A 57,671-nucleotide genomic window follows, 5' to 3' on the forward strand; every position below is an offset into this window, starting at 1 on the left:
AACATAATCCGTTAATCTTGTTTTGTCTCTTTTCAATTCCTTTTCACACTGTTTGATCGCGGTCTTTAATTCTTCTTTAGACGGATTTTGTGATAAATTACTAACAGTACTATTAAGAGTATTTATCGCATGCTCCAGAAAATTTTCAGCATTGCCGTTTACAGTCGGCCCCAGCCTGAGATGATAATGGGTAACGGTGTGCCATGCCTCGCATATCATTTCATCAATCACTTCATCGAATGTGAAATCTCGTTCTTCTGTTTTCAACAGATTAAGTATCGCCTCAAACCAGTAGAACTTATAGCTCTGCGCCTTATTATTAAACATACGGGCAAACTTATCCGTATCCAAATTATTTTCATATACGATTTCAAGGTGTAATTCCTGATCCATCTTCTCACTCTTCCCAATTAGTTCATTTGCTTTGCCACATTGATCAATGCACGAAAGCCATTCAGTACCTCATCCTGATCCACGCCATGCCCCCAGCTGATCCTGACTGAACTTTCAATCTGTTCTACCGGAATCCCCATTGCTGAAAGAACATAACTCGGTGAATAGCTTTTGGATGTACATGCGGATCCATTTGATATACCGCAAAATTGCTTTGAAGATATCATTAATGCTTCTGAAGAAACACCCTCAATACAAACGTTTAAAGTTCCCGGAACACAATATGTCTGATCACCGTTAATATGATATGACAAGCCAGACTCCCTGAGTATATTAATCAGTTCCTCTTTGATCTGATTAGCCTGCTCAAGATTGGATTGATACTCTGTTACTGCTAATTCACAGGCTTTCCCACATCCTGCAACCAAAGCTACCGGAATTGTGCCTGGTCGAATTCCACGCTCCTGCTGTCCTCCGTACATGATAGCCTTTACCGGCGGAAGCTTATAAGATTTCTTTCTTAATACAAGAACACCTACGCCCTGTGGTCCTTGAAGTTTATGTGCGCTAAATGCAAGCATATTATACTTCAGATTCTTTATTTCCTCGACCAATTTCCCGCAGCTTTGGGTTGCATCAACATGAAAAAGGATTCCTCTTTTACTAAGTTCCTCTCCAATCTCCTGCACCGGCTGTATCATACCGGTCTCATTATTTACATGCATCACACTGACAACCAGTGTCCGCTCTGTTACTTTGTTCAAAACATCCTCCGGCTTTACTCTTCCGAATTGATCCGGGTCGATAAAATCAACCATAAAGCCTTCTTTTTCAAGTTGCTTTAGTGTTTCCAATACTGCTTTATGTTCAATGGCAGTCGTTACAATATGGTTTTTACCGCTATTTTCGGCATATTCTCTAAGCCCTTGGATTGCGATATTATTGCTCTCGGTGGCACCACTGGTAAAAAATACTTCATCCGCATTTACTCCAAGCAGATCTGCAACCTGTTTTCTCGCCAACTCCACAATGCTACGTGTATCCTCGCCAAATTGATGTGTCCGACTGTCCGCATTACCAATATGATTCCTGTATACATCAATCATGCATTCAAGCACCCTCTCGTCAACAGGCGTTGATGCATTATAATCCAGATAAACTCTCATATTTATGCCTCTTTAATTGCTAATCCTACGAGATCATCAATACTCTTTATAAAACCTGTCCCACCGAGATGCGCAATCCCTCTCTCCATGTTCAATCGGAAATACTTTGCCACGGTGTCATCATCAGTAGGGAGCTCCATCTTTATACACCACGCCTTTACCAATGCTTCATAAAGCTCATAGTATTCACCACCAAAGGTAAACCAGGACATTTCCAGATTGCTGTCTGCTACGATCGGAATATCCGTAGGAACGGTATTCTCACTGAGTGAATAGCAAAGCGCCCACCTGCAAAGTATGTTCCAGTTTTTGATCCCGGTCTTTCCCTTCAACCTGGATAATTGTTCTTTCGCCTTTTGAGAAAGACGCACCTGCTTCATAATCATGACTTTGCTCCAATCAAATACCCTTTTTGTATGGAGGTACTTTTAGACACCTCATCGTAATTCAAAGTAAACTCATCACCTATATTATTCTTCATCAACCGATAATATCCTTCATCAATCTCTGCATCCGTAGATAATATAATCGTCTGCTCGCCTGCATTTGGAAAATAGGTTGTGATCAGTGCTGTTCTGTGCAGGGAATCCATACGGGACAGCGGGGTGTCTATGATCACAGGCAGCTTCTTCTTTGAGCATATTGCAAGCGCCCAAAGTATGGATATAACCATAAGTTGCTTTTCACCCGCCGACAGTGAATCTCTCGGAATCTCACTTTCATCCTCCGATAAACACTTCCAGTCAAGTGTCTCTGGATCCATCTCAATCTTACGGATCAGATTCTTCTTGTTCGCAAGTTTCAAATAGCACTCCGTTATGGTTGAAGCAAGTAAATCTGTTTTTCTTTTTTGAAGTTCCATGCGATACCTTTTTATGATATCGAGTGCCATGTTTGAATATTTCGATATCCTGTCAACGCTGTCCCTTACTTCAGCTGTCGCAAGATAAGCTTCCACCCGCTTGTTAAAATCAGCCGTCACAGCGATCACTCTCGCGTTTATATTACTTCTTTTCTGCTCTAATTCGGCTATCTTAACCTGGTCATCAATAATCTTCTGCTCTGCCTTCTTTATTTTTTTGTAAATATCCTGCAGCTCCTGGTCGTTAATATCAAGCGAAAGGTAGCTGTCCAGTTCGTCAATCTGTTTCTCTATCTTTACTTTCTTCTTTAAAATTTCCTTTCCTTCCTGTCTTGTATGCTGAAGCTTCCCTTCTACAAGGTTATTTACCTGAAACAGCGCTTGCTCTGATAGTCCGTAGACCATTTGAACATGGTTGTCTTCTGTACGTTGTTTTACATAAGCAAGAAAATCCTCTCCGGTCTTCCTATCCCCCGAATAGCCGGACATAAACTCCGAAAAGAATTTGTTTAATTGATGAACGGACTCCTGCATCACTGCACTTGCATGTTCATCTATTGCCTGAAGCTTGATTTCTGACAGAAGATCCTCCACAAGCAACAACGGAAGTTCCTCTGCTGTCAATCCATATATTTTCTCATTTTCCTTTGATAGTTCCGCCGACAAAGTTCCACGTTTTTTTAACAATTCCTGCCTTTTATTAATGGCATCCCCACCCTTTGCAGTATATAGCCTATGCAAGGACTCCAGGGCATCATTGTCCTTTAGCAGTTTCGCATTCGCCTTCCCCAATTCCCGGTCTGCTTCTTCCAGCTCTTCCCGGGCAAGGTTCTTTTCTTCTCTCAGCTTCTGTATTTCTCTTGCAGAAACATCCTGCTTTCCGGTCTTATTTACCCTTTTCAAATTGCGCATAAGATCATTACTTAACACATCAAGCACTGATATTCCAAGCATAGAACGGATTGAATCCTTTAATTGATCATTTGTCCGGTCAACAGCAAGTTCCGCAATCTGTTCTCCATCAAAGAAAAAGAAACTCGACAAAGCACTCGGCAGAATATTTTCCACGAACATCGGCCAGTTGTTTGTAAGAAAATCATTATATTCTCCGTCTTTATACACCGAAATCTGCTCTTTCGCCCGCTTGCTTTCGCTACTCCATGCCCTTTGGATCTTATAGTTTTCACGAATACCATTATTCGTTTCAAATTCAAGCGTCACGCTACATGTATCATCATTAGATCCCCTGTTTATAAAGGATCTCAAGTATCCGGAATACGATTTGTGATCACTTTCGGAGTACGCAAAAGAATTTTGACCATATAACGCCAATAAAACGGCTTCTAGAAAAGTCGTTTTTCCCCGGCCATTCATGCCGCCAATCAGAACAATGGGTTTATTTCCTTCAAAAGCAAACTCATTGTCTCCGGCATAGACACCAAAATTATAAAGTTGAAGCTTCTTTATGATCATATGTTACTCCTCGCCATCCTCAAATTCAGCTTCAGCAGTCTGGTAATCCAGGAATTTTTCATTGTACTTTCCGCCATGCTCCTTTTTTCTGGTCATCATGTCCGAATAGAACTGAGTGGCATCCTCTTCATTTTTATAGAACGTCTTGCTGATCGTATTCCTGATATTATCCAGAATGTCCTTTCTCTGACTCACGCCGATTGCCTTACTCTCATGATCGATCAAGGTATACATCATCTCAAATACCAGTTCTTCTTCCGGATACATTTCACGGCATATTTCTTCCAGTATCCTCCATTCTTCTCCTCTGAAATTGTCATTATGTATCCAGTCAGGATCGTCAAAGGGTTTGCCGGTCACTTCTTCATAAATTGCAGGCAGCGAATCATCAAATTCATGTTTTTCATTCACCCATATTCTGCGTATAGCCCGCAGCTCCTGTACCCGAATCAACTTCAAGTTCCGAAACTCTTCCGGGCCTTCTTCATTTATATCCTGCTGGATTTCCAACAACCTTTTCAGCCACTGCTCTCTAAATTCCTTTTTGTATGGGCCGTGAAATAGTTTTCCGTAATTTCCCTGAAGGTTTCCCTTCATTCTCCGGAAGCTCCTTCGTTCCCGGTCTCCCTCTTCATTGCCGAATTCATTTCTGAATTCCAACAGCGGTGTCATCCATTCTTTTTCCTGATCGTTGGCGATCATAGCTTCCATAGATTTATCCTTTTCCACCATTGTACATACCCAGCAACCAAACCGGCTCTTCCCGCAGGATGGCGTTGATTTGTCAATCTGCATCGGACACTCGTTATCGGCTGTGGCACCCCTGTACATAGTGAGCAGATCCATGTTCGAATAACCCCAAGGGTTCTTATACTGCATCAGGAACGCCCATACGTCATCATCCGACCAGTCTTCCATGGGCGAAAATACCCATTCGTTAGCAAGAGTAGGATTTGGACTTAGCAGTTCTCTGACTCTCTTTTTTTCAAGATTGGTCATCGTTCTGTTTCTCCTAGAGCTTTCCTGCTTTCTGGTACCGAGAACCAGTATGATTTCTCCGTGCTCTGCGATCTTACTTCGGATGAAATTATTGACCGGCTGGATCTTTAATCTGTCAGTACACCAGCGATATTTCATGCGCGGGAACGGATACCCTTTTCCAAGCAGGTTCACCCAAAAAGTGTTATTATAATCCGGTGTCAATCGGACCGGAACAAACGGCAGACCTTTTTCGCCTGCTTCCCCCTTCATCTGCTCCAATGATTTTTCCACCCACTTTGATACAACTGGTGACTCTACCAGCGTATCCGTATTCATCACATGGATCGGCTTATTCCTCTCGCTTCGTGGTAATTTCTCAATCGCCATCCACACAAGCTGAACAGCCGCAGTACTGTCCTTTCCCCCGGAATAACCGATCATCCATGGGATATCATCTGCCAGATACAAGTTTTGTATCGTAATGATCAAGCCGTCTATCAATTCCTTTGTCAGTGCCATTGTCTATAGTCTCACTCTCCGACGATTTCTTTCAATGTTTCTTCCGCATACTGTTCCTCTGGTGTCAGAGGTATATCCGTCGCCATTTTTATAATGTTGGCGATCAACATCGCCGCTCTTTTGTTTGCTATGATACGACCTCTTTTACCGACAGCACGCATATACCACTGCTTCGCCTTCCGGCACCAGTCAATCATTTCAATTTTTTTCAGGTGTTCTTCCATATCTGCCTGATCCAAGTATAAATAGTTTCCGACACGACCAAATGCCTGTATAACAATGTTTTGTGTCGCGATATAATTCTCTCTTAAGTCAACCTTCGTCCTTGTCCCGTCCCGTAACTCCCGCCACTGTACCATATGTTCTGAAACAAGCATCCAAAACCGCAGCAGGAAGTCTTCACATACAAACGCATTGTTCTTGCCGATAATATACTTATTCGCTGTATAAAAAGTGTTAAGCGTAAACAGACTGGACGAGTACTTGCCAAGTATATCCTTCTCCTTGTCCGTATACTTATTCAAAAAATCAATCTTCCAGATGACATTTTTTGTAACGACAGCCAGCTCATCCCTCGAATCATACAGTTCGGATATTGAATTCGATGTTTTCACGGCATTTTTGTTCAAATCCGTAAATATCTGCTGACTTCTCTTCAATCCCTGGTCAGAGTAAAGAACAATCGAGATTGTTTCTTCTTTAAGCGACGGATCTTCTGTGATTGCGTTTAATATGGCCGCTTTTCTGTGTTGGCCGTCATTGATCAAGAACCGGGTCTTCTTTGAAATTTTCAGTATTCCTGTATCCATGCTGTCCGCAATCGGTTCAAAAGCAAATCTTCCATCAATTGATGCCGCCAATGCGGAAAACACATAGGAATCTCTATTATCTAAAATATATCTGCTGATCGTCGGTATTCTTGTTTCATTCAGCTTTCGTTGAGCCCTATGCTCTGGAATCAATCCATCATCCTGTTCTGAAAACAACTCCGGAAGCACTTTTAACGGGATCATCGCAATATAATATTCTCTTTTTGCCTGAATCCCTTTTACCACCGGGAAAATGTAGTCATAGTCCATTTTGATCTCCCCAAAAGAAATGCTATACTAAAGTATATACTTAAGTATAGTGTTTTTCTTCACCCTTGTCAATTCCCACTCCACTATTCAACTCTTAAAATTGATCACAAATTTGTCATCAAGACTTTCTATTTTGATCCATTCTAGAATGGAAGGACTCACATCCGAAAGTCTTGCTTTTTTGTTTGTCACTTTGACTATAAATGCTTTAATCTCGTCACTTAAATTCAGGTTCTCTTCCAGCTCATCAATCTGATCTATAGATTCCTTAAGAAGGGACAACCTGGTATGTACACCATCATCAGAAAAAGTTAAACCCGCCCATTCGCTGCTTCCTGCTATATTCGCTTTGATAGAAGCAATCATATCCGGGCTTCCCGCCAGATTCCCCAGTGTATCCAATTTCGAAAGACTGCTCTTTGTTTTCTTCTGATGATAGGCTTTCCATTCCTTTGCAAGGTTCGGATTTACCTTTCGGGTAATCTGTTGACGCGCGCCTGTCAGGATGTCCGCGTCCACCACCCCCGCAGCCACAACCTCATTCAGCTTGTCCATACAATCTTCCAGACACTGAACGGCCTCACTTGTGACCGCATAGTCGATTGTTATTACAGCTTTATGAAGCTTGCTTACGATATTGGAAAAATCTGCCACGACAGTCCTGTAGTCGGCATCGTTCTTTGCCTTCTTCTCTGCATCCATCGCTGCACTTTCCACAATGTCCATATGCTTCATCTTTTTTATTGACTGAGAGAGACTATCCATTAACATGATCTTTCTTCACCTCCTCAATCATGGCATGGCACATGGCAAGCCTCTCTTCCTCTGCTGTAAACGGATTCTCTGCCGTTTTCCCCAAGTCCAATCCTTTGCTTGCCACTCGCTGCTCTACCTCGGAATCCGCTTTCTCCACATCTGCGCTGACCAGATCCAGCAATTCCACAAACGGTCTTAAGCCCTGCACCGGGTCGCGGCTAAGTCTGATCAATGCCTCCACAGAATCCTCCGTATCCATGATCTCCTGGGCATTCTTTATTGCACTCAGTATCCGTGACGCATTCCTCTTGCAAGCGTTGATTTTCCCGGTGTCATAATGAACAGCAATCCTGACATGGCTTGTCTGCGCCTGTGAATAAAACTGCCCGATCCTCTTTACTATATCTTCTATATCCCCTGATTCTTCCAGCTCATCTATATCAATAAGTTCAGCTATGATCTGCACCTGTGACGAAAGTGCCGCTTTTTCATCGTTCACAACCGTATCGATTCGTTCAAGAATCTTATGCAGGTGTTCACTATACATCCTCCTCTTCCTAACAGGATCATCAAGCTGAAGTTCTCCATCCGTAAAATGCAGGCCGGTTCTTATAACCTTCCGGACAGCCTTATGAAATGAAACATAGTCAAATTCATAATTGGTAGAAGTAATCGCTGTACCCTGCGGCAGGTTATAGTACTGCAGAACACAGTTATGCGCTTCCATACCATCCGAACCATTCACGATCTTCAATAAATCGTTCCATCTTTTTGTATGCGCATTACTATCTGTGCTGGCAGGGTTCCTGCCCAGCAGCATTTCTGTTGTAAAATTCTGTGGGGTTTGATAATTCTTACAGTATCCATTCAGAATCAGTCTATAGTACTCGGCTGCAGCTGCATAAGTAAAATACTCTGATTCTTTATCGTTATAATGCATGATTGCATTTATAATAGATGGCTTTATTCTGTCGCTCCATCTTTGAACCCGATACAGGTAGTCTGTAGAGCCCTTAAAATTCCACGATTTTTTACCCACTTCACTCCAACGAACAAATGCCTCTATGATCTTCCTGGATTCAATGGAGGCCGGCAACGTAATCACAGCATCACTCTTCATGGTCTGACGTTCAAAAGCTACAAGGTACTTGTTCCCGGTATCCCGGATTTTCAGCATAGCATCAATTGAAATTCCCTCCGAAAGCCAGTCAATGGTGTTAAAGAGATAATTGTTAATATTCCTTCTGGCATCATTCAAGGCACGAACGTTTTTTGTCACCGCTCCTATACTCAGCTTATAATCCTTTTGCTCGATCCACCTGTCTACTTCTGCCAGAGCAATCAGTACCTGTTCGTTTTCCTTCTCATTTAGCTCTTGCGCCGGTGGCACCGCTTCGTTTTGCCCGCTGCTTTGCCTTTCTGTATGAGCATCCTTTTCGGTCTGTCCACCATCATCAGCGACCTGGACTCCATCAATAACTGGCAAACCGAGTTGCTGATAGACACTTAACGGAATACCGGCTATATATTTTTCACCATTTCTTTCAAAAGACCATAGAGTTCCATCTCCCCATATATACATGAAGAAGGACAATCTGATCTTTGTTGCGTCATCAAGCGATCCATTGTTATATATCGCATTCTGCAATTCGGTGTTGGATGCCTGAAAAGACGGCCTGCGCAGAGGGAATTCCTCCAAATGATCCATGGCATCCTTTATATAGGGCTCTATGATTTCTCTCATCAATGCCCTCGGATTCCTTTTTGTCAAATCCTGCTTGTCGTATAAAAACAGGATTGCACTTTTAGTAAAGGGAAACATATTTATGGTTTTCCCACCATAATTATATTCTCCCCATCCTTTTCCGATCGTATCAGTATGAATCGGATATGCGCTCAAATCAGCCTTGCCGCCTTCAACCCACTTCCATACATCTTCAGCCGTTAAAGAAATCGTATTCAGATACTTAGCAAAAAATTCAATCAATCCGTTTTGATTTCCAGAGAATAAATCATCCGGAACATATACGAAGTTATGGATTCTTCCTTTTGTATTGCTTCTGAATTTCTCTCTATAATAACCATCCGTGGATCCTACCACTGCATTGAGTCTGCACATGTTTTTATCAGGATATTCTATTTTATCCGTCAGCAGAGCATCCAGAAGAGAATCATCCACACCCGACGCTGCGGTAATATCCTCAATCAGTATGGTCAGTGTCTTCTCCTGTTTGAACAGCTCCTGCCTGATCTCTTCGATCACATTCGCCAGATCTCCCGGCTCCAATCCCGCACAGCGCTGTATAACCTTATCCACGAAAAGGTTCATATACTCCTTTACAGAATCCACGAATTCCGGCTTTCCAAGCAGCTTATCAGCAATCTTCCTAGCCTTGTTATCTGCGCCTGAATATAACTGATTGCGAAATTCAGAATCTATTTCAAAGTCTTCCCGAACAAATTCAGGAGCTTTGTCATTTACATCATTCGTTTTATTCTCTGCAAATTTCCCATAGATACGATCAACCGGACCATCATCCTCCATAAGCCTTGTTTTAAACAAGGAGTTTTGAAGAAGTGCAATCAGATGTTTTCTGTCTACGTTACTAAGCTTTCTTTCGCCTTCATCATCTCCGGCTTTTCCGTCATCATTGGTAATCTGAATGATAAACTGATAGTAAATCGTCTCTTTCAGTTCCCTTTCCGGAACCGTTGTCGCCGCTGATGCAAGCTTTTTATATAGTTCTCTATTAGGAAGCTCCTTCACTTCAGGCAGCTCGATCAACTGCCTGATCGTGCCCTTTAGCGTATTGTCCGCCCTTCTGATCGGAAGAACAATTTCATTTTCAGACTTTCTTATTTCAAGCATGGAATTGATCCATCTGATCAGGTGTGACTTTCCTGCGCCGCTATCGCCTATCACCAAAACAAACTGGTCTTCTTCCTTTTTCCCCATGAACTGCTCATATACTTCTTCTTCAGTCTTTGGGTACTTTTTATCCTGTTCCGGTACTTCCGCGTGATCGGTAAGATGCTTGGTCACATAAAGCTTCTTCATCGGAACATGTGTTGCGAGAAAATCCCCCTTGGAGTTATGCATAACATCCGGGCGGATCACATCCATATATCTTTTTCGCGCTATATCTATATTCATGCTTTTACTCCCTTATACACGACCGATGATACCGGCTGATTAAACAACTCTTTCGATGGATATAAAATCCATTTCATTTCCTGATCACTTCCGGACTTTAGCACGATTTCGCCATTGTCATGCAGTTCTCTTAGAGCACTAGACATGGCGATATTCAAATTTTTTTCGGACGTAGAAGCCGGTAGCATGATCCGACCATATTGCATAAACCTTGCCATAAAATCTGACATTGTATATTCCTGCTTTTTCTCCAAATTCATCAGACGGAGTACATCCTTTAGATATACATAGGCGTTTGGCAAAAAAACCATATCATTCATTAAGCCAAATCCCAGAAACTGTGACCAAAATCGCCATCCTCTGATCATAGGTGCATTGACAGTCTGTCCAAGCTTCTCCGATACATATTTCAGCATGTTCGAGTCTGGAATAGCGCTGTACTCATATATTTTTTCATTCATGTTGACAATTATGTTTGTGCATCTCCAAAATTGTCCATCTGACAGATCCGGTAGAATTGAAATGACATATCTCCGAAAGTCCTCGATCGTTTTCAATCTTTCCATATCATCCGACAGGTTAACTACATTGTCTTTATTTTCAATCAGTTTGAGTTCCTCTGCTGCCTTCATGATTGCCGAAAAATATGATGTTCCCTCATATATTTCTTTTGGCTCCATCAGTCCCCTCAACTCGCTCCGGGAAATACCTTTTTTGGATTCCACAATCTTGTATAAAGCAAACACTCTCGCAGGTATTGCTTCTGTTACCATATTCCCAATGAACATTTGTTAATTCCTTCCTCTGATCACTTTTCCATCTATATCCAGTGAAATAGTTTTTTTAGATGATTTTGATATAGCAAAATCGCTGTTTACAACATGGATCACATGTTTTCCTTTTTTTACACATCTTCGGATCACATTATATTCCTCTATTGCTCTATTAGAATCATCGCTATAAACAGCCATGATCAACCCCGTAATGAAAAAACTGTTATCATATTTCAATAAGGTGCGTAATTCCCTGTAATTGACATAGATCAGATCTGGATTCAAATTTTCGTAATATCCGATATCCGTATCACTGACAACCACATCCGGTTTATACCGGTCTATCAGGCTTTTTCTTTCATCCTGCGTGATCAGAAGCGCCTCTTTTGTATCTGAAAAGAACACCTCCATATCAGATGATAGAGCTTTCCCTGGTCCTCTCACCTCAACAAGAAGCGGGAACCTGTCAATCTCATCACAGATCACTTCCTCATGCTGTCCGCAGCCCGGACAGTATTCAGAGACAAGCGGATAGGTGTCATAAAACATGGAAGACCAGCATAGTATAGATTCTTTTTCTATTGAGCTTCTCATCAAGGCAAAGGCTGACAAGGATTTTGCCGCTTCCTTTTCTCTAATCAAATCAAATAAAGCGTATGTAGTTTCTGAATCTACAGTGATTGCCTCATTTAAGATCTTTATAGTAAAAATGTACTTATTGTTGCTGTCCAGCTCAATGGATGTAATACTGATCATGTCATATCTGCTTAACAGCAACAGGACATTGATATTCCATTTTTCATCACTGTCATTTCCTTCTTCAAAAAAGTTGATCCGGCTATAATTAGGTTTTGTTGAAGCAAAAACTGCAATTTCTCCTCCTCTCCACATATTTTCGGGGTTTTTGTACATACTCCACCAGCGTCCCCAAAGCTTTTTCGTTGTCAAAACTTTGCTTACATGATGAAACGCTTTGGAAATGTCCTCATTCTCGATGCACATAACACTCAAAGAAGGCAGACCGTCCCTGCCTCCTCTGCCTAATTCCTGATAATAGGAATCGGGACCCTCCGGAACATACAGATGAACAACGCTTCTCACATCCGGCTTATCGACACCCACGCCAAATGCCGAAGTGGCTATCATGATTTCATATTGATTATCTGACCACTGATTGATCAATTCCAATCGCTCATCCGATTTGGTATCACCTGTAAATGTTTTTATGTTTGAATAGCCAAAGCGCTGAAGGTATTCCTTCCATTTCTCAGCTTCATAAGGAGCGTTTACATATAGGATCATCGGTTTTGGCATCACATTAACGATATTTAGGGCTTTCCTTCTCTTATCCTTATATCCGTCAGCCATAGCCATAACAAAATGCGGTTCTTTTCTTAAAGCATCACATCTGAGTTCAATCCATTTTCCATTTACAGAAAACATCCTTTTCAAAGTGGTTACCGTATCATCCTTAAACGTAGCCGAAAGCAGGAATGTTCGGATATCCGGATTCACCCGCAGCAATTCCTTTCTCCAGGGGCCAAGGCATTGATAGTCCACCCTGAAAAAATCTCCCCATGCAACCACGATATGTGCCTCATCAATGATGATATTCTTTAAATACCGACTTGTATTTGCTTCATTGACCAATTCCTGGAATTTTTCATTTTTGATCAATGCTTCCGGTGAAATAAAAAGCAACCTGGCAGTTTGATTTTTAATAGCTCCCGATATTTCTTTAAACTTCTTGCATCCACTGTAATAATAAAAAATCTCATAATCAGCTGATAACTTTATATTTTTCCTGGCCACTCTTTCCTGATCTATAGCAAGAGATACCGTGGGTACGATCACGATAGACAACCCTTTTTCCTTATAGCTGACCGCCTGCGTCACCAGACTCTTTCCACCCCCTGTCGGCATGGAGATCAAAGTCGTATAACCCAACGGAGTATTCAGCGCGCCGTACACACACAATTTTTGTTCAATGGATTTGAAATGCTGAAAACCTGTCAGTTCATCTACATACCTATTGGTAAACAGGCTGTACGGAGAATGCGTCTCCGGCACTGTCGATCCGGGGTTTACAAAAGCATTCTCCACGAAGCTCTTATGTCTGACATAATCAGGAATCTCATAAGTTGCGTAGTACTTCTGTATTGATGGATTAAAATGAATTCCCAAATGGTTATTCTCCAGAATTCCATGATCATCCACGCGTAACTCAGTTTGAAACGAAAGCATAAAGCTTCTTAGCGCGCTCACATAATCCGAGAGTCCCGCATCACCTGCCCGGTATTTTTTAAGGGTATTAACAAGCCTGGCAACCACATTTTCAAGTGCGCTATCAACTGCATTCGCATCGCTGTCATATTCAGGAATGTAATCATCAACCTCACCGTTAATAAGCCTTTCTATATAATCTATGATCCATGCTCTTTCCATCATTTTTTCACCAGCCACATATAGCATGCGGATTCCATTCTTATAATGGGTTTACACAAGCTATTATATATTATCTCGTATTGCTTCTTCATAAGTTCCATAGACTCATCGGATTGTATTCCGTAATAATCTGCTTTTGCTTCGTGCGTTGAAAGAATCTGGTTTATCATTTCCTTTGCCCCTGATATATTTGATTCTCCTTTAAATTTCTCGATTGCCTTCTTCCTGGCGATTTTACTTCCCTGCATTACAAGCTTTTCCCAGCGTTCTTCAGGAAAATACGATCGGAACCAGTCAATATTGGAACATTTGAACTTTTTAGGAATGTTCAAAAAAACATTGCCGAATCCACGTCTTCCTAAATGCTCAATCGTATCATTCTGATCAAAATACCCGGTCTGTGCTATTCTTCTATGTTCACTTAGAACCATCTTTACTGGAACATCTGCATATGCCGTAAACGCAACAGGTATCACCTGAATTGAAGTTGCAAGATACTGCCTGAACAGCCCCAATGCATATAAAGATATTCCCTCATCCAAAAGCAATCTTTCATTCGGCTCCACAGAAAATGTATAAATAAATCCTCTCCACTCAACAGAAGATAATGCCGCAATCGCTGTTGCCATCCCCTTATAGGAGTGCATTGCATTGTCCGTGATACAGTCAAATATCTCGTCTCCGGGTGCATAAAAATGGATATAATCATTTTTAATCGCAATATCCCGGTCGAAAGATCCTTTGATGATCCTGTTATTCCTGAGGATATTTTTTTGCTTATCTTCTTCCAAGCCGCGCTGCACCCTGATTGCAATTTCATTTTGCTTTTTATTTAGATAGTTATCCCAGCTTGGCGGTATCAGAAAAGAGTTTTGCGCGGATCTGATAGAGAAATTGTTTTCATCAAACGCAACCAGTCCGCTATCCTTGTTCTGATGTACTGTTCCAAAACCCGCCAAAGACGCCCAACTCATCATAGTTTGCGCAAACAAGGCATTCTCATTGAATTGGTAATCCGATAGCAGCTGTTCAAGCTGATTATATAACGGTCTGTATCTTAACGCCGCCGTATCAAAGATCTGTTCTCTCTGAACAGTCTCTCTCATCTGGCCGGCTTCCTTGATCAATTCCGGAACAAGTCTGTATAATCCAAACTCAAAATCTGTGCGGATTGAGTCGATAATCTTATGATTGATGTCATTCATTATGATTTCAAGTCCGCTCAAAGACTGACCAAATACATTCAGGCCCTCATTCCAGAAATTAAACAGCTGATCCTCATAGCTTTCGATCGTATGGATAACCACAGATGTTACAGGAATCTGAACATCCCTTCCCATGCGGTCAAGTCTTCCTATGCGTTGCTCAATTGTATTGATATTCCATGGTAAATCTACATGGATCACATAGTCTGCGATCTGAAGATTCCTTCCTTCACCGCCGGATTTATCACAAAGTAATATTTTGCATGTCGAATCTGATTGAAAGCGGTATATATTGATCTCAGCTTCATCTCTGTCCATATTTGTAAAAAAGGAAGCCACTTCATCTCCAAATGTGTCATAAAGCACTTTGCCGTAAACATCAAATGTCTCGGCATGATCAGTAAATACAACGACTTTCTTATCAAGAAGTTCTGTCTCAATATAGCTCACAATCTTTATAAGACGTGAAGGGTGCGATTCCACATCATCCAATGCCTCTGTCATGCTTTGCAGTATTTCATCCTCATCCTCCACCCAGCGGTCAGCACTTTTCCACACATTTTCCGGAATGGAAGTGTTATTCCCGTATATTTCCTCTAATCTTGCCCTATACGCCCATGGCGAACTGAAAAACGCTTCCAGAATCGGTTGAATCTCCCGTTCAATTTCAGCCGATGTGACCTCACCCTGATTTTGAACAATCCATTCCTTTAAGGTTCTGTATGCCTCATACTCATAATAATTGACGCTGTCACCAAGGGAATATGTAATCTCCACTAACCGCCTTTCAGCAAATTCTCCGTCTTCTTCCTTTGGATAAATCCCGAGAATCGCTCTTCTTCCTCTGATAATGCTTCTTTCAATCTGGTAATTATCGCATACATAAGAAATGACCACTTGCATATCATACAGACCAAAATCTTCCTTGTCCGTATCAATGGCAGCTATCATCTTATTCAGCGTAGCATCTCCGATCAAATCAGAAAGATCATTCAGAGTTTCCTCCAATTCCTCAAGCTGATCCTGTACGTCTTCATTCTCATGCGGGTCTTCTTCCTCTACTTCCGGGAGCAATTCATTTCTTAAACTGTCAATATCATCAAGCAAAGAATGTGTAAGTTGCGCAATATGGTTCTGCTTATTTACAAGTTCCGTAAACTCCTCTATATCGATATCATCATAGATGGAAGGCTGAATCAGTCTCAGGAGTTTGAGATATTCCTCCTTACGCTGCTGTATAGGAGTTGCACTCAATAATATGGTGTTCTCGGCATTTCTGCTTAGGATGTGGACTTTCTCATAATCTTCCGATTCTCTTATGCAATTGTGCACCTCGTCTACGATTACGAAATCCCATTTGAAATTGCAGTCGGCCGTCTCTAATTCTTCGATTGTCTCAATCGAAAGAAAATGGTCGTTCTCATTCACACCTTCCAGAATACCGAATTTGAATAAGAGCTCCGTCTTCCACTGAGCAGCCAGAGCACTTGGAACAACAATCAATATATTCTTTCCTGCTTTGTTACTCAGGAAAATCTTTAATATGGAGCATGCCTCAATCGTCTTGCCCAAACCAACTTCGTCTGCCAGCATATATCTGCATTTTTCAGTCTGTAGGCATCTCATAATCGTATTTACCTGAAATGCTTTCAGGTAAATTTTGCAGCCAGCCAGCTCTTTAAAACCAAAAATAGAGTTATCAAGAATATTCATTGTATCCTTAACGATCTGCCTTCCAAGATACCAGCATGGATTTTGGAATTCGTATTTGACAAGCTGACGAACCGGATCAGCGGCTCCCGAAAAAAAGGATGCTGTAAGTTTTTCCTCATTCACGCACAGATATTCCTTGCTGTCGCTGTCCTGAATATAATAATCAAAGCCCTCGTCTTCCCTGGTCTTATACTCTACCACAACAGCAGGCTTTTGCTCGTACATGACCTGCGCCCCCTTGAAAAGGTGACAGTGATCCAGTGCAAAAATCGGAGCCTCCTTTACTTCATCGGGGATATATTCAAAAAACTTTCTATATCCAAACGGATCCGAAAACGAAATATGAGCCGTCTCGTTGAACTCATTTACGCTGACGACTTTACCTGTCGCAAAAATCCTGGGATCCTGTGGGTATTCATGGTCAATCGGACACCTTACAAAGACTCCTTTTTTTATCATCATGATACCTCATTACTTACTTCCTGCTCGTTCTGAATATCTCCAAGCATATATCTTTGTCTGCACATTTATCGCATAAGCTATTATACGATCTCCGGTATTTATCCTGATTGAGATTCTCGTCACTCAACGTATGTTCCACCTCAGCCTGCGTTGAATTCTTAAACACTTCGCTAAATGCTTCATTTGCGGCCTTACTGCTGGGCACAGAAAGGAAGTTCTCGCGCTTTAGCATATAATCAATGTCTTTGTTCTTAATGCTCGTAAACTTCCCGTGCAATACTGCTTTTTTCTCTAAGTAATCTTCTGCCATATTGATGGCGTCTATTTTTTCTGAACGATTCATAAAAGGAAAATCAAAAGTCAATTCGTCCATCTGTTCAGCCAAGTAATTCCTCACCATGTTTTTCACATAAGTCTTTCCTGAAAATTCCTTTCTTGCCCGGTGCTCCAGCAATATGGTCAAATACAACTTTAAAAGGAAATCATCTTTGTAGACGGATTTTCCTTCAATAACTGTTTCCAGCAGGAACCGATAGCCGCATAATCTGTATTTCATCAGGTCATATTGCGAAAACTCTCTGTACAGCGCTTCTTCCACCGTGATATAACTATCATTTTTCTTTGCGGCATTTGGAGTATCCAAAATATACGGCTTAGGGGTTGCATTAAGAACTTTTAGCAGATAATACAGTTCATTTTCCTGATCCGGCGCATTCTTAATATAACTCAGCTTTATCTTACATTTACTAAACGCAAGCCCATACACTAACGCATAGCGTCTGAAATTCTTATACTCCAAACGTGAAGTAACATATACCTGGTATTTCCAATCTACTGGTGCCTGCGCAACTTCAAAAAAATCTATATCAAGCGGCCATGGGAATTCATCCCTATGTGTGATGCTCATATGTTGATCAGACAAACAGGCAAAGTGATAGATCTTGTCCTGATTCTTGGAATACTTTCTTAAAACATCTCCGTCAATCTGTTCAAAATTTCTGGCAATCCACCGCGCTCCCTTTCCTTCTTTCGGAACCTGCTGAAGATAAAGCTGCATCGTTTCTCTCAGACAATCAAAGGACGCCTTCGCTTCCACACCTTGAACCTCATTCAGATGTTCCAAAACTCTTTGTACGATTTCCCTGAATTCAGAGTCGATATCTTCTTTAGTCAGCACCTGTTTTACCAGCACGTCCGTCACTTTATCATAAAATGCCTTGAAATCATTTTCCTGATCACTGAAATCCTTAAAAAAAGTATCTGCCACTTCATTCAATGCCTTTAGAGCCGTGATCAGATTATCAATTTCATCAGGACTTACATCATAATACTCGATTCGAGATAGCTCCTTTGATTCAGAAGAATCTGAATCCATATCTTCTATTCTCTCTTTTAATTTCTTTAACTTTTTGATGATTCTCCTTATGGTCTTTTCATCTTGAAAATACAGTTTGCACTTATCGAAAGTGGTAACAACTTGCCCTTTCCTTCCTTCAGCAATGATTCCGCAGGAAAGGCATTCATAAATATCATTGATATCCTGAATCAGCATTCCTTTAGACTCTGCATCCCATAAATTTGTTATTGCAATAAAGAAATGTCCAATCGGATAATCCAGAAAATTGCGTTCCCCAAACTGTTCTGGAAAGTATATCTTCAGAATATCATTTACATTGCTGTTGGCTGCATAAATTTGCTCATTCATATAATACAATGCGGAATGCGCATAATTGTCCTTCGACCTCTCTACTTCAGCTTCTTCAAATTTTTTGGCAATATATCCCGCAAATTCCGTCTGATTATCAAACTGGGTTACTTCAATCCGATCAGAATAATCAATCGTTGCCGTACTTCCGGCAATCATAGCCGCAATATTATCCGCAATGCGTCCTCCCTCAAACGCCTTACTGTGATCGTAAAAATTTTGAGTTGAAAAGGTAATCTTACTCTCAAACCAGGAGTATATATTCAACCATGTCTGGTATACGTTTTTATAATCCGGAACATAATTGAACAGAATGAATACATTTTTGTATACACCCAGCATCTCAATAGTCCTCAGCATAATCGGAGAGAACTGATGGATTCCATGTACAATGACCGTGTCTTTTTTAACCTCCGCAAGTCGATCCGGATTACTTTCTTTGTAGGATGCGTCACGCAATGCATCTTCCATTGTTTTTGTAATTGATGCATCAATTTCCTCCACACTAAATCCGTCTTTCAACGAAAAGAACTTATTACGCGTTCTGCGCAGTTCTCTGTATATTTCAACCACACATTTCTGCTCATAAGTTAACGCCGCATCCTGTATGTGATCCGGATTCATACATAACTCAAACATGATCCTGATGCTCTTAACTACATACGCCCGATTTCTTTTAAGAGACAGCCGGATATCATCTATACTTATATCTTCGGCAATCAATTCATCAAAAGCCATATACCCTATAAGATTATCTACCACTGCCCTCTGATTGATTTCAGTCGCGGGACTCTCCCACTCATCATACAAGGTATTTATAAATCTCGTTATGGTTGTAAGCTTACCTTTAAAAAAGTCATTCTTATACTGATCACACAAACCATTGGCCAGAGTTTGCGAAGCGCACAAATGAAATCCGTTTTTTATAAGTTCCCAATAGAGTTCTCTATGTAATCTATAAGGATTGCTATATGTATAAATGACTATTGCCATGAATCGCTCACCTCCAGATACCGTCCCCAGCTGTTCTCTATATCAGTATCTACATCCCTTAACCACACAACATTTCTGATCGCTCTTGTCAAAGCAACATAAAGGATCCGTGATTCTTCGCTTATCTTCTCGCGAATTTCTGTCTTTTGATCAAATCCACTGCTGAAATCGGAACCCTTCTTATCATAAGAAAACCCGTATGATACTTTGCCATCCACGATATTCACGTTCAAGCTTCCAACATTAATGTTGGAGATATCTTCATTGGTAAACGGCAGAATAACTGTGCCATATTCCAATCCCTTTGACTTATGGATTGTTGTACATACCACCTGAATCTCATCAGACACCACTGCTTTATTACGCGATGCTTCCTCCTGGTGGGTGGTGATATTGATCTTAAGGAATTCACAGATCAGATTGATCGTAAGATATTCTCTGGAATATTTTCTTGTGATCTTTTCGACAAGGCATTCATAGTTTTCCCTGTATGCCTTTCTTTCATCATCCCCATGACATCTTACCCAAGGCTTTGAGGCTTCATAAATATCACGAAGCGCAACCAGTACAGGCCTTGATTCAAAATCAGTCACGATCTGCTGCCAAGTCTTACCCATATGCAGCATAAAGTATTCATTCAAAATTCTGATCAGTTCATCTGTTTTATCTGCTTCTTCATAACCCGATATCTTAGCCAGGTTAATGTCCAGATACACATAGTTCGACCGTATCAGATTTGCCAGGTAAACCTTATTGCGTGGATGCGTGATCGCCATAACAAGCTTATACAGATCCATTGTTGACGGCAGCCTGTATAAATCCCCGCCCTCCGTTACTTTAATCGTTACTCCGGCTTTTTCAGCTTCCCTAAGGATATTATTGATCTGCCAATTATAACGTACAAGAATCGCAATCTTCATTTCCTCGGGTGAAAGCTTGTGAGCTTTACTGATTATATCAAGCTTTCTGATCTGATTGCCTATCTCCTTAAACAAATCATCATACATGCTTTCTTTGTTTTTACTATGTACATCCAGCTTACAGATAAGCTTCGCCTCATCATATTCTTTTCTTTCTCTGCTTTTCAGCCTGTCCCGTAGTTCCTCATATGGAAGGATTTGTTCATTTCCCATCTCAGAAAACACAAAATGGAATCTGTCAAGCAGTCTGCTGTCAGTCCTGTAATTTCGGTTTAATGTATATTCTTTCCATTTGCCAACGCCGTTTGTTCCGGTAACCTTTTCAAAAGCACTCAGGGAAGCTCCCCTAAACCTGTAAATGCTCTGCTTAAGATCACCAACGACAAACAACCGGCACTCCGAGCCAAATATCTTCTGCAAGCCGGTTATAGTTTCAATCTGGGCATCATCTGTGTCCTGAAATTCATCCGCAAAAACATATTTGAATTTATGGCCTTGTGCCATCAATTTTCCGGAATCCACAAGATTATGAATCTGAATCATGCATTCTTTAAGGCCGATCAGGTTCTTTTCTTTAAGCTGAAGGGCATACTGCGTTTCAGCCCTCATGATCACTCGTTCAATCAGTTCGTTGAAATATGGCATACTCGCTGGTGGATTTCCGAAATCGTTTATATCCAGATCCTTTATGTCAATACTGCGGTCATATAATTTCCCGCTAAATGAAATCAGCAGTTCTTCGAGTTTATAGATCGGCATCACCAGCTGGTGTACAAAATCTGGATTTTCGTCATCCTTCTCCAGAAGATATTCGTTCAGATATTGGTGATACAATTGCTGCCTGTTGTATGTTTCACTTGTAATCTGGCTGTCATATCCCAGCCCCATTCTCATACAATCCTTCTGAAGCAAAGAAATCGCAAATTTGTGGATTGTCGAAATCTGGATTTGACTCATCTCTTCAATCAGACGCATATATTTCTCGTTTGAGGTGAGAATAAAGTAATTCATGAACATCTTTTTCAGTCTGATCTTCATGTTATCTGCTGCATCTTTTGTAAATGTGATCATAACGATCTCGCCGATAATATCGACCACCGCATCCGCTGTCTTATTACAGAGATATGCCACACGTGACACCATCGAATATGTCTTACCGGTGCCGGCGCCTGCTGTAATCAGTATGTTCCTGTCAGTTGGTGCATGCTCTATTTCATACTGCTGAAAGTTAAAGTCTGTCTTGTCCGACAGTTTTCTTAATACCCCTTCTTCCTCATCGGTCAACACCCCCTCTTCAATCAGGAGATCCTTTTCCACATAGGTATTCAGATCAGGAACAACTTCAACCTCGCAGTTAAATATACTATAGCTTTTCTTAACTGTAACGTCTTCCGATTTCCAAGTATCTATAACAATATCTTTCTTATTCGGTCGGATTTTTCTTTCGATGAACCTCACTTCAAGTTCTTTAACGATTTTCAGCATCGCATCATTGGATGAAACAAAAACGATTTCCTTGATGCCTCTAAAGTATTCCTCTGCAATCTCCACTGCATCTTCGTCACGAAAACCATCTTTGAAGATTCTCAACCGGGAATATCCGGGATTCAGCGACTGTTGTTCTGCTTTCAAGTCAAAATTAGGCTCAAAGTGATGACGTATTAAAGCCAGCATCTTAGAGTTAAGATCATCATGCTTTGTGCCTTTATCGATGGTGTATCTCTCATTAAATTTCTGGTATAATTTCAAAGCTTCTGACAGATCTTCGCTGAAAATTGTTTCATTTGACTCAGATACAATATTGAGTCCTTTTGCAAAATATTCACTTTCGGATATAAACGGATAGCATACCAAACTCATCACCAAAGGATTCATTCCCAGTTCTCGCCGAATTTTGTTCAGCAAATTAAACCGATAACCCATGGCTTGTCCACGAGGACTATCTTCCGGATTCTCCGCTCCAGCCAAAAAAATCGTATTTGCATTTATAACATTCAATATCCCATCCGAATTCCATCCTTTGACTTCAACGATAAAAAGTCCCATATTGGGAGAAATCACGCAAAAATCATACTCGCGCCCATTGATACTTCTTGTGTTATAAACAACCCAGTCTGACGGAAGATTCTTGTAAAAGTCGTGCCAAACCTTCTTCTCGCCCTCATACTTGGGTTCTTTGTCAATCATCTTTGCCATTAAGCCCACCCCACCTCAGTCATTCCGCAATTTACTCATTCATCAATCTCAGAAAACTTAAATTTCAAAAAACTTCCAATCTTATACGCGGGAACTTCATTTTTTGGGTCTCTTTGCCAGCTTCTCAACGTAGCATGTTTGATTCCCAGATACTCTGCCGCTTCATCCAAGCTGATATATTTTTCGCTTTTCAGTGTATCCATATGCTCCTTGAAATTTCAACTCCATCCATAAACTAACAGTATCTATAATAGCAGATATACATAGTTATTACAACATTGTTGACCGCTATTTGTTTAGATTTCATCTGCGGTTCCAGGTACTTTTCATAGGTCAGACGGATGACCTATGCTTCTGATGGTTCTATCACCAGTTCCCCATCCCTGCTCCGGTATCTGTACGGGATCAGTCCGCCTGCCCATCCGCCCTGCAGCACCTCCTGCATCTTCCCTGACATGAACTGGATCTGGATATTCTCCCGCTCGATCTCCGCCACAGCCTACAGGATCGCCAAGGTCAACCTTCCACCCATGGATATCCAATGGAGATGGCCATACTCTCCGTCAGGTTCAGGCTCCCCCTGGCCAGGTTAGCCGCGAAATTCAAGTCATTAGAAGCGTAGGCAGCCGGCAGGTTGTCCGTGCTCTCATACAGCAGTTCCTTATCCTCCGCCAACGCTTCAGAAAAGAGCAGGATCATGTTGGGGCAGATGGGGAGCAGGTTCCCGTTCCAGAGCAGGGCCTCGTCATACTCCCCTGTGGCGGCGTAAAAGATCCCCATGGAATTTAAGCCCAGGATGTTGTTCACCGTCTCGGTGATCATGTTCTCCTCCGTGACGGTCTCCACCGCCCTGGTATTCTTATCCGTCAGTTCCAGCGTCATCACGCCTTTTAAAACCAAATCACAGGTCAGCCAGGATATTCTCGCAAAGCTGCCGCCTTGTCTCTTCCAGACCGAACTGCAGCAGCAGATTCACGCCCAGATTCATCGTCAGACCATCATCTGTCTCCAGTGCATAATACTCTGCTTCCTGTATTTTCAGATTTGTGGAACTGACCGCTGTATATCTGGTGATGAAATCTGAAAAACCACTTGAAAATCTCTGCTTGTTACTGATATTCATAACCGGTTCATTGCCATATTTACGAAGTTCCAGTTTTCCCTCACGGTTAATACAAAAGAAACCTCCAAGCACCTGACCGGTATAAAACAGCACGTCCCTATAGGTTTCAATATCATTTTCCGAATAAATGGAAAGCACTTCCGATCCATTCGGCATGGTCTCAATCTCTGTCTGGCTATGTGCAAACTCCACACTGCAAGCCTTACAACAGAGCATGATAATCTCATAAGCATTTCCTATCGTATCGGTTGTATTAAAGTCCTTTTCAAAGCGGAGCATATAGTCATATGCCTTAATCTCCAGACAACGGATGGTGCGATTAGCTTCACTGATTTCATAAATTCCCATTTCTGTCGTAAGCAAGAAATAATCCGTACCTATTCAAAATCACCAATATTTGCTAAACTGTGCCTTAATGAGAGTTGATCTTTTATATCATCACCAAGTTATCTGCACTTTGACAAAAAAATCCACCCAGCAGTTTCTGCTAAGTGGACGCACCTGGACGATTTGTACGACAGGACTCCGGTATGGATTCTGACCATGGTAATAGTTGCTGGAGATCTTCTTTTGACGGGAATGGCCCCAGATCTTTCATACGTTCCAGTATGTAAGCCACATAGTCATATGGCTTAAGCCCATTCAGTAACGCCGTCTCCGTGATGCTGTATACGGTCGCGCTGGCCTCCGCGCCTTTGATGCTTTTGGAGAACAGCCAGTTGCGGCGGCCAATGGCAAAGTTCTTGATCGCCCTCTCCGCGGCCGAGTTATCGATACTCAGATGTCCGTCTTCCAGATAGGCTTTGAGGTATTTTTCCTGATTTAAAGCGTATAAAACGGCCTCTCCTATTTTAGAAGACCGGTTTACAGAGCCTTCCAAAGTATGCAGCCATCCGAAGAAAGCCTCTAAAAGCGGTTTTGACTGCTTCTGACGCTCAGCATATCTTTCCTCTGGAGATTGGTTACGGATCAGTTCCTCTATCTTATAAAGCATGCCGATCCGTGCCATTGCCTGGTATGCAGTTGTTTCTTTCAGCTGTTCTTTGGTAAAGCCCTTTTTTAAAGGGGTCAGGGCTTCATCAAAACGCCGCCTTGCGTGTGCCATGCACCCTGTCACGGTGATCTGCTCCGGGAGGCCGCGGTAAGCCTGGTATCCATCACAGGTCAGATAGCCACGGAACTCATCCCCCAGGAATTCCACCGGATGGTATCCACCCCTGGTTCTTTCATATTGGAAGAGAACCATCCGTGGGGATCCGCTGTATTCATCCGTAAGATACACCCACATCCAGTTCTGGGTTGTCCCTTTTTGCTCGGGCTCATCGATCACCTGGAGTCGGGTTTCATCACAGTGGATATATCTGCTGCGCAGGAATTCTTCCCTCATCAGGTCATAGATCGGCTGCAGGTACCGTTTTGCGCACAGGATGATCCAGTTGGCCATGGTCTTTGTTGACAGGTTCAGGTTATATCTTGCGAACTCCCTCTCCTGTCGCGCAAGCGGCATCCCGTTCACATATTTCGCATTCATAATGCCGGCAACGAGGGATGGTGTCGCAACACTGCCTTTGAGAAGTGACGGATCTTTCTGCGGGCGCTTCATCATCCCGCATTTGGGACAGGCATAAACATAGGTGGTCTCCTCCACCACTTCAAATCGGGCAGGGATGAATTTCAAATATTTTACGGTCTCCGTAGTCACCACTTTATATTTTGTCCCACATTCAGGGCAGAATCTGTCGTTTCCTTCTAATTTATGTTTGATCACCTCTGTGGTTTCAAAAGCGGAAAGGTCCTCTTCCTTTTTTCCGGTTGGTTTTTTACGTTTATAAGATTTTGGATGGATCTCCTCCATCTCTGGCTCGGCTGCATTGGGATCGGCCTCCTGCTCCGCCTCATTGAACAGGTCCATCTGCTCATAGCCTTCCGCGTATTTTTCGCTGGAAGAGCCAAACTGCTTCCTCTGCGCAAGTGCCAGCCGATCCGAAAGCAGTGCATTCATAAACTCCAGTTCCTTCGTTTTTTCTTTCAGGAGCTGGATCTCTGTTTCCTGTTTTTTCTGATGCACCTGCATGGCCTGTATCAATGTGATGATATTCTCTTTGCTCATATCCTGCAATTGTTTTTCAGAAAAAAGCGGTTCCATGATCCAGCCCTCCTATCTCTTGTGGTCTGAGAAAAGTATATCATGAAACCGCTCTGTTTTCGAGAGGAAACCGGATGGAAAAACAGAGGAAAATTCATTGAAAACTGCCACTTTTTCAGCTTTTTGCGAATTGACAGGAAAATCGGTGTAGATTAGATTGTGATCTTCGGATGATGTTCCTCAAAAGCGCCTTTTGGGTCGAGGGACAGTCCATCACATAACCAATGAATTTCCTTTAAGGTCACTTTTTTCAACTCATCCGGCGTATCCGGCCAGCGGAAGTAATTGCGGTCGAGCCGCTTCATCAGGATCCAGAAACCGGATCCGTCCCATTGAAGGATTTTGATGGATGTCCGTCTGCGGTTACAGAAGGCGAACATGCAGCGGGAATACGGATCCAGATGGAATTTTAGCTTTATGATCTCGGCCAGGCTGTTATAGCTCTTGCGCAGGTCTGTACTGCCGCAGGCCAGGTATACGGTGGTCCCGCCTGCCAGGTCAAGCATAATTTTTTAGTGTGTGGATCAAAGAGGCCATCAGTTCACACGGGCAACCGGTGCTGACCTCTATCCGGATACTTTCTGGAAGATGGATCGTTATGGGAGGATACTCCGACAACGGTTGGGAGGAAACCTCTAACTCAGAAGGGAGTCTGGCAAAGACTGGTTCCATCCCTTGATCCAATTCGGAAGGCTTCTGCATTTGTTTTCTGATCCAATAACTGAAAGTCGACAGGGGGACTTGATTTTCCTGACACCATTCTTTTCTTGACAATCCGCTTTTTTGGAAATCCTGAATTCGCTTCATCCAGAAATCTTCTTTTGTAAGGTTCGTTTCATTCATAGGCAATACCTCCTTGATTTGGAGCTATTGTATCAAAAATGATGGAAGATTCATAGATACGGATTATTTCGTGCTTACGGATGACCACTGTACAGTTGAATTAAAATCTGGTCTCAAGATTGATGTTGAAAGATAACCCTAGACGCACGAAACCCTCCCAGCCATGATGGTTGAGAGGGTTATTTTTATTAGTCGTCTTTTCTTTCAGGAAGATAATAAATCTTTCCATCTTTTGAAATTAGTTGAACATCTTCTGCATATAGCTCTGATGTATCCACAACATGTAATGATTCATGGCCAGATGCCTGCGCAGTAATCATTTTTGCTGTTTTCTTTTCTATTGAACGGAAATTAAAATCATCGTTAAACAGTCCGGGTATGAAATGAATCACGCTATCAAATCCAGCTCTTTTTCTGCGAATTTCGTCAGTTTCGATGCCTAGGCGCTGAGTCGTTCCATCATGCCATGCTGTAAGTCTTTCTTGCGTATCGCTTACTTGCTTTGTGTAGGTTGGCAATAACGCCACGCACTGTTCTCTTGATACAGCACCCAAGTGCAATGTATATCTCAAATCTGATATCTTGTAAAGTACATCTAATAATGACCTCTGATACATAAACCAGTTCTGTGCATTACCTAATGCCTTCTCGTAGGCTTCATAATCCAGACCAGTCTTCTTTGCGAAACCTGCAAGTGTAAGATTGGCTTGTCCAAGAAGCTGTGTACATTCTTTTTCTAAACTATCAAGCTGTGCAATCTTCGAAAGACGCAATTCATCATTTTCTAATATTTCAGTTTGGAAATCAGCAATCTTCTTTACATGAGCCACGAGTGAAAACACCCTACTGCGATACTCATTATCCTGAAAATCCTGTATCTGAGAAATGCCATCACTGATTTCACCCAGCTCAGCATTTATCTGAGTCATGTAATACTGGCCAACAACCATTGACGCAACACTCATTGCCGCTGCTGCAGTATTTGCAACAACCGCAGTTCCTTTTTGTGCTTCTACAGCCACAAGATTGGCATGACCTTTAATTCCATCAGCACCATGATAGATACCGCGAACAGCACCTTCCATTGCTTTAGAATTTGTCAGTTTGGCGCCAGCAGGAATAACCGCACGATATAACACTTCGCCATTCGCTGCTTGAACAGCCTGCGCAGCATTATTGACTGCATTCCCGGCCTGAGCTAATCCCGGAACTAGATTATTAACATGAGCCAGAACTTTGCTATCTGTAATTTCTACCAGCTTAGTTTCATCATCTATAGCTTCGGCTGGAAGCATCTCCATCTGAATAATGAGTTCATTTCCCTGATGAATCTCAGCAAGCTCATCTTTTCCGCTTATAGCTTTTGACGCCCCCGGTACTAAATCGTTTGATGAAGTAGCGTCACACTTCTTAAATTTTGTATAGATGATAATGCCTGCTGCTATTGCTACAGCTATGACAATACCTATTCCTATGTATTCCATATGTTTCGAACCTCCTATTGTTTCTATAATAGGCTTTGTAATTTTCGCGAATTAAAGCATTCAATTTTCTTACTTATCACCACATAAAATCATAAAAATGCCATAGGTGAAGGGTCAACTGCGACTTTTAATTGACTAAGCAGCTTCTCAACATAAGGAAACAACAAATTATTGTCGAAGTCTATTAATTCTTTTAATCCTTCCTCCACGCTTATCATTTTTTGGACATCTCTAATATCAGAAGGATATTCCTCATTTCCAATAAGAATTGACATAACTTTTCCACCGCGTGGTTTTTCAACCTCCTCATACAATGGTTTTCCTTTATGCTTCACAAAATTATAGAGATTTCTAATTGGGCTATTTGAGAACACTTTCCAAAATTCAACTATAGTATCTACAGCATCAGAAAATTCCGGTCTCATTACCTTTAAATAATGGAATGGATTCCCTTCAGCATGTGGAGTAGATACACCGTTTTCAGTTTTTCTAAGTAATTCATATGCTTCTTCAATTGGATGCATTCCGCATACATCTTTTGCATTTGTAACATTTCCTTCTTCGTCAAATGTGTATAAAAGATATTCTGCAGAAACATAAGTCCATGCCCATGTAAGGTCAACCAAAATGTTATAGCTTAATAATGCTGTTTCATATAATTCTGCCTTGAATTTATTTTCAATTGCATGCTGAACCTTCTCGTCATCAACCCTATTAAACCAATACTCCCAGTTATCCTCTAAAGCTTTTCTTACAAAAAGTCTAGCTGTAGTGTAGCGTTCAAAAATCTCATGCCACTTAGCCACAAAATAAATATCTTGATTTGTAGGTAATGCAGTTCCTACAATCTTGAAAGAAACACCATGCGGTGGCTCAATTTTTTCAAAAATATCACCTGTAAAAATATCTTCCATGAAAACTCCTCCTTCCATAACATCTAATCCACTGCCTGCTATATAGCCAACAGTCGAGTTTCCGGATTAGACAACATCTAAATCACTCACTCAAATTGAGTTTGCACCCTAGATAACATCTATCCTAGTGCCACAACCCACGACATCTAATCCACAGCCTAAACCCTCTGACCGTTTTTACAGTAGATATGTTTCAATATAAGAAATACGGACTTTCATGAGCTATTGCCTAATCTCAAAAAAACCGTAAATACGCTACTTTTCGCTATTTATTTCTCTTTCCTAGACATCAAACAGACAGTCTCAACGGTATTACCCCTTTCCCACAAAACTTTCCTTACTTCCTTGCCGTCAATATAAATCGGAAAGTTAAACTCTATCGACTTCAACGGCATTTTCGATTCTCCGCTCGGATATATCTGGATTTCTTTAATGAGGTAAGTGATAAAGCTTTTCTTCTCCTCGTCACTCATTATAGCATATAACTTTCCAAAGTTCTGCATGATTTTGTAAACATTATCAAGCGTGATGGCTTCCATCTCAATGGAGCTTTTTCTTAATTTGGCATCTTCAATGCGTTCCTCCAACTCCACCATCGTATCATACAAAGCATCAAGCCTTAATGTCATATCATGGATTTTTCTCTCACGGAATCGGGCATCGACAGGAAGATTGTCAATTTCATTTTCCAAACGTGCTTTATTCAAATCCACCTCTTTCAGCTTATTTTCATAATTGGCAAGTTCTTTGTCTACAACGCTTGTATCTGTCTGCACTCCGATTCGCTTTTCAATCTCTTTTGCAAAATAAGCATCGCTTACAAGCTCTTTTACCGCTTCTACTACAAGTGGCTCAATGTCGATTTTCCTTAAAGATGCCTTGTAGTCACAATGACGCCCCCGCTCCTGCTTATTTCTTCCGCATATATAATAATAGACTTCCTTATATGTGCCGTCTTTATTTGTCCATGCGTGTTTATTCGTATACATCGAACTGCCACAAAGGGGGCATTTCAGAACGCCCGTCAGAAGATGCGACCTTTCTTTGCCGATTCTCGACGGCTGCTTGATTCCTGTTGCCAAACGCTTTGCATGGACTTTCTGCCAGAGTTCCTCACTGACAATCCCCTCATGCTGCCCGTCCTCTAAGATATAATCATCTGTATGGACTTGCTTGTATTCATTTTTCGTTCCTTTGACTTTTTCCCGTGTTCTTCTGCCATATGCGATTTTTCCGCAATAAACAGGGTTGTCTAATATCTGCCGTATTAAATGGTTGCTCCATGTTTCTAACTTTCCATTCTGGCGTGGTATCTTCTTTATCCCTTGCAGATTAAGGTATTTTGCAACCCCCCCAAGCCCTATGTCTGAATTTCCAAACTTATCAAATATAATTCGGATTGCTTCGGCTTCTTTTTCCTCTATTAAAAGATGATTGTCTTTCAGATAATACCCATATGGGGCAAAACCGCCATTCCAACCGCCCTGCCTTGCTTTTTCCCTGCGTCCGTTCATGGTCTGCTCAATGATATTTTCCCTCTCAATCTCTGCAACCGCTGACAGGACGGATATGAGCAGCTTTCCGCTTGTCTGGGATGAATCAATCCCCTCCTCAATGCAGATAAGGTTTATCCCATAGGACTGGACAAACTCCAATGAATTTAGAATGTCTGCCGCATTTCTCCCAAAACGTGAAAGTTTATAGACAAGGATATACTCTATTTCCAACCCGTTTTTTATGTCGGACAGCATTTTCTTAAATGCGGGTCGCCCCTCGATTGATTTTCCCGACTTTCCTGCATCTTCGTAGATGCCGACAACTTCCATTTCCTCACGGTCTGCAAACCGTTTCAAACTATTTTTCTGCCCCTCAAGGCTATATCCGTCAACCTGCATCTCTGTACTTACTCTTGGATACAGAACACATTTCTTCCCTTCTCTGTTCATTCTAACACCTCCGATAATTTTGGAAAATGCGGTATGTAAGGTTGCGTAAACCTACGCAACACAATCCAGTTCCTGCAAAACAAATCTTCCGTATTTTTCAACCGCCTGTACCATAGCTTTTATAAAGACATCAAAGTTTTCTGCTTCATCGGCTTCATTCTTTTGTTGTTCTGCATTATGAAATTCTTTGACATTTTCCATCTGTCTACCTCCGCATAACTTAACGGCTGTATGCCATAAATTATATGGATACAGCCGTCATTTGACGAATGTGCAAATCCTCCCATTTCCACTAATTCGCACAATTATTTTCTGAAACATTTTTAAGTGAAATGCTAATGGCAAGAGCCTTATCAACCCTTGCCATCGTTTCAGTCGGCATCATTCCCATATACTGTTTCAGCCTTTTCTTATCTACTGTACGGATTTGCTCAAGCAGTACAACGGAATCCTTATCAAGCCCCTCAAAATCATTTACTGCGGTATGTGTCGGCAATTTGGATTTTGTCTGCACTCGGCTTGTAATGGCTGCGATAATGACTGTCGGGCTGTGCCTGTTGCCCATATTATTGGAAATGATAAGTACGGGTCGTGTGCCGCCCTGCTCCGAACCGACAACGGGATTAAGCTCTGCATAGTAGATGTCACCACGCCTGATTGTTCTTTCCATATTCTTTCTAACCTCCTATCTGGATTTAAGCAGGAATGTCCTGCCTATGTAACAGCCAGACGCAAGGAAGCATTTAAGGTCGGGAGAATATAAAACAAGCTCTGTTTCCATTGACCGCCCCACATCTGGCTTTATGATAAAAGGCATTTTCTATTTGTCCCCGACACCCCGAAAATGCTGATGCGTGATTACGCAAGGGAAGTCACCAAACGGTCAGCAGCGAACTGACGCCACGGGAGTTGCACCCCAACTGTCGGTCTGACAGAGCCGCCCTCATTGCCTGCGGCGGATTGGTTACCGCTCGGACTGTGACGGGACGGGAGTATCATTGTCCTCTTTGTGGGTCATGGCGGAATCGGGAGCTGCCCGATATTTTGAGTCGGTAATTTATCCGCTCGCTGCCTTTCGGCGGGTCATGGCGTACCGCTGCACACGCTTATGCTTATTACAGCCCCAAAGAGAATGTATTTGGTGAATGGGTATTCGGTTGTCAAAGAACTCTAGGAAGCCTATAAAAAAGCCCCTCACTTTTCCAAAGGAAAAAGTGAGGGGCTTGAGCGGAATAATTTTTTATTTTTCCAGAAGTTTTTTGAGCTTGGCTAATATCTTCCGTTTTCGGTCATTGATTGTCTTTTGCGGGATGCCCGAAATACTCGACCATTCCCTTTCCGACAGTTCTTTAAAAAAGATAGCATTTACCAACTTTTGTTCATCTTCCGATAACATGGCAATGGCAGAACGCAGCTTGTCCAACATCATCCTATGGACAACGGTTTCCGCAACATTTACTGCTTCATCAGCGATGAAATCAATACTATTGTCATCACCACTCTCAAACGCTTCTAAGGATAACAGACTGTTATCTGCATCAATCTTTTTCAGATAACGCCACCGCTCCTTGTCACGGTAAAACTCAACATAATGCGTTTGTTCCGTTTCAATCAAACAGCCCTGCACAGGGATAAAGAGCTTGTCCGCATAAGCCCTGTCCGTTTCTCTACGGCTGCAAAATTCCTTATAAGACAGTTCCGTATAACTGCCATTTTCTTTGATATATACCTTTCTTGGTGCGTATTTCACCGTAAGTACCTCCAATCTGAATTTTTTTGAAAATCCAGATTGGCAGGCGGTGAACGGCAGTGGGCGTCCAAAACAGACTTACGACGTTTCCCTCCAAAAAACGACAAAAGAAAAACCGCAAAGGCTGTTAGACCTTTACGGTTTAGGGAGATTTTAGTTCCAATATGCAAAAATACAACTTCTACTTGCAGGGTGCAAAGTCCACATACAGTAAGTATAATTTTTTTAAGGAACAAATCCTTAATTTTACATGTGATATATGTATTATTTTATTTTTCAACAAAAATCCCTCCAAACTTCAAAACGAAATCCGAGGGTAATTAAGCATGACAAAGCAACCCACCGAAACACCGTTTTTTTTATTCAGTGGACTTGTCCTTTTTCGATATGTAATTTAGAAAGAGCCGATGCTCTGTGAGATAAAACTCATCAGTTCATCGGCTCTGCCTGTGTCAAGTAAAGGACAAAAATTTTTTCAACTTTCTTCTTCCAATAATTGCTTTGCCCTTTTATAAACTTTACTATTATTCAAAAAATATCTGCAAAAACCTGCGTAAGTTTGTTCTGCATCCATTAATTTATCTAATATCTCTACAGAATCGCGCAGCCTATTAATTCTATTAATCCTTTTCCGTTGTGTATCAGAAGTATCAATCTCTTTTATCCACTCTTTGGCTTGATGCTCATAAGAACAAAGCGAATGAAGTAATTTCGACCTAGCATCATATAATCGTTCAGAGTTCAAATCGCATACTTCAATAGTTTTTTCAGCTACAGTATCCGACTCTTTAATTGGCACTATATTCAGAAAATAATATGTAAATATTTCTTCTGGATTATCAACACTTGGATTAACAATAGGTTCATTCCCAGTATCATGATCCCTCTTGGAATCATTACATTTTCTACAGACTGGAAGAAAATTATCCCACTTAAATGCCAAATCTGGATACAAAGATTTAGGTTTAAAATGTTCAACCTCAATATTTCCACTTTCAGCCGGTTTAGATTCACAAAATGCACATTTATTAAAACTAGAAGCAAATAATTTATCTTTTATACTTTCATGTCTGTAATGTGTCCACATAGCATTTTTAATTTCAATTGGAATTTTTGCATACCCTCCATATTTACATATATTATTTTTTAACTCATCAGTCCATTTATCCGCATTGTCTAACAAAATTTGAGGTGGAGTTTTATCTTTGCTTATGTGTATCATTTCAGTCCTCCAAAAGTAACTCTGCCAATTTTATTTTTATTTCATTTACTATTGTATTATTGGGATGCACAATTAAATCCAGTTCTTCTATACTCCGTTGTATTCCTTTAATATCTTTATTCATAATGTGTTCCATAGCTTTTTTTAATACAATATTATACTTCTTATTTTCAAGATTTTTAACTTCCATAACATCTTCTAATATTTCGTCTGTACTCCATCCAGAATAACATTTATTACTGGGAGCTATATCGATAACATTTTCTCCACTAGGTATTTTTATTATCTCTCCTGCATATGCACTTGCAATTAAATGAGGTGAATGTGTCGTAATTATGAATTGCAACTTAGGAAATATTTTATCTAGCATACCTCTGATAATCAGTTGCCATTCTGGATGCAAATGAACATCTAATTCATCTATAAAAACGGTTCCCGCAGCTCTTTGAATTGACAAATTTTCCTCATCATTTACTGATTCAATCCACTCTACAATGGCAAAAATAAGTGACAAAACTGCTTGAAAACCTGCGGACAATTCTTCTAAATAGCATTCTTTTCCTTTAAGCATAAATATAGGTTCTAAATCTTTTTTGATTTCTTTAAACGAAAAATCCTTTCCAAAAGGAGAAACTGCACTTAAATTATCAATAATCCAATCCCAATTTTCTCTATATTTATAAGCCCACTCTTTTTCAATTTCAAAATATCTATTAATCATCCATTGTTTTACATTAGGTAAGTAACCTCCTTCAACACTACTAATAGACTGCTCCCTATAATAATTTCTCTTCTGAATTGGTAATGCTTCTTTTTTCATCCCTTCAATTTCTTGGTATTCAATCCTTCGATATGCTCCTAAAATCAATGGAGCAAAATTAATACCTTTTTCCTCTAAATCGCTTACAGCGTAAGTTGCGGAAATATTATCATCCATTTGGGGAGCTACCCACATATTATGACTAGCTTTTCTATAATCTGAACCTTCTCGAACCCATCCTTCTCCTAATCCGACCCTGATACTCTTGCCATCATCATTATAATCAGCCCAAACAGTTGCATTATCCCCATATCGAAATACATTTGCCCTTCCGGGATTTAAAATGATTGCCATATATTTAATCAATGTTGTTTTTCCACAGCCATTGGCACCAACTAAAAAATTAAATTTTTCATTAAATTTAACCTTGGCTTCTTTATATTTTCCTATATTCCTTGCATATAGACATTCAATATACTTTCCCATCTTTCCTCCTATGACTGTTACTCCACTTGAATCAAACGTTTTCGCATTCTATAATATTTTGTTATTTGTTCTGAATGTATACAAACATTAAAAATTTATTTCTTTATATCTGTCATTATACCCCAAAACCACCAAAGCCACAAGCACCCCGCTCATGGCTCCGTCAATCTTCCTACAAATTTTTACGAATCTCCCCCGCCGAACATATCCCCGCCCTTCCAAACAACCTCAATCCGCCCTTCTCCAAACACCCTGATTCTCTCAATCCCCTTCCGCAGCACCCCCTTATCAAACTCCCGCAGAGCCGCAATCCCCTCCAGCGCAGCCTCCCCCTCCTGGGAGCCACACCCTTTCAGCCTCTCAATCCCATCCTCTGCCTCCCCCATCTCCTTCCCAATCTCCTCAACCCTCACACCCATACTCCCCGTCCTCCCCACAAACTGCTCCCGCGACATCCCCCCAGACCGGTACTTATCATACAAAAACATCTTCTCCGCCGAAATCCGCTCCTTCTCCCTCCGCAGAGACTCCAGCTTCCTCCCCAATGCCTCCCACTCCGCTTCCACATCTTTCCGCCTGGAATTGCCCAGCATCACCTCCGCCGTCTTCCGCACATACTCCATAACACTCCCTTCCAGCTTCTCCATATCCTCCACCGCCCTCCTGCACTCCGTATCAGTCCCGCAGGTCCGGTAACGGCAGCAATACTTATGATTCTTCTTCACCATAGACCGCCCGCAGTACCCGCACACAAACAGCACCTCCCGCTTAAAGCCGCTCATATCCACGCCGCTCCTGTCCCTCTTCTTCGGCTTCGCCCTCTCATTCGCCAAAGCAAACAATTCCTCCGACACCAGCGGCTCATGCTGCCCGTCCACAACCACCCACTCCGAACGGTCATGCCACAGCATCCGCTTCCCTGTAGTGATAGACTTCTCCGAACGGTTCCACACCACCTTCCCGATATAAGTCTCATCCGACAAAATAGAGCGCACCGACTGGGGGCCCCACAGCTTCTTCACCCCGCCGCCCGGATGCTGATACCGGCTGTCCTTCCCCTGCTTATACTCCACGCAGGTAAGCACACCATTATCATTCAGATACCGCGCAATCCCCGAAACCGTAACCCCGTCCGCCGCCATGGTAAAAATCTTCCTCACCACCTCCGCCGCCTCTGGGTCAACCACCAGCCGGTGCTTATCCTCCGGGGACTTCTCATACCCATACCTGGCAAACCCGCCCAGGTACTCCCCTTTCCGCGCCCGCGCCATCTGCGCAGACCGTATCTTCTTAGACAGATCCCTGCTGTACAGCATATTAATCAGGTTCTTAAACGCCACATTCAAGCCGCCATCAGTCCCCAGCACACCCTCACTGTCATAATGGTCATTCACCGAAATACACCGCACCTCCATCAGCGGGAAAATCTGTTCCAGATAACTCCCCACCTCAATATAATCCCTCCCCAGACGGGAAAAATCCTTCACAATGACACAGCCAATCTCCCCACGCTTCACCGCCTCCATCATGCCCTCAAAACCGGGGCGCCGGAAATCTGTCCCACTGAACCCGTCATCACAAAATTCCAGCACCCGGCACCTTCCAAGCCCCGCATCCCCCTCAATAAACCCGTCCAGAAGCCGCCTCTGGGACACAACACTGTTACTCTCCTGCTTCACGCCCCTCCCGGTATCCACATCCTCATCCGACAGCCGGATATACTTAGCCACCACATCAACCTTCATCATTCTCCGCCTCCCTTTCCCTCACAGCCCCCAAAAGCTCCGCAAGCATGTCATCATAGGCCAGGACCACCTCACAGTTCCCATCCCTGTCCACAGAAACCCTCGTCACAAAAGCGTCCACCATCCCCTGGGTCAGCTCCCGCTCCCCCAGGAACCCGCGCACCGTCTTCTCCCAGCCTTCCTCTATATGAAAATCCCTCTCATACCTCTCCCGCTCCTCCAACAGCCGCTCCAGCTCCGCAGAAAGCGCCTCCGCCTCCTTCGTATACCGCTCCGACAGCGCCGCATATTCCTTCCCGTCAATCAGCCGCTCTGCAAAATCCGCATACAGCCCCGCCTTCTTCCCCGCAGCCTGCCGCATCCTCTCCCGGATACGTTCCGCCTGCCTGGACATCAGCCTGTACCGCTCCATCCCCTGCCTCCCGGCATTCAGCTTCCGGACCAGCCGCTCCGCATCCAGACAGGCATCCATATGGCTCCTGATAACCCCGAACACCGCAGCCTCCAGATCCTCCAGCATGACCTTATGCCGGTACGGACACACCTTCCGGCTCCTGTTATGGGAGCTGCAGCCATAAAAAAACTTATCCCCCTCCTGCGATACCGCCCGGAACAGATACATCGTCTTTCCACAGTCACTGCACACCACCTTCTTCTTAAACTTATTCCTCCCCGCCGCACAGCGCCTGCCCTCCGCACGTTTCCCGTTATAAACCCGCGCCTGCTCCGCCTTCATCTCCTGCACCCTGTCAAAATCAACCCTGGAGACCAGCGCCTCATGGGTATCCCTTACCACATACCCGCCAGCGTCCTCTCCCCCGCCGGAACCGCCCCCAAACAACTTCCCGCCAGTCTTCCCATGGACAGAATCCCCCGTATAATACTCATTCGACAGCAGCCGCTTCACCACGATCCCCGTCCATTCCACACACCCCTTATGCCCCGTCACCGGAAGCCCCCTTGACTTCCGGTAGACCTCCGGACATGGAATGCCCTCCCCGTTCAGGATTCCCGCGATCCTCCCATAGCCGTTCCCCTCCAGGAACAGCCGGAAAATACGCTTCACAACCCCAGCCGTCTCCCCGTCCACCACCAGGCTCTGCTTATCCTCCGGCGATTTCAAATACCCATAAGGAGCCAGCTTGATCACAAACTTCCCCTCCGCCCGCGCCGTATTCAAGGCAGAAGTCACCTTCCGGGAAATATCCTTCGCATAATACTCATTCACGATATTCTTCAAAGGCATGGACAAATCCGTCCCGCACCGGAAAGAATCAAACCCGTCATTCACCGAAATAAACCGCACATCCAGAAACGGGAACACCCGCTCAATATAATTGCCGGCCTCCACATAATTCCTCCCAAGCCTGGACAGATCCTTCACAATGACACAATTAATCTTCCCGTCCCGGATATCCCCCATCATCCGCTCGAAGCCCGGACGCTCAAACGTGGTCCCCGTAAAAGAAGCGTCCGAATACGTCTCCTGTACTACAATATCCTCCGCACCCTCCACAAAGCCCCTCATAAGCTCCATCTGCGTCTCAATAGTCCCCCGCTCCCGGTTCACCCCGGACTCATAAGAAAGCCTCGCATACAGCCCTGCCCGGAACAGCACAGCCTTCTCCACTTTCCCAACAGCCCCGTTCAGCTTCTTCCTGCTCTTCCTTGCCATATCAGACCGCCTCCCTTCCGGCAGACACCCCTTCCAGCCCCGGACACTCCCTGCCCTCCACATATTCCAAAGCCTGCCGGTACTGGTCCGCAAAATCAAACACAACCTCAATATTCTCCCTGTCATACACCCGCACTTCCGAAATCAGCGCCACCACCACATCCCTGGTCAGCTCCCCGATATCCCGATACTCCTTAAAATAAGAAATCCACCGGTACTTGTCCTCATCCCCTTCCAGGACAGCCCGGATCTCCCTCTCCGCCTTCCCTGCCGCCTCCTGCGCCTCCTTCCCCCTGGCCTCATACGCGGCATGGAGCTCCACATAATCCTCCTTCGTGATCACCCCGTCCTTCATGTCCTCATAAAGCATCATACGCAGCTCCCGGCACCTCTCCACCTCGCCTAACAGCTTCTCCCGCCGTTCCTCCAGCTTCCGGACATCCAAATCCCTAAACGGCACCGTCCCCGCATATTCCAAGACCCTCTCCAGATCCAGGATACACCCTATATGCCTCTTCAACAGCACAAACACCGCATCCTCCAGCGCCTGCACCGGAATCCGGTGGGAACCGCAGCTCCCGCCCGCCTTATGCCCGGAACAGATATAATAACAATACCTCTTCCCATTCACCGAAGACACCTTCCGCACCATCGGGGCCCCGCAGTCCCCGCACACAGCAATCCCGGACAGCAGATACACGCCCTCCCTGTCCGGCGCCGTCCTCGTATCCATCCCCAGCAGCTTCTGAACAACCGCAAAATCCCTCTCGCTGACCACCGGCTCATGGTTCTTCTCAACCCTCACCCAGTCCTCTTTGCCCTTCCGTATGGATTTCTTCACCTTATGGTTCGGCGTAGACTGCCTCCCCTGCACCAGATTTCCAATATAGACCTCATTTTCCAGAATACGCCTCACCGCCACCGGGCTCCACCCGGACGCCGCCTTCACCCGGAACGCCGTCCGGAAATTGATGCCCCGACTGTTCTTATACTCCATCGGAGAAAGGATACCGTCACTGTTCAGCTTCACGGCAATGGCATCCTGGCTCATGCCGTGCAGCTTCATACGGAAAATATCCCGCACCACCCCGGCCGCATAAGCATCAACCACAAGCCTGTGGCGGTCCTCACCGTCCTTCTGATACCCATAAGGCGCAAAAGCGCCGATAAACTCCCCTTTCCTCCGCTTCACTTCCAAATGGCTCCGGATCTTCACCGAAATATCCCGGCAGTAAGCGTCATTGATCAGGTTCTTAAAAGGAACCAGAATCTCGTCCCCCTGCCCGTCCCCTCTCAAACTGTCATAATGGTCATTCACCGCAATAAAGCGCACCCCAAGAGCCGGGAACAGCCGCTCAATATAGCGTCCCGTATCAATGTACTCACGCCCGAACCTGGACAGATCCTTGACAACCACACAGTCCACCACGCCCCGCCGTATATCCTCCAGCATCTGCTGGAACCCAGGCCGCTCAAAACTGGAACCGCTGTACCCGTCGTCCACCCGTTCCGAAACCACCACAATATCCTCTTTGTCCTTCAGGAAATCTCTGATTAACTCTTTCTGATTAGAAATGCTGTTGCTCTCCGCCTTAGACACGCCCGCAACATCGCCATCCTCCTTCGACAGCCGGACATAGATGGCGGCATGATAGATCCTCTTGAATTGTCTGTTCTTCATGTGCTTCCGCTCCTTTCTAATTTGCCAGAATCACCTGCAAAATCAAAAAGGCGGATGCACTAACTTGTCCCTAAGACAATCATAGCGCCTCCGCCCCAAAAAGTCCAATGTTATTTTAAACATTCCGCAGCATATTTTCAAAAGCCTCTTCAAAAGAGCCCCCATCCTCCGCAAACCGTACCCTCACCTTCATATCCCCCACACGCACCGCATAAGGATTCCCCACCGCCTCCAGATAAGCCCTCTTCCGTTCCTCCAGCGGCAGTCTCCGGTCAATCTCCACCTCCCGGATATCCACAAGCCCCTCCTTCTCCACAGTCCTCACATCCACGTCTTTCAGCGCGTCCAATTCCATCACCGTCATAACCAATTCCCTTACCTTTCCAAAATTCATACCAACGGCATGGTATGTACCGCCGAGGAATCCCTCGGCCGGCGCGCCCACAGACCTCAACAGCCCTCCGGCAGCATATAGCAAGACAAAAAAATAAGGCATCCCTGCCCCTCAACAAAAACGCCCTTACAGCCTCGTCACAAAATCCAGCGAAATCCATCCGTTCCGCTCCCGCTTATACGACTTCAAAAGCCCCCACTTCCCGGCTCCCTTCCCGTCAGCTTCCTCCACAACCGTAAACACACCCACCCCCGTAAACAGCCCCGTCCGGGCAAAATCCGTCCCCGGCCCCTTACGGATATTCAGATCCGGGATATCCACCCGAACCAGATAAGAAGACTTCCCCGGCAGCCTCTCCATGAACATCACATACTCCGCATCCGCCGTAATAAAAAGCCCCGATTTCAGCCTGTACCACCGCTTATCCGCGCTGATGCCCGTCACCGTATAAATCCCCTCATACACCACCTGGTCCACATTGTCCCCCATGCAGGGAGCAGTCCGCACATTCACCCCGTCCCTGCCCTTATAGAACACCTTCACAAACCCGGCCATAGGCTCCACCGGATTCCCCGGCACACCGCAACCGCTTCCGCCGCTCCCGGCCTCCCCGGTAATCTCCCTCAAAATCCCCAGGACCTTCTCCCCATACCCGGCCCCCGCAGCCCAGCCTTTCCCCTGGGGATTCTCTGAAATACCCAGCCACTCCACATAAGGCGCACAGCCCCGTGTGACATACTTAAAGCGCGGGTCTATATTTTCATTCACCAAAGCCTCCGTACAAGCATAGGCTTTCAGGTGCTGTACCTGGCACCGTATCCCAAGCTGTGCCGTATCAAAGGACAACCCTTTCATGCCGTTCTGCGTCACGCACATCCCGGCAAAATTATTCTGCTCCAAAGAGACCGCCGAACCCGAAAACGTAAAGTTCCCCGTCTCCAGGCACGACTGGGCAAAAGCCACATCCCCTCTCACGCCCTCGGCCTCCCCTTCCGACAGATACAGTAGCACCATATCCAGAACCGACTGCGCCACCCCCGGATTCTTCCCCTTCACATACTCCCGCATCTGCTCCGCCGTTGCCGCAGCCTTCCCCATAATCCCCGTAAGCCCGGAAACACCTGCGCCAGAACCGCCATTCCCGGCACCGCCACTCCCGTTCCCAGTCTCCACACCGTCCATAGCCGCCTTAATATCCTTCCGAAACTTCCCCATAGACAGCCCAAACCTCTTCCAGATATGCTCCACGTCCCCGTGATTGCTGGCAATCCCCCTCCTATGCCCCTCCGAATGGGAAACCACAACACCGTCCGCCAGAGGGTCCAGCCCAAACATCCGGCACAGATAAGCAAACAGCTCCACCGCATACCCATAAGCGGCAAGCACATGATCCCTCGTACCTCTCCCGTCCCCGGTCTCCGTCCAGTCCGAACCGCCCGTATACCGGATCGTGGCAGGCTCCGTCATCTCCACCCCAATATGCGTCCCGTTCCCGTCACCGCCGCAGTGCCATCCCCTATAATCCCAGGGCAGAAGTTGGTACACATCCCCTCCCGGCTCCACAATGGCATGGACACAGGCCCCCGCATCCGCCTTATCCCAGTTCTTCATAAACACAGAAGCCTTCGGCTGTGGACACCCCACCGAATGGATCATCAGCCCCTTCACCGCAATCTTCCTCCCCGCCCGGTAACACCCGGACTCCGTTAAAAACTTCTGAATCAGCTTCATACAAAATCACTCTCCTTCTCCCGTTCCCCGCCCGGAAACATTCTCCAATTCACTGCACGAAAAAAGGCACCAGCTTTCACACTGATGCCCGCTCACAAAACCCTCAAAAAATCCCCAGCTATACTTAACCGCCCTTATCCTCCGTACCGTCTCCTACTCCTTCCCCTTTTCCTCCCGCAACTGCGCCAGAACCCCTTTCAGCTTCTCCGGCACCGGCAGCCCAATCCTGGCCGCATTCTCCAGAATCGAAATCCCCTCATTGGACAGATAAAAGAAAATCACCGCCGTCCGCACCGCGCTCCCGTTCTGAATGATATGCGTGTCCAAAATATGCCCCAGAGCCACCAAGCAGAAAATCACAACCTTCTTAAAAATACCCCGGAACCCTACGCCGCTGGACAGCCTCTTCTCCACTGCAGCAGCCATCAGCCCCGTCACATAATCCACCGCCACAAACACCACCAGGGCATACAGAAAACCGTCAAACCCGCCCATGGCCCAGCCCAGGTATCCACCCATAGCCGCAAACCCGCACTCTATCACACTCACAAACTCCTTCATACAAAATCCCTCGCTTTCTCTGATTTTTCTATGGAAAAAGCGGCCCGCTCCCAAAAGCCGCCGCCCTGTTCCCAATCCAATATCCGCACACCATTCCCTAACATTTCATCCCATTCCCACACACCTCAACCCATTTCCCTACACTCCATACCATTCTTCCATATCCCAAACCATTCCCTGCTCATCCCTGCCGTCTCATGCCGTTCCCGCCTATCTCAATCATTCTCTGCCATTCCATACCCCTCTCACCCCTCCCCACTCTCAACCTCCGTCAGCGTATAAGTAATCTTCATAGTCTTATTGGCATCCTTCACCACCGCCGAAGAAAGATTATTGATCGTAGCCAGATAAGGCGTCAGCAGATACATATGCCGGTACTCATTCCCGTAACTGCCTCCCCACCCCACCAGAAACTGCTTATACTGAAACAGCGGCGTAGCCGCACTCCCCAGCCTCGCGCTCCCCTGGGTATGGATAACCACATCCTCCACCGTCACCTGAAAATCCCCGCCCACGATCAAATCCCCAACCAAAGTCAAAAACAGCTCACAAGTCCCCGACTCACAAAGCGGCTTCATCTTAGAAGTAAATCCAAAAGCAATCAGCGACACATCCGCCGTATTCGCCACATTGATCTTATAAATCCCCTTCTTGTCATAGGCCGGCACATACAGATATCCGCCCCGCATACAGCACCTGCACTTCCGCTCCGGATAACTCCCGCTCATATCCCGCTCCCCAACGGCCATCAGTTTCGCATTGGAAAGCGTCCACTCCCCCTCCGTCACCGAATAATCCACCTTGGAAATCCTCACCCAGAGCACCCTGGCGTTCCCGGAAGAATTGCCCTCATTGGAAAACCCGTACCAGTACCCGTCCTTCCCGTCCAGAAACTCCCCATACAACGTATAACTCCCCAGAAACAAAAACGTCTCCACCGAAACCGCATGATCCTCCAAAACCGTATAAGTAGAATCATCCAGCCTCTCATTCAGCCCCACACTGAAAACCGGCAGCCTCACCTTCCGCACCCTCACACTGGAATCCTCAAAACAAATCGAATACAGCAGGTCCCTCTCAAAATCCATCTCCACCGCCTCAAACAACACAACCTGCCTCTCCTTCCCCAGATCCCCGATATCCAGCTTCTTAATCCGCAAAAACGCACTGCCATCCCCCACCAGGCTCCCGTACCCGTTCTGCCCGCCCTGGGCGCTGGTCAAAGCCACCGCCGCAATCGTCCCGTTCCCCTGGCTCGGCGTAAACTCCCACACAAACTTATACCCATTTTCCAAAACCTTGCTCTCCGTCTGGTTCAGACTCCCCCTGGCCGCATTCGCCGTAGTATTCACATTGTTGGAAGCATAAGCCACCGGCAGATTGTCCGACATCTCATAAATATGCCCCGCATCCTCTTCCAGCGCCTTGGAAAAAAGCAGAATCCCCCCTACCATGTTCGGGCAGACCGGCAGCAAAACATCATTCCACGACAACACATCCGCCAGCCGTTCCTCCGAATAAAATACCCCCATGGGGTTCATCCCCAGAATATTATTCACCGCCTCCGTCACCATATTTTCCTCCGTGACCGTCTCCACCTCCCCCGTGGCCCCATCCGTCAGTTCCAGAACCATCGTCCCTTTCAGCCTCATACACTTCCGCTCCTTCCTATCCAACCTCAAAAGGCTTCCCAAAAGCCCCGATCAATACCTTCCCCATACTGTCCCCATAACTCTTCTGCACCAGCTCCATGGTCTCAATCCCCATATCCCCGGCAAACACCTTCATCCCCAGGCCGCCGCCCAAAGCAAACCGCCCCACAGATTCCTCCACCGTAACCGTACCGTCCCAGGCAGCAGCCGCAGCCATCCCCTGCCCGCTGATAGAAGCAATACACCCGCCCGTCTCAATCTCCCCCGTGCCGCCCTCCATCCGCAGATACACATTGAACGTATTGGTAATGTTCGGCACAAGGCTATCAATCGGATAATACAAAGACAGAATATGCTTCCCGCTCCCCCAGGTCTCCACCGGCCGGTGGGCCAGAATCTCCGAATCATTCAACTCATAAGTAACATAAACAACCGCCTGACCGTCCTCCGTCCAGATGACCGGAAGCTCCACCTCCACCGTGACTTCCTCCGTACCTCCCCCGGTCCCGCCGTCATCTCCGGCACTCTTACCAGACATTTCAACGGCTCCAACACTTTCTCCATTTTCCAAAACCGCACCAACAGCCTTTCCGCCGCTGGTTCCCGTCTTCTCTCCAATCCTGCCACGGCCTTCCTCACCGCTTCCGCCAGAATCAGCTCCCACACCATATCCGCCGTCCCCGGCTCCATCAACTTCTCCGCTATCCTCACTTCCGCCAGTCCCCGCCGGAATCGGAACCACGATACTCCCGGACGCACTGGCACTCCGTTCCACCTGCGCCGCCCTCACATCCACAACCGCCTGCCCGAAAAACTGCACATGGGTCTCTTCCTTCGCCGCAAACTCAATACTGATCACCCGCACCCTGTCCTCCGCCACCACATAAGCAGAAGCATTGGTAAACGTATGAATCCCCACCTTCCCGGCCTCAATCTGGTTCAAAAGCCCGGAAATATTCTTGTCATTCTTAGACTTCGCCTGAGCCAGCCTGGGATTCTTCCCCACACATTTCAGGCTCTGCCTCCCGCCAATCCTGCACTGAAAAGACGTGATACAGGTCATCTGCTCCCCGTCCGCCTGCCCGCCCGTAAACGTCAGCACATCCCCCAGGTCCAAAGCCGGATTCCCTATGGTACTGGAATCAAAAGGCACATAATTCACCGCCGCCAGGTCAGCCAGTATATTCCCGCACAACTGCCTCCTGGTCTCCTCCAGCCCAAACTGCAGAAGCGGGTTCACCCCCAGGTTCATGGTCAGCCCGTCATCCACCTCCAGCCCATAATACTCCGCCGTCTGCGTCCGCAGGTTCGTAGAACTCACCGCCGTATACCTGGTAATAAAATCAGAAAAACTGCTGGAAAACCGATGCCTCCCCTGTACCTCCAGCACCGGCTCCGCCCCGTACTTCCGAAGCTCCAGCCTCCCCCGCCGGTTGATACAGAAAAACCCGCCCAGCACCTGCCCCACAAAAAACAGCACATCCCGGTACGTCCCAATATCATTCTCCGGGTAGATCGAAAGCAGCTCCCTCCCGTTGGGCATCCCCTCAATCTCCCCCTGCGTGTTCTCCATCTCCACACCACAAGCCTTACAGCACAGCTCCAGAAAATCCCAGGCATTCCCCACAGCCTCAAACCCGTTAAAACTCTTCTCAAACCGCAGCATGTAATCATAGGCTTTCAGTTCCAGGCAATGTGCCGTCCGGTTCGCCTCGCTCACCTCAAAACTCCCCATCGGCACTTCCTCAAACCCGCCGCCCTCCACCCGCAGATGATAGAAAAGCTCCACCTTCGCCCCGTCCAGCGTATACCGGTCCACCTGGGAAAACAGCGTAACACCCATCTCCGCCGCATACACCGTCCCCAGCTCAATCTCCGCGCTCCCGCAGCACTGGGCCGAAATATACCCGCTCCCCTTCACAATATCCTCATATCCGAACGGATACACCGCCCCGCCCTTCGTAGTGATCCTCCCCGTCCAATAATACCTCCGGGTATTCTCCTGCACCGCCCGCAGGAACGCCTCGCTCACCGGATACATGAAAACACCCCCTTCCACGCAAAAAGCACCAGACCTTCCAGACTGATGCCTTGTTTAAATATGTTCATCAATTTTAAAAAATCATGTTTTCCGTACTTTGTTTATTCCTTTTATAATTTCAGGACCATACTTTTTTATCACCCCTGCCCCCAATAGAACTATCCCCAATACCTTCCCACCATCTTTCAATAATTGTGCTCCTGATTCTGTTTTTTGATAATCTTCACTATTTAGTGTCTGATTTTGAAATCTCTTTTGTTCTGCCATTTTCAAATACCTCCAAAAGTTTCTCCCCACTTATTTGAATACTAATGGCATCATAGTCTTGCGCATCTTCCAAACAAATATTTCGTTCAGATGCCACATATTCATCCGCATGATAATAAAACATTTCTGTATTTTCTTTATGGATATACCGCAAAGTTTTTAATGCATTAAAATCTATCGTTTTCATTTCTTTTTCTGCCATATTAAAAACTTGTTCAGCGGATTCAATCTGTCCACATATCGCATAGGATGCAGCAATCATTTGAGTTGCTTGCAAATATAAAGCATAGTATTCTTGTATTTCCAAAAATTCTTTATCTTTTTGTCTTAGCGAACCCGAATGTAATAACTCCATTCCAAACCGCTTCCATTTGCTTTCTGGAATCGCTTCAAAACTATTTACACGGCGTTTAAATGTCTGTAATAATTGCCTTTGTGCCACAAACATATTACTTCTACCTTGTTCTATTGCAATAACACGCTCTTTTGATTCCGATTTAATAGCAAGAAGAATCTGATCTCTTCCTGCCAGCAAAAAACCAATCCTATCATCCTTTTGGCCTTGTTCAATTCGTTCTACCGTGCGGTATGTCTGATTCATTATCTCTGCAAGCTCATTAATCCGTTGCTGCATATACAGATTATGATAACTGACAGCAATACTGTCAAACGGATTCCCTTGTATGATTTCTTCTTGCCTAATCGGAAGGTTATCTACAAACTGTCGTTTGCCACCTTCCAAAGATTTATAAAGTGTAGGCCACATAACTCCGGTTTTAGAATTTTGATTAATAAATAGTTCGCCTGCTTGAAAAGCCTTTTGATGTTTTACCGGAATCTGAACTACATATTCTACTGCTCTTTCTATATGAGTAAGAGCGTCTGCCATATTTGTATATTGCATTAATCTTGCTAAAATCCCATCAAAATCTATATCTGTTTTATTTGAAGTAATATTTAAGACTTTCTCAACAGGTAGTTTCGGAGAAGTAACTTTCTCATCTTTTTTTACAATATTCGTATTTTCATGATTCACAATACCATCATCATGTACAGCAGCCATCAAACAACCGCCTCCCACAGTATTATCTAAATTCCTTGTTACTTCCTCATTATACAGCATATCCCGCCAAAAATCATCTGTTATTTCTCTTAAAACTCCCTTAATGTAAACGACACCTTCCAAAGTCCCTTAAAAGAAGTATCCTTCACCAGCACCGCCTTATACCCCTCAACAAACATCTCCGCCTCCTTCATCTCCAACGACTCCGTATCAAAATACCCCACGGAAATCTTCTCCCTCTGCTTAAACCCCGTCAGCACTTTCAGCCACCTCGGAGAAACCGAAAAACTCACCGCAATAGACACCACCCCCAGCCTTACCACATCCCTCTGGGTAGTCCCGGCTTCCGTCTCCCCGCCGGAATCCGCCTCCACGTCAACCATCTGCACCTCATAAGATTCCGGCAGAGGGAGCAAAACACCGTCAAACACCAGATACTGTACAAACGCCATCCCTATCTCCCTCCCGACCTAAGATTCTGCCTCGCCTGCGCGTCCACCACCACCTCATCCAGCAGCGTGCCGCCCACATACACCGGAATACAGATCGTCCCCAAATTCTCCCCGCTCTGCATCCCCACAAACATCTCCCGCAGCCCCGAAACCATCTGCCGCACAGCCTCCAGAGAAGCCCCCTGCGCCTGGACCGCCTGCATATCCGCCATCTTCGGGCTCACCACCATATCCCCGGCCACGCCCTCCACAGCCTTCCGCACCAGCCCCCGGCTCCTCTCAATCCCTCTCGCCAGACCGCCCATAAAATCCGGCATCCAGCTCTCATAATCCGTCAAAGGCCCCTCGTCCGGCACAGAAAAATGCAGGAAAGAACGTATCTTATCCGCCACGTCAGACACCGCGCTCACCACATTCCCTATGGCACTGCGGATACCCTCCGCAATCACGTTGATAAAATCCATCCCCCACTGCAAAGCCCGCCCCGGCAGAGACGTAATAAACCTAATCGCCGACTGGAACCCATCCTGCACCACGCTCCCCAGAGAACCCAGCGCCGAACCAATCCCCGACACCATCCCCCGGAAAGCCTCCACCGCCGACTGCCTCAAATTCCCCGCCACGGAAACCACCAGATTTATCAGCCCATTCCAGGCAACAACCGCCGCCGAAGAAACCACAGACCAAAGATTCCCCATAAAATCCCGAAGCCCCAACAACAAAATAGACACATGGTTCACCAGCCCCTGCACCGCAGCCCCAACCATCTGCCCAATCCCCGTCCAGATAGCAGAAGCCGCCTGCTGAATATTCGTCCAGATATGCAGCGCGTCCTCTTTCAGCTTCGTAAAATTCCCCGTCACCAGATCAATCAGCAGCAGAACCGGCCCCAGCACCACATTTTTAATCAACTCCCAGGCCCCCGAAGCCGCAGTCTGAATCCCAGACCAGATCCCCCGCAGCGTAACAGAAAGATTCTCCCACAAAGAGCGGATCATATCCACAATCCCAGCCAGCACCGGATTCTCCATCATGCCCGTCCAGACACTCCCGAAGAAATCCCCCACCGACTGCCAAAGCCCCAACCACCAGGCCGGAATCCCCTCAAAAAACGAAACCAGCGCCTCCCAGGCCGCCGGTATAGTCTCCGTAAAAAACGAACAGATAACCTCCCAGGCAGAAACAAAAAAGTCCCTCACCTGCGCCCAGACCGCATTTACCGCATTCCGGAACCACTCACACTTATTATAAAGCAGCACCACAGCCCCAATCACCGCAGCAATGGCAATCGGAACCCACCCGATAGCCGCCACCACCGCCGACAACGCCGGAACCACCGTCCCCGACACAAACCCAATCACCCCGGAAACAGCCCCCGCAACCTTCGGAACCACCGTCAAGATCGTCCCGACAGCCCCGACAACCTTCCCGACCACAATCAGCACCGGTCCCAGAGCCGCCGCCACCAGAGCCACCGTCACAATGACCTTCTTCGTCCCCTCGTCCAGACCATTCAGCCAGTCCACAAGCCCCTGAATCCACCCGACAACCTGCCGGATAGACGGCATCAAAATCTCCCCGATAGAGATAGCCAATTCCTCCAACTGGCTCTTCAAAATCGTAAGCTGCCCTGCCAGATTGTCCTGCATGGTCTCGGCCATCCGTTCCGCCGTACCGTCACAGTTATTGATAGCACTGTTCAGCTTCTCAATATCCCCAGGAGCCGCATTCATCACCGCCAGGAACCCGCTCATGGCATTCTTCCCCACCAGGGCCTCCGCATTGGCCGCCCGTTCAGATTCCGACATCTGCGCAAACGCCGCCCGGCAGTCTGTCAGGATATCCCCCAGGCTTCTCATACTCCCATCTGCATTGGTGGTCTGCACCGTCAGCTCCCCGAACGCATCCCCTACAAAAGTCACTTCCCCCGTCAGGCTCGTCAGCATGGTCCGCATAGCCGTACCCGCCTGGGAAGACTTGATGCCCGCATTGGCCATCAGACCGATATCCTCCGCCGTGTCCTCCGCCGTGAACCCCAAAGCCCCGGCAACCGGCGCACAATACTTAAACGTCTCCCCCATCATGGCAACATTCGTATTCGCATTAGAACTCGCCGCCGCCAAAATATCCGCAAAATGCCCCGAATCCGCCGCCGACAGCCCCAGAGCCGTCAAAGCGTCCGTCACGATATCCGAAGTAGTCGCCAGATCCTCCCCGGAAGCCGCCGCCAGGTTCATGATCCCCTCAATCCCCTCCAGCATATCCCCGGTCTTCCACCCGGCCATAGCCATATAATTCATAGCCTCCGCCGCCTCCGAAGCGGAGAACTTCGTCTTGCTCCCCATCTCCCTGGCCTTGTCCCGCAGGGCATCCAGCTCCTTCCCCGCCGCCCCGGACACCGCCGCCACCTGGCTCATGGCAGAATCAAAATCAGAAGCCACCTTCACCGCGGCCGCAGAAAGCCCGCCCACAGCCGCCGTCACCGGCATCAGCTTCCGCCCGGCCCCCTCAATCACCGAACCCACATCCTGCAGCTTCTCCCCTGCAGCCCCAATCTTCTGCAAAGCCACCGAAGCCTGCTCCGCCTGCCGCTCCAAATCCCGCAGGGCCTGCTCCGTCTCCACAATCTCCCTCTGCAGGGCAGCATACTGGCTCCGGGAAATCTCCCCCTTCGCCAGAGCCTCATTCGCCTGCTGCCCCGCCAGCCTCAACGCCTCCAGCTTCTCCCTGGTCTCCCCCACAGCCTGGGCCAGAAGCCTCTGCTTCTGCGCCATCAGCTCCGCATTGCCGGGGTCCAGCTTCAACAGCTTGTTCACGTCCTTCAACTGCGCCTGCGTGTCCCGGATCTCCTTATTCACCTTTGAAAGCGCCGTGGAGAGCTTCGTAGTATCCCCGCCGATCTCCACCGTAATCCCCTGAATCCTGGATGCCACAACCCTCACCCGCCTTTCTCCAACGAAAAAAGGAGCCACTACAGCTCCCATAAAAATGCAACAAAAAAGCGCCTGCCATTTCTGACAAACGCCTTATGTAAAAATCATTCTTTTATCCTAATTATCAGAATATTTTATAATCTGGTACTTATCTGGATTACATATTATTTCATTAATATGAATTAAAAACTTGTATAAAAGCAATTTTTGTATTTGAAACTCTTTAGTTTCTACATATTCTTCTGTATTCAATCTTACCATTTCCTTCAAGTAAGTCTCTACACAAACAGTATAGTGAAAGTATTCTTGCATTATATACTTTTGAGCCTGTGCTTTTCTACAATTCTCAAAACATACTTCTATCATCTGTTGAACTTTTTCTAATTCTATATCATTTTCTTTTTGAAAATATATCTCATAAAAAAATTTTTTTATATATTGTTCATTGTATGCCGTATCCGCAGTATAAGGAATAATAAAACAATAGTTCAAATTGGGAACCCTCCAATACTCATTTACTACTTTATACATAGGTGGTTTTGAAGTTTGATATTGAAGTCCTAGCCAATCTCCTTTATTTTGTATTGCTTCCATCATTAACTGCGGTAATACATATTCTTGTACAAACACGCCTTTTGTTCCTTCTTTTGTAGGATACTGTAATATTTGATATAATATATAATCACCTATCATTTTTTTCATATTATTTTTAGAAAATGTATAATATGAATTATCATATTCTGGCATACTCGAACCTGTATACGTTTCCGAAATCAATGCATTTAAATTTCCTATGAACCCATTTGAAACATCATACATTCCATTTCTATAAAAGTAACTATACCTTGGAAAAAATAAAGCTATATTTACTTCTTCAATAGTTCCATTTATTTCATTCAATGCAATTTGAAGCGATTCAGCCATATAGCTCATTGGTTGCCCTGTCATACTATACCGCTGATTGCCAGCTAAGTATCTCTTTGTAAAAGGAATGTGAAAATATTCCCTTATATCTGATTCATCATAATCCCCCGTCTTTCTACGAACCCTAAACATCGGTTTGCAAAGTTGTTGTGCATTGATAGATGTGTAATTTGTACTGTATTTTTGTAAAAATGCGACCATTCCGTGATAAGCCTTTTCATGATTACATGTAATAAACGTCTTGTATATATTAATTATCTCATCAAAAACAACAGCAATATAGTCTATCTTCGACTGCAAATCTGTTTTCATTTCTTCTAAAAAGCTTACAATATTTTCATTTTTTGCAAAACCATGACAACAAGAACATAAATTACTTGAATCTAAGTTTTTCAAACTTTCGAGAAAGTTTTCTTTATATTTGTATAAATCGTCTTCAAATCTTAATGTGCTATGTCTTGACATCGTTTTTAGCTTATGCTGATACTCATCTTTAATAAAACAATATATACAGCTCATTTATATCTCCTTTTAAATGTAGTCTTTCCTGAATTTATTCAGCCTTTTCCCACTACCCATCATAGCAGAAAAAGGCCGCCATATCAATCAAATTTAGAAGCGGTCCATATCCTCCTGCGTCCCCAGCTCACAGTACCGATACCCGTCATTCCGGCTCTCCACAAACATATCATTCACCAGCCCAATAGACAAAAGCTCCATATCCGCCATAGAGATCCCAAGCTGCACACACCGGAGCAGGAACAGCGGCGTAGTCATCTCCCGCTCTGTTGGCCGAAGTTTTTTTTAGCCTCCGCATCCGTCTTCACATTCAGCCCCCACAGCTTAATCAGCTCCGGCAGCACCTGATAAATTGAAAACGTATTAAACCCGTCCAGCCATTCCTCCACATCGTCCGGGATAGCCGGGTCTGCGTGCTTCGCCATCGTATAAGCGATATTCTCAAACATCTCCAAAGAAAACAGATCCAAGTTGGAACGCTCCTCATCCCCCTCCCCAATGCTCTTCTCCAGAATCCGCAGATCCTTATAAATATCCCTCTGGAACTTCAACCGGTAAATCCTCGGAATCGCCGCCGATGCCTTAAACAGCACCTCCTTCCCGTCAATCCCGACCTTCCTCACAATACTCATACCCTTCCAGCCTCCTTCAACCCTGTCCCTCTTCCTCGACACCGCCGCCGGCCTCCGCCCTCGGGACCGGCAGATACACACTCTTATACCACCCCTCATACGTCTCCGCCGAAGTCTTATTCCCCGTCTTCGCCTTCACATACCCGCTTGCCAGCGGCCTGGCCTTCACCGTCAGCGTCTCCGTCTGCACCTCCCGGCTCTCCTCATTGGTCTTCCCCTCAATCTTCGGCCTGCTGGCAGAACAATTATACAGCACATGCCGGATCTTCCTGATATCCCCGTCAAACTCAAACAACAGCGCAAAAGCCCCCGTCTCCGAATTGGCGTTCTCCACCAGCACCTCATTCCCGTCCGCTTCCTCCTTCAAAACATCCGTCCGGAAACTCTCCGGGATCAGCGCCAGCTCCAGGTCCCCGTCATACCCCATATTGTTGGCAATAATATAATACTCAATCCCGTCCGCATAAAACGACTCCGGCTCCCCGTTCGGGTCCAGCGCCAGCGAAACCGCGCCCGGCATCGCCACCGGCTTGTCAAACGTCATCTCCCCGTCCTCCGCCACCCTCTGCAGCGCATAATGGCAGTTGCAGATATTGAACTTCACCTTGTTATTCATCCCGTCTAAACCTCCATCTCATACAGAACCTCATACAGCTTCTCCGACTCGATCCACACCTCGCTCTTCCCGTAGAAAATCCCATGCTTTAACAGCACCGCCTCCACAGCCTCTTCCAAATCCGGGTCCTTCAAGTCCGTATAAAGCTCAATGTCCAGCTCACTCTTCTTAAAATACGCAATCCCGTCCGCCGAAAAATTATCCGCCCTGGGATACAGGAACACCGCAAACGGCGGCTCCGGCGCCTCCCCTTCCACGAAATGGCCATAGGCAAAAGGAAGCCCCATTTCCTCCATCATTTCCAGCACATCCCCATGGCTCATTTGGACAGCCCCCTTTTAATCCCCTCTTCCAGCTCCCGGGCACCCTTTTCCTCCGCCGGTGCAATATGCGGGACAGCCTTCACCCGTCCGCCTCCCCGCTTCGCATGGCCCTTCTCCAAAAGATGGGTAAGCTGATACCGGTTCCGGCTGTGTACCACCACTTCCAGCGTATTGGAAGTCTCCCTCTGCCACTTCACCGCCCAGCTCTTCTTATACTTCCCGGTCCTCACCGGAGCGCCCGCCTGCGCCTCCTTCTTCACCGTATTCCCGGCCTTCTTCACACAGTCCTTCATCACGTCCGCGGCAAGCTCCGCATACTCCAAAAGACCCTCCATAACGGCCTCCGCCATCCGGTCCACAGACACCCTCTGATTCTCCGACACCCAATCACCTCTTCACCAAAGAAGCCCGCAGCTTCAACGTCCTATTCTGATACCGCACATTATCAATAAAAGTGATATTGTAAACCTGCCCCCGGAACAATACCCGGTAATGCTCCGTATCCATATCCGCCACTTCCGAACAATACCGGATAATGAAATAAATATCCTTCTGCGCATTCACCTGCGCCGCCTCCCAGTATTCCTTCCCGGAAAGACTGTTCACAAAAGCAGAACAGAAAAAATAATCCTCCCAGGCCAGCACATGGTTCCCCGCCTTATCGTTCCCCAAAGAGCTCTTCTGAACCGTGATCCGCTCCTTCCACTCCCCCAAAGGATACCTCTGCCGGGAACTCCCGCCCGCCCCGCTGTCCCTCCATACCTCCGCCATCAGAACACTTCCCTCCTGATACCGAACAGCAGAGAGCGTAAAGTCTGCACCAGTTCCTCATGGTCCGCCTGCTCCCTGTGCTCATACAGATAGGCAGTGACATACAGAACGGCAATCCGCGCCATGGGAAGATGCCCTTCCAGCTCCCCCGCTTCCATCCGCGCCATATCCGCACACATGCTCTCCCCGGTCTCCAACAGCCCGGAGATAAACCCGTCCTCATCCGCGCTGTCCACCCGGAGATACTGCTTCGCCTCTTCCAGCGTCACAACCTCCATCCTGCATCCCTCCCGCCTTTCATACTTTATTTCATGCCGGAGATTTCACACCCCCGGCATCACTCACAACACGTCAGAACCTTACGCCCCGGCGCTGCTCCCCTTGATTGCCATAGTCTTCACAGCCTCCGGCAGAACCAGCTTCCCGTCCACCCTCTGGCTTGCCAGGAACCCTACCTGCCCGTTTGCCGCAAACAGCTCATTCAGCCTCTTAAAAGACCTTCCCTGCCGGTCCGCGATCCAGTAATAAGAGAAATCCCCGAAGGCCATCACCTTCGCCCCCGCCGCAACCTCCGGCACATAGGCAGAAGTATGGTACGGACGGTTCAGGATCATGTCCGGCTGCCCCGCCTGCACGGACGGCTGCCAGATATAATTTCCGTTATTGTCTTTCAGCTTCCGCAGGGCCTTCACCGTCGTATCATTCAGCACCCAGACCGCCTTCTTCCGGTACGGCGACTTCACCGCATAGAACAAATCCATCACATCGTCAAACGTGATATTCGCCGCTGCCGTGGTCACTCCGTCAGAAGCCCCGCCCGCGGCATTAAAAATACCCGTAGGCTTGCCCTTCCCGTCCCCGGTAAAGAACGCCTCTTCCTCCTTCGCCCCGATCCTGCGCCCGAACTCCTTAGAGATATACGCCTCCAGGTCAAACACACTGTCATTCAGAAGCTCATCCGACACTTTCAGCATCGTCGCCACCTTGTACGCCCCGATGGAAACCTGCCCGAAAGAATCATCCGACTCCGGGTAAGCCCCTTCCTCGTCAATCCAGGAAGCCGTCCCCTTCGTCGCCACCACCGGGATCTTCCGGTCCCCGCTGGAAGTCTGGATCACCGTGGCGATACTCCGGAAAAAGTTCTCTTCCTCCAGAGCCTCCACCAGCGTATGCTCAAACTCGTCCGGCACCAGATACCCGCCCTCGGAATCCGTCCCCACCTGCAGGGCATTCTCCACGTCATAAAAATTCTTCCTCCGCATGGCATTCCAGAACGTCTTTTTATACCTATCCGTCGCCCTGCCTTTCTTCTCTTCACCATCCGGATTGTTGTTCGGCTTATTCGTGATCGGCTCGGAGACAGGCTTATTCAGCTCCGCGTCAATCGCCGCCTGCCGTTCCAGCCGCTCAATCTCCTTCCCCAGATTCACAACCTCCTGCTCCATCTTCTCATAGACAGCCGTATCCTCCGCCGACAGCAGGCCGTCCCCGCCCCGCTTGCTGTCCAGGAAAGACTTTGCCGCCTCCCATGCCTTCGCACGCTTCTCCCTCAACTCCAAAATCTTCTTCATCTCCATACCTCCGTCAATCTATTTTTTTATTTACAGAAATCTCTTCCAGGCGCCACAGCACCTCTACAAGTTCCACATAGCCGCAGTACCTCGCAGCCTTCCCCTGCTCCGCCGGTTCACAGGCCGCCGCACAGCCCATGACCACTCCAAATACTCAATGCCGCAAAAGCCCCAGCCGCTTCTCCAACTGCTCCACCGGAACCCTCTTTTCCGTCTCCTTCGGCACCAGCTTAGACAGCAGGGAATTAGTCACCGCCATACGCGAAAACATCACGCCCTCCGGCTCCGTACCCCTCACCGAATCTTCCGTGCCTTCCCCATGCAGAACCCCGTCTGCAAAGCCAAGCTCCACCGCCTTCCCCGCATTGAACCAGCTCTCCGCATCCATCAGGTGGGAAATCCTCGCCCTGCCCATGCCCGTCTTAATCTCATAGGCGTTCATAATGCTCTCCTTCACCTCGTCCAGCATCTCCCCGGCCCTCTGCATCTCCTTGGAATCCCCAATGGCAATCGTCATAGGATTGTGGATCATCATCATGCCCACCGGGGACATCAGAACCTCCGTCCCGGCCATGGCAATCACAGACGCCGCCGAAGCCGCCAGGGCATCCACCTTCACCGTCACGTCCCCCCTGTATTCCATCAGCATGT

The 57,671-nt window shown here is 45.8% G+C and carries 50 protein-coding genes and 1 pseudogene (2 of these 51 running past the window's edge); all 51 read right to left on the bottom strand.

Annotated features, from left to right (window positions below; translation table 11 throughout):
• Positions 1-393 carry the 5' portion of an HNH endonuclease domain-containing protein gene (locus tag EBB54_RS19985; RefSeq protein ID WP_125128686.1) on the bottom strand. 804 nt of this gene lie to the left of the window's left edge, so 393 of the gene's 1,197 nt are visible here — the first part of the coding sequence; it begins with the start codon at positions 391-393; its stop codon lies off the left edge, out of view.
• Positions 394-410: 17 nt separating this feature from the next.
• Complete coding sequence (locus EBB54_RS19990) at positions 411-1,559, bottom strand: cysteine desulfurase family protein (RefSeq protein ID WP_125128687.1); 1,149 nt, start codon at positions 1,557-1,559, stop codon at positions 411-413.
• Between the two features lie 2 nt (positions 1,560-1,561).
• Positions 1,562-1,945 carry a DNA sulfur modification protein DndE gene (gene dndE / locus EBB54_RS19995; protein ID WP_125128688.1) on the bottom strand — a complete coding sequence of 128 codons (384 nt, stop codon included), beginning with the start codon at positions 1,943-1,945 and terminating at the stop codon, positions 1,562-1,564.
• The gene (gene dndD / locus EBB54_RS20000) at positions 1,942-3,894 is read right to left on the bottom strand and encodes a DNA sulfur modification protein DndD (RefSeq protein WP_125128689.1); all 1,953 of its coding nucleotides are present in this window, start codon (positions 3,892-3,894) and stop codon (positions 1,942-1,944) included. The genes dndE and dndD overlap by 4 nt, the downstream gene beginning before the upstream one ends.
• Before the next feature lie 3 nt (positions 3,895-3,897).
• Positions 3,898-5,394, bottom strand: a complete 1,497-nt coding sequence (dndC, locus tag EBB54_RS20005) for a DNA phosphorothioation system sulfurtransferase DndC (protein ID WP_125128690.1) — start codon at positions 5,392-5,394, stop codon at positions 3,898-3,900.
• 11 nt (positions 5,395-5,405) lie between these two features.
• Positions 5,406-6,473, bottom strand: coding sequence for a DNA sulfur modification protein DndB (gene dndB, locus EBB54_RS20010; RefSeq protein ID WP_125128691.1), 1,068 nt, complete (start codon positions 6,471-6,473; stop codon positions 5,406-5,408).
• 87 nt (positions 6,474-6,560) lie between these two features.
• On the bottom strand, positions 6,561-7,244 hold the full coding sequence (locus EBB54_RS20015) for a hypothetical protein (protein WP_125128692.1): 684 nt from the start codon (positions 7,242-7,244) through the stop codon (positions 6,561-6,563).
• A complete protein-coding gene (locus EBB54_RS20020; RefSeq protein WP_125128693.1) occupies positions 7,231-10,383 on the bottom strand; it encodes an ATP-binding protein in 3,153 nt (1,050 codons plus the stop codon). Before EBB54_RS20020 ends, EBB54_RS20015 begins: the two co-directional genes overlap by 14 nt.
• The gene (locus tag EBB54_RS20025) at positions 10,380-11,156 is read right to left on the bottom strand and encodes a hypothetical protein (RefSeq protein ID WP_148099385.1); all 777 of its coding nucleotides are present in this window, start codon (positions 11,154-11,156) and stop codon (positions 10,380-10,382) included. The genes EBB54_RS20020 and EBB54_RS20025 overlap by 4 nt, the downstream gene beginning before the upstream one ends.
• Before the next feature lie 18 nt (positions 11,157-11,174).
• Positions 11,175-13,604, bottom strand: coding sequence for a helicase-related protein (locus EBB54_RS20030; RefSeq protein ID WP_162307173.1), 2,430 nt, complete (start codon positions 13,602-13,604; stop codon positions 11,175-11,177).
• Positions 13,601-16,642: an SNF2-related protein gene (locus EBB54_RS20035; protein WP_162307174.1), complete on the bottom strand. Its 3,042-nt coding sequence runs from the start codon at positions 16,640-16,642 to the stop codon at positions 13,601-13,603. The genes EBB54_RS20030 and EBB54_RS20035 overlap by 4 nt, the downstream gene beginning before the upstream one ends.
• A gap of 352 nt (positions 16,643-16,994) precedes the next feature.
• Positions 16,995-19,679 (bottom strand): hypothetical protein, encoded by a 2,685-nt coding sequence (locus tag EBB54_RS20040; RefSeq protein ID WP_125128697.1) that lies wholly within the window; start codon positions 19,677-19,679, stop codon positions 16,995-16,997.
• Positions 19,670-22,795: a UvrD-helicase domain-containing protein gene (locus EBB54_RS20045; protein WP_125128698.1), complete on the bottom strand. Its 3,126-nt coding sequence runs from the start codon at positions 22,793-22,795 to the stop codon at positions 19,670-19,672. Before EBB54_RS20045 ends, EBB54_RS20040 begins: the two co-directional genes overlap by 10 nt.
• Before the next feature lie 35 nt (positions 22,796-22,830).
• Positions 22,831-22,998: a helix-turn-helix domain-containing protein gene (locus EBB54_RS20050; protein WP_125128699.1), complete on the bottom strand. Its 168-nt coding sequence runs from the start codon at positions 22,996-22,998 to the stop codon at positions 22,831-22,833.
• 143 nt (positions 22,999-23,141) lie between these two features.
• Positions 23,142-23,291, bottom strand: coding sequence for a hypothetical protein (locus EBB54_RS30235; protein ID WP_154677804.1), 150 nt, complete (start codon positions 23,289-23,291; stop codon positions 23,142-23,144).
• Between the two features lie 20 nt (positions 23,292-23,311).
• Positions 23,312-23,680: a hypothetical protein gene (locus EBB54_RS20055; RefSeq protein WP_205128759.1), complete on the bottom strand. Its 369-nt coding sequence runs from the start codon at positions 23,678-23,680 to the stop codon at positions 23,312-23,314.
• A gap of 19 nt (positions 23,681-23,699) precedes the next feature.
• A pseudogene (locus tag EBB54_RS20060) lies at positions 23,700-24,266 on the bottom strand (hypothetical protein); the annotation flags it as partial.
• A gap of 139 nt (positions 24,267-24,405) precedes the next feature.
• Positions 24,406-26,064, bottom strand: coding sequence for an IS66 family transposase (tnpC, locus tag EBB54_RS20065; RefSeq protein WP_125128701.1), 1,659 nt, complete (start codon positions 26,062-26,064; stop codon positions 24,406-24,408).
• Between the two features lie 152 nt (positions 26,065-26,216).
• A complete protein-coding gene (gene tnpB, locus EBB54_RS20070) occupies positions 26,217-26,570 on the bottom strand; it encodes an IS66 family insertion sequence element accessory protein TnpB (RefSeq protein WP_125128702.1) in 354 nt (117 codons plus the stop codon).
• Complete coding sequence (gene tnpA, locus EBB54_RS20075) at positions 26,563-26,907, bottom strand: IS66 family insertion sequence element accessory protein TnpA (RefSeq protein WP_016295406.1); 345 nt, start codon at positions 26,905-26,907, stop codon at positions 26,563-26,565. The genes tnpB and tnpA overlap by 8 nt, the downstream gene beginning before the upstream one ends.
• A gap of 188 nt (positions 26,908-27,095) precedes the next feature.
• Positions 27,096-28,391: a hypothetical protein gene (locus EBB54_RS20080; RefSeq protein WP_125128703.1), complete on the bottom strand. Its 1,296-nt coding sequence runs from the start codon at positions 28,389-28,391 to the stop codon at positions 27,096-27,098.
• An 89-nt stretch (positions 28,392-28,480) separates the two neighbouring features.
• Positions 28,481-29,305 (bottom strand): hypothetical protein, encoded by an 825-nt coding sequence (locus EBB54_RS20085; RefSeq protein WP_125128704.1) that lies wholly within the window; start codon positions 29,303-29,305, stop codon positions 28,481-28,483.
• A gap of 269 nt (positions 29,306-29,574) precedes the next feature.
• On the bottom strand, positions 29,575-31,251 hold the full coding sequence (locus EBB54_RS20090) for a recombinase family protein (RefSeq protein WP_125128705.1): 1,677 nt from the start codon (positions 31,249-31,251) through the stop codon (positions 29,575-29,577).
• Between the two features lie 51 nt (positions 31,252-31,302).
• On the bottom strand, positions 31,303-31,452 hold the full coding sequence (locus tag EBB54_RS30575; RefSeq protein WP_166554285.1) for a hypothetical protein: 150 nt from the start codon (positions 31,450-31,452) through the stop codon (positions 31,303-31,305).
• Between the two features lie 91 nt (positions 31,453-31,543).
• Positions 31,544-31,921 (bottom strand): type II toxin-antitoxin system PemK/MazF family toxin, encoded by a 378-nt coding sequence (locus EBB54_RS20095; RefSeq protein ID WP_125128706.1) that lies wholly within the window; start codon positions 31,919-31,921, stop codon positions 31,544-31,546.
• Between the two features lie 570 nt (positions 31,922-32,491).
• On the bottom strand, positions 32,492-32,866 hold the full coding sequence (locus tag EBB54_RS20105; protein WP_330554561.1) for a sigma-70 family RNA polymerase sigma factor: 375 nt from the start codon (positions 32,864-32,866) through the stop codon (positions 32,492-32,494).
• A gap of 610 nt (positions 32,867-33,476) precedes the next feature.
• Positions 33,477-34,223 carry an HNH endonuclease gene (locus EBB54_RS20115; RefSeq protein ID WP_125128708.1) on the bottom strand — a complete coding sequence of 249 codons (747 nt, stop codon included), beginning with the start codon at positions 34,221-34,223 and terminating at the stop codon, positions 33,477-33,479.
• Position 34,224: 1 nt separating this feature from the next.
• Entirely contained in the window at positions 34,225-35,469 is a 1,245-nt protein-coding gene (locus EBB54_RS20120; protein WP_125128709.1) for an AAA family ATPase, read from the bottom strand.
• A 182-nt stretch (positions 35,470-35,651) separates the two neighbouring features.
• Complete coding sequence (locus EBB54_RS20125; RefSeq protein ID WP_125128710.1) at positions 35,652-37,217, bottom strand: recombinase family protein; 1,566 nt, start codon at positions 37,215-37,217, stop codon at positions 35,652-35,654.
• A complete protein-coding gene (locus tag EBB54_RS20130) occupies positions 37,204-38,889 on the bottom strand; it encodes a recombinase family protein (RefSeq protein ID WP_162307175.1) in 1,686 nt (561 codons plus the stop codon). Before EBB54_RS20130 ends, EBB54_RS20125 begins: the two co-directional genes overlap by 14 nt.
• A 1-nt stretch (position 38,890) precedes the next feature.
• Positions 38,891-40,570 carry a recombinase family protein gene (locus tag EBB54_RS20135; protein ID WP_125128712.1) on the bottom strand — a complete coding sequence of 560 codons (1,680 nt, stop codon included), beginning with the start codon at positions 40,568-40,570 and terminating at the stop codon, positions 38,891-38,893.
• 115 nt (positions 40,571-40,685) lie between these two features.
• A complete protein-coding gene (locus EBB54_RS20140) occupies positions 40,686-41,066 on the bottom strand; it encodes a DUF6870 family protein (protein WP_243127740.1) in 381 nt (126 codons plus the stop codon).
• A gap of 24 nt (positions 41,067-41,090) precedes the next feature.
• Positions 41,091-42,695 (bottom strand): N-acetylmuramoyl-L-alanine amidase, encoded by a 1,605-nt coding sequence (locus tag EBB54_RS20145; RefSeq protein WP_125128713.1) that lies wholly within the window; start codon positions 42,693-42,695, stop codon positions 41,091-41,093.
• A 153-nt stretch (positions 42,696-42,848) separates the two neighbouring features.
• Entirely contained in the window at positions 42,849-43,256 is a 408-nt protein-coding gene (locus EBB54_RS20150; RefSeq protein ID WP_125128714.1) for a phage holin family protein, read from the bottom strand.
• Between the two features lie 245 nt (positions 43,257-43,501).
• Complete coding sequence (locus EBB54_RS20155) at positions 43,502-44,908, bottom strand: hypothetical protein (RefSeq protein ID WP_125128715.1); 1,407 nt, start codon at positions 44,906-44,908, stop codon at positions 43,502-43,504.
• A gap of 16 nt (positions 44,909-44,924) precedes the next feature.
• Positions 44,925-46,949 (bottom strand): hypothetical protein, encoded by a 2,025-nt coding sequence (locus EBB54_RS20160; RefSeq protein ID WP_125128716.1) that lies wholly within the window; start codon positions 46,947-46,949, stop codon positions 44,925-44,927.
• Between the two features lie 81 nt (positions 46,950-47,030).
• Positions 47,031-47,216 carry a hypothetical protein gene (locus EBB54_RS20165; protein ID WP_125128717.1) on the bottom strand — a complete coding sequence of 62 codons (186 nt, stop codon included), beginning with the start codon at positions 47,214-47,216 and terminating at the stop codon, positions 47,031-47,033.
• Positions 47,176-48,402 carry a (deoxy)nucleoside triphosphate pyrophosphohydrolase gene (locus EBB54_RS20170; RefSeq protein ID WP_148099388.1) on the bottom strand — a complete coding sequence of 409 codons (1,227 nt, stop codon included), beginning with the start codon at positions 48,400-48,402 and terminating at the stop codon, positions 47,176-47,178. The genes EBB54_RS20165 and EBB54_RS20170 overlap by 41 nt, the downstream gene beginning before the upstream one ends.
• Positions 48,369-48,731, bottom strand: coding sequence for a hypothetical protein (locus EBB54_RS20175; RefSeq protein ID WP_125128719.1), 363 nt, complete (start codon positions 48,729-48,731; stop codon positions 48,369-48,371). The genes EBB54_RS20170 and EBB54_RS20175 overlap by 34 nt, the downstream gene beginning before the upstream one ends.
• A 2-nt stretch (positions 48,732-48,733) precedes the next feature.
• A complete protein-coding gene (locus EBB54_RS20180; protein WP_170178099.1) occupies positions 48,734-51,715 on the bottom strand; it encodes a phage tail tape measure protein in 2,982 nt (993 codons plus the stop codon).
• Between the two features lie 66 nt (positions 51,716-51,781).
• The gene (locus EBB54_RS20185) at positions 51,782-53,107 is read right to left on the bottom strand and encodes a hypothetical protein (protein WP_125128720.1); all 1,326 of its coding nucleotides are present in this window, start codon (positions 53,105-53,107) and stop codon (positions 51,782-51,784) included.
• A 93-nt stretch (positions 53,108-53,200) separates the two neighbouring features.
• Entirely contained in the window at positions 53,201-53,365 is a 165-nt protein-coding gene (locus EBB54_RS30580; RefSeq protein WP_170178100.1) for a hypothetical protein, read from the bottom strand.
• Entirely contained in the window at positions 53,362-53,739 is a 378-nt protein-coding gene (locus EBB54_RS20190) for a hypothetical protein (RefSeq protein ID WP_004070843.1), read from the bottom strand. The genes EBB54_RS30580 and EBB54_RS20190 overlap by 4 nt, the downstream gene beginning before the upstream one ends.
• 16 nt (positions 53,740-53,755) lie before the next feature.
• Positions 53,756-54,355, bottom strand: a complete 600-nt coding sequence (locus tag EBB54_RS20195) for a major tail protein (RefSeq protein WP_125128721.1) — start codon at positions 54,353-54,355, stop codon at positions 53,756-53,758.
• A gap of 5 nt (positions 54,356-54,360) precedes the next feature.
• Positions 54,361-54,678 carry a hypothetical protein gene (locus EBB54_RS20200; RefSeq protein WP_125128722.1) on the bottom strand — a complete coding sequence of 106 codons (318 nt, stop codon included), beginning with the start codon at positions 54,676-54,678 and terminating at the stop codon, positions 54,361-54,363.
• A complete protein-coding gene (locus EBB54_RS20205; protein ID WP_125130927.1) occupies positions 54,675-55,028 on the bottom strand; it encodes an HK97 gp10 family phage protein in 354 nt (117 codons plus the stop codon). The genes EBB54_RS20200 and EBB54_RS20205 overlap by 4 nt, the downstream gene beginning before the upstream one ends.
• Before the next feature lie 37 nt (positions 55,029-55,065).
• Positions 55,066-55,449, bottom strand: coding sequence for a phage head closure protein (locus tag EBB54_RS20210; protein ID WP_125128723.1), 384 nt, complete (start codon positions 55,447-55,449; stop codon positions 55,066-55,068).
• On the bottom strand, positions 55,449-55,727 hold the full coding sequence (locus EBB54_RS20215) for a head-tail connector protein (RefSeq protein WP_125128724.1): 279 nt from the start codon (positions 55,725-55,727) through the stop codon (positions 55,449-55,451). The genes EBB54_RS20210 and EBB54_RS20215 overlap by 1 nt, the downstream gene beginning before the upstream one ends.
• An 81-nt stretch (positions 55,728-55,808) precedes the next feature.
• A complete protein-coding gene (locus EBB54_RS20220) occupies positions 55,809-57,020 on the bottom strand; it encodes a phage major capsid protein (RefSeq protein WP_125128725.1) in 1,212 nt (403 codons plus the stop codon).
• Between the two features lie 13 nt (positions 57,021-57,033).
• Complete coding sequence (locus EBB54_RS31650) at positions 57,034-57,159, bottom strand: hypothetical protein (RefSeq protein WP_279229976.1); 126 nt, start codon at positions 57,157-57,159, stop codon at positions 57,034-57,036.
• 15 nt (positions 57,160-57,174) lie between these two features.
• Positions 57,175-57,671: the 3' portion of a head maturation protease, ClpP-related gene (locus tag EBB54_RS20225; RefSeq protein ID WP_125128726.1), read on the bottom strand. The gene runs 208 nt beyond the window's last position; only the last 497 of its 705 coding nucleotides appear in the window; its start codon lies beyond the right edge, outside the window; the stop codon is at positions 57,175-57,177.

It is taken from the genome of Schaedlerella arabinosiphila, from assembly GCF_003885045.1.
GTDB classification, from domain to species: Bacteria; Bacillota; Clostridia; order Lachnospirales; family Lachnospiraceae; genus Schaedlerella; species Schaedlerella arabinosiphila.

Bases quoted from the DNA above. Each gene is read 5' to 3' on its own strand.
- EBB54_RS20020 (WP_125128693.1), bottom strand. From the start codon at position 10,383: ATGAATATAGATATAGCGCGAAAAAGATATATGGATGTGATCCGCCCG.
- EBB54_RS20175 (WP_125128719.1), bottom strand. From the start codon at position 48,731: ATGGCGTTTGTACAGTATCTGGTGTTTGACGGTGTTTTGCTCCCTCTG.
- EBB54_RS20195 (WP_125128721.1), bottom strand. From the start codon at position 54,355: ATGAATAACAAGGTGAAGTTCAATATCTGCAACTGCCATTATGCGCTG.
- EBB54_RS20220 (WP_125128725.1), bottom strand. From the start codon at position 57,020: ATGAAGAAGATTTTGGAGTTGAGGGAGAAGCGTGCGAAGGCATGGGAG.
- EBB54_RS20205 (WP_125130927.1), bottom strand. From the start codon at position 55,028: ATGGCGGAGGCCGTTATGGAGGGTCTTTTGGAGTATGCGGAGCTTGCC.
- EBB54_RS20030 (WP_162307173.1), bottom strand. From the start codon at position 13,604: ATGATGGAAAGAGCATGGATCATAGATTATATAGAAAGGCTTATTAAC.
- tnpC (WP_125128701.1), bottom strand. From the start codon at position 26,064: ATGGAACCGCTTTTTTCTGAAAAACAATTGCAGGATATGAGCAAAGAG.
- EBB54_RS20210 (WP_125128723.1), bottom strand. From the start codon at position 55,449: ATGGCGGAGGTATGGAGGGACAGCGGGGCGGGCGGGAGTTCCCGGCAG.
- EBB54_RS20215 (WP_125128724.1), bottom strand. From the start codon at position 55,727: ATGGAGGTTGTGACGCTGGAAGAGGCGAAGCAGTATCTCCGGGTGGAC.
- EBB54_RS20120 (WP_125128709.1), bottom strand. From the start codon at position 35,469: ATGGGAAAGTATATTGAATGTCTATATGCAAGGAATATAGGAAAATAT.
- EBB54_RS20115 (WP_125128708.1), bottom strand. From the start codon at position 34,223: ATGATACACATAAGCAAAGATAAAACTCCACCTCAAATTTTGTTAGAC.
- EBB54_RS20045 (WP_125128698.1), bottom strand. From the start codon at position 22,795: ATGGCAAAGATGATTGACAAAGAACCCAAGTATGAGGGCGAGAAGAAG.
- EBB54_RS20085 (WP_125128704.1), bottom strand. From the start codon at position 29,305: ATGGAAGATATTTTTACAGGTGATATTTTTGAAAAAATTGAGCCACCG.
- EBB54_RS20165 (WP_125128717.1), bottom strand. From the start codon at position 47,216: ATGGCAGAACAAAAGAGATTTCAAAATCAGACACTAAATAGTGAAGAT.
- EBB54_RS20200 (WP_125128722.1), bottom strand. From the start codon at position 54,678: ATGAGCCATGGGGATGTGCTGGAAATGATGGAGGAAATGGGGCTTCCT.
- dndC (WP_125128690.1), bottom strand. From the start codon at position 5,394: ATGGCACTGACAAAGGAATTGATAGACGGCTTGATCATTACGATACAA.
- EBB54_RS20080 (WP_125128703.1), bottom strand. From the start codon at position 28,391: ATGGAATACATAGGAATAGGTATTGTCATAGCTGTAGCAATAGCAGCA.
- EBB54_RS20090 (WP_125128705.1), bottom strand. From the start codon at position 31,251: ATGAACAGAGAAGGGAAGAAATGTGTTCTGTATCCAAGAGTAAGTACA.
- EBB54_RS20155 (WP_125128715.1), bottom strand. From the start codon at position 44,908: ATGAGGCTGAAAGGGACGATGGTTCTGGAACTGACGGATGGGGCCACG.
- EBB54_RS30580 (WP_170178100.1), bottom strand. From the start codon at position 53,365: ATGACTACGCCGCTGTTCCTGCTCCGGTGTGTGCAGCTTGGGATCTCT.
- EBB54_RS20160 (WP_125128716.1), bottom strand. From the start codon at position 46,949: ATGTATCCGGTGAGCGAGGCGTTCCTGCGGGCGGTGCAGGAGAATACC.
- EBB54_RS20145 (WP_125128713.1), bottom strand. From the start codon at position 42,695: ATGAAGCTGATTCAGAAGTTTTTAACGGAGTCCGGGTGTTACCGGGCG.
- EBB54_RS30575 (WP_166554285.1), bottom strand. From the start codon at position 31,452: ATGGAAAATGTCAAAGAATTTCATAATGCAGAACAACAAAAGAATGAA.
- EBB54_RS20095 (WP_125128706.1), bottom strand. From the start codon at position 31,921: ATGGAAAGAACAATCAGGCGTGGTGACATCTACTATGCAGAGCTTAAT.
- EBB54_RS20130 (WP_162307175.1), bottom strand. From the start codon at position 38,889: ATGGCAAGGAAGAGCAGGAAGAAGCTGAACGGGGCTGTTGGGAAAGTG.
- EBB54_RS19990 (WP_125128687.1), bottom strand. From the start codon at position 1,559: ATGAGAGTTTATCTGGATTATAATGCATCAACGCCTGTTGACGAGAGG.
- dndE (WP_125128688.1), bottom strand. From the start codon at position 1,945: ATGATTATGAAGCAGGTGCGTCTTTCTCAAAAGGCGAAAGAACAATTA.
- EBB54_RS20185 (WP_125128720.1), bottom strand. From the start codon at position 53,107: ATGAGCTGTATATATTGTTTTATTAAAGATGAGTATCAGCATAAGCTA.
- EBB54_RS20140 (WP_243127740.1), bottom strand. From the start codon at position 41,066: ATGCCTTATTTTTTTGTCTTGCTATATGCTGCCGGAGGGCTGTTGAGG.
- dndD (WP_125128689.1), bottom strand. From the start codon at position 3,894: ATGATCATAAAGAAGCTTCAACTTTATAATTTTGGTGTCTATGCCGGA.
- EBB54_RS20135 (WP_125128712.1), bottom strand. From the start codon at position 40,570: ATGAAGAACAGACAATTCAAGAGGATCTATCATGCCGCCATCTATGTC.
- dndB (WP_125128691.1), bottom strand. From the start codon at position 6,473: ATGGACTATGACTACATTTTCCCGGTGGTAAAAGGGATTCAGGCAAAA.
- EBB54_RS20050 (WP_125128699.1), bottom strand. From the start codon at position 22,998: ATGGATACACTGAAAAGCGAAAAATATATCAGCTTGGATGAAGCGGCA.
- tnpA (WP_016295406.1), bottom strand. From the start codon at position 26,907: ATGAATGAAACGAACCTTACAAAAGAAGATTTCTGGATGAAGCGAATT.
- EBB54_RS20180 (WP_170178099.1), bottom strand. From the start codon at position 51,715: ATGGGAGCTGTAGTGGCTCCTTTTTTCGTTGGAGAAAGGCGGGTGAGG.
- EBB54_RS20015 (WP_125128692.1), bottom strand. From the start codon at position 7,244: ATGTTAATGGATAGTCTCTCTCAGTCAATAAAAAAGATGAAGCATATG.
- tnpB (WP_125128702.1), bottom strand. From the start codon at position 26,570: ATGCTTGACCTGGCAGGCGGGACCACCGTATACCTGGCCTGCGGCAGT.
- EBB54_RS31650 (WP_279229976.1), bottom strand. From the start codon at position 57,159: ATGGGCTGTGCGGCGGCCTGTGAACCGGCGGAGCAGGGGAAGGCTGCG.
- EBB54_RS20150 (WP_125128714.1), bottom strand. From the start codon at position 43,256: ATGAAGGAGTTTGTGAGTGTGATAGAGTGCGGGTTTGCGGCTATGGGT.
- EBB54_RS20125 (WP_125128710.1), bottom strand. From the start codon at position 37,217: ATGATGAAGGTTGATGTGGTGGCTAAGTATATCCGGCTGTCGGATGAG.
- EBB54_RS20040 (WP_125128697.1), bottom strand. From the start codon at position 19,679: ATGGCAATAGTCATTTATACATATAGCAATCCTTATAGATTACATAGA.
- EBB54_RS20025 (WP_148099385.1), bottom strand. From the start codon at position 11,156: ATGGTAACAGAAGCAATACCTGCGAGAGTGTTTGCTTTATACAAGATT.
- EBB54_RS20190 (WP_004070843.1), bottom strand. From the start codon at position 53,739: ATGAGTATTGTGAGGAAGGTCGGGATTGACGGGAAGGAGGTGCTGTTT.